Here is a 57,671-nt window from a genome sequence, read left to right as displayed (position 1 = left end):
GACCGTGTGCTGGTTAGTGTGTCGCGTCTGGGTAAGGAAAAGAACGTGGCCTTTCTGGTCGATGCGATGCATCAGTTGCAACAGAAAACGGATAAGAACGTGCGCTTGCTGCTGGTGGGCGAGGGCGACGAACGCCCGGTGCTGGAAGCAAAAATTGAGGCGTTGGGTCTGCAGGCATCGGTGACGCTGGTGGGAGCCGTCAGCCCGGATACCATTCCCGACTATTATCAACTGGCCGATGTTTTTGTGTTCGCGTCGAAATCAGAAACCCAGGGCATGGTGATACTGGAAGCAATGGCCGCCGGTCTGCCTGTGGTGGCGGTTCGCTCCAGCGGCACCGATGATGTGATACAGGATGGCCAAACCGGCTTTAAAACCTTCGACCGGGTGGACCTGTGGGTCGAGCGCGTGCAGTACCTGATCGAACAAGATGACGTTCGCGCCGAGTTCGCAGAACGGGCGGTGGACTTTGCCAGCCACTACGATACCGATGCCTTTGCAGAACACATCAACCGGTTTTACAGCGAACTGTTGGCCCGCCGTGCTAAGGAACTCAGCTAGGGAACCTTTGAGTAACTCCCCCCTGGGACCCGAGGCTCCCTAGGATCGATTGCGGTAGCGTCGCACCAGCACCATTACGGTGCCAAACAGCAAAGCGACGATCACCGAGATGCCAAGGGCCCACATCAAGTCCTGGTTGTCTTCGGCCTGCAGGATGCGACCAGCCTGGCCGCCCAGCACCGTCACGAACGCCAATCCGGGAATAATGCCGATGGCCGAACCGACCATATAGCGAGCAAAGGGCATGTTGAAGGCACCCGCCATCAGGTTAGTGAAGGTGAACGGCGCCAGCGGCAGCAGGTTGATCAGGATCATGGCGCGAATACCGCGCACGCTCATGTAACCGGAGAGTGACTTCAGGTGCTTGCCACCATGACGCTCCAGCGGCTCGCGCCCCAGCAGATGCCCTATCCAGAACGTCACCCCCGATGAACTCAGTGTACCCAGTGTGGCGTACAACAGACCCCACCAGGGGCCGAACAACAGGCCAGTCAGAACCACCAGCAAGGTCAGCGGAAAGGCGAGCAACAGAGCGATGACATAGACAAGCATTGTGCCGGGAACAACCCAGGGCGAAGACCGGACTGCATCCAGCCGGCCTAGCCAGTTCTCCAGCTGTTCTGGTGTCAGCAGGTTGGTGCTGGCCAGGTAGCGCCACAGAATTGCCATAACGATCAGCAGCACGACCAGGACGAGTAGACGAATGACTGTGCGGGGCATTGTGGTTCCTGACGGGCAAGCCCATCCAGAGAAGTGAAGGGCGTATCCTCCGGTATGGACGGTACAAGTTCAAGCGACGGGCAAAAAAAAGACCCGCCAGAGGCGGGTCAGAAAGCACAACACAAGGAAGTCGGCTGGCCCGATACCGGATCAGACCTTAAGGCGTGGGAAGACAGCGCGCGCGTTGTCTTCAAATACCATCTTCTTCTCGGCGGCGTTCAACTTGGTATTGCCGTCGATGTAACGCTTGGTATCGTCGAAGTAGTGACCGGTGCGCGGGTCGATGCCGCGTACCGCGCCAATCATTTCCGAAGCAAACAGCACGTTTTTGGTCGGAATCACGTCGAGCAGCAAGTCGATGCCTTCCTGGTGGTAGACGCAGGTATCGAAGTAGATATTGTTCAACACCTTCTCTTCCAGATCGAACCCCTGGTCCTGGGCAATGCCCCGGAAACGACCCCAGTGGTAAGGCACAGCGCCACCACCGTGTGGGATAATAAACTTCAGATCCGGAAAATCCTTGAACAGGTCCGACATCATCAGGTGCACAAAGGCGGTGGTGTCGGCACTGAGGTAATAGGAACTGGTGGTGTGGAAGCATTCGTGGCACGAACCCGATACGTGGATCATCGCCGGAATGTTCAGCTCGCTCATCTTCTCGTAAATCGGGTACCAGAATTTGTCGTGCAGCGGCTTGTCTTTCCAGTAACCGCCAGACGGGTCCGGGTTCAGGTTACAGCCGATGAAGCCCATCTCATTAACGGTCCGTTCAAGCTCACGCACCACGGCATCCGGTTTAACATTGGCGCTCTGAGGCAATTGAGCCACCGGTGCAAAGTTCTGCGGGAACAGGTCGCAAACGCGGCGAATCAGATCATTGCAGTGTTCAGTCCAGGCGACGCTGGTGCTTTCGTTACCAACGTGATGACCCATCCAGCTGGCGCGCGGCGAAAAAATGGTCAGATCGGTGCCACGTTCCTGTTGCAGTTTCAGCTGGTTATTCTTAATGCTGTCGCGAATCTGATCGTCAGTGATGTTGAGAATACCCTTGGTCGTCTGAAACATCGGGTCGTTCTTAAGCTCCGCTTTTTGCTGGTCACGGTATTCGCCCAGCTCCGACGGTGCGGTGGTGTAATGTCCATGGCAATCGATGATCATGGCCGTCTCCAGTGTTGTTGTAATACCGCGTGTGCGGGGATCTGAGTAATCAAATCAGTGTTTAAGTACGAAACCAATTAGTTTTGGTTTATCAAGTTCGGAGTGCTCAACCAATTGAGTGGCTGGTATCGGGTGTGCCTCACCGGGGGAGTCCGCAGTATGGATCGGTCCGACGCCTCGGCTGCGGTCTAGGCCCCATGGATGGGTTCATGCCGACCCCGGAGAGGCATACCCGGTTCCTGCCACGGGCTCATGGCTAGATGGGAAGCCTAGACTCCGAAGGCAGACCGGTCACTTCTGACTGCCGTCTTCAAGCACGATCAGGCCCGCGCCGGTGTTGGACGCTGGTACATGATAGAACTTGTAGGTTTCCGACGCATCGTCGCCCATAGCGCCGCGCATGATCAGCCACATCACCAGTTCGATGCCTTCAGAGCCGGCTTCGCGCATGTATTCAACGTGCTGGATTTTGGTCAGGCCCACCGGGTCTGTGGTCAGGCGGTCCAGGAACGACTGATCGAATTCGGCGTTAACCAGGCCAGCGCGTTCACCCTGCAACTGGTGTGACATGCCACCGGTGCCAAAGATGGCGACCTTGATGTCTTTGTCATAGGCTTCGACCGCTTTGCGTATTGCCTTGCCGAGGTCGAAGCAGCGCTTGCCGGTCGGTGGTGGATATTGAATCACATTGACGCACAGCGGGATGATCTTGCACGGCCACTGCTCGGGCTTGTCGAACATGATCGACAGCGGCACGGTGCAGCCGTGGTCGACGGACATTTCGTTGGCGATGGTCATGTCGAATTCATCGAGAATCAGCGATTCGGCCAGGTGCCAGGCCAGGTCCGGATCGCCCACAGCGGTGGGAACCTTGCGCGGGCCATAGCCTTCATCGGCGGGCGGAAACTCATCGGCCACGCCCAGCGTAAACGTTGGGATCAGGTTCAGGCCGAAGGCGGAAGCGTGGTCGTTGTAGACCACAATCGCCACGTCGGGCATGTTGTCCTGTATCCAGTCGCGGGCGGGTTGGTAACCGTCGAACAACGGCTTCCAGTACGGATCCTGTTCTTTGTTGTTGTCGATCACGGCGCCAACGGATGGCACGTGCGAGCTGCCAATCCCGGTTACAATTTTAGCCATTCGACTGCTCCTGCTCTTTTTTACTGCGGTTGCCTTCTATCGGGCGACCGCCGGCAATCATCATCTGACGAAACTCTTCTTCAGTAACGTCGGACATGGCACCGCCGACAAACTGCATGGACCGGCCATCGAAAATGGCCAGTTTGAACGTGTAATAAATGTTGCCACCCAGACGCAGCATGCCCAGCCAGTCCCGTTCCAGGACAGCTTTTTTCTGCTCGTCGGACAGCTTGAATTTTTCCAGATACGCCGCTTCGTCTTTGCGGAATTCGTCGCGGTTCTCGGCTTTGTTCAGTGACATGCAGAACATGTTCAGATGGTAGCCTTTGCGGCAATGCTGGCCATCCATCACGTAGGTGCCCGGTATGTCTCGGTACTCGCGGTTCATGGGTCGCTCTCTCAATGTTGAATGGTTCATTCTGGTACGGCGTTGCCAGTATAGTCGTTGTCCCGGTTGCCTCCTGTTGTCACTTTCGCTGGGCAACAAGGCACCGTTTTTATTCAGCGACGCTTTGGGGGTGACAACCAGACTAGTTAAGTGCACAATTTGGGACAACCTATAACATTAGGACGTTTCGTTCATGAAGTGGAACATATCTGATTTGCCCGTTTTCGTTGCGGTTGTTGAAAAAGAAGGTATTTCGGCCGCAGCACGTTCGTTACGAATGCCGAAGTCGAGCGTGAGCCGGTTCGTACAGCGCTTGGAAGATGACCTGCAGGTGCGCCTGCTGGAACGCAACTCCCGCCAGATGCGGATGACCAGCGAAGGCGAGGTGTTCTTCAAACACTGTCAGTTGATCATGGAGCAGGTTGAGGCCGCCGACGCCCACATGAATGGCCTGAGCCATACCCCCAGCGGCGAACTGACCATTTCATTGCCCATGGCCTTCAGCCGTGATGTGCTGGCGGGCCATTTGCACCGCTTCAACAAGCAGTATCCGGAAATCCAGCTGAACATTCAGGTGACGCCCACCGCAGTGGATCTGATCGGCGAGCACATTGACCTGGCCGTTCAGGTCGGTGACTTGCCGGATTCCGAACTGATCGCCGTACCCCTGTTTGAGACCCCACTGATCTGGGTGGCCAGCCCGCAGACTTACCCCGCCGCCCATACGTTCCCCGGTCTGGATGCGCTGGTCGAGCAAGTGCATGTCTGCGAACGCCGCTACAACAAGACGGCATTGCCGGTGCGTTATCAGGGCGACAAGCATAAGGTGGAAATACAGGCTTCAATTGAAACGACCGACCCGATCATGGTGCGCGATACTGTTATCGCCGGCTCCGGCGTTGGCCTGCTGCCCTCACTGTACTGCCGTAACGCCATCGAACGGGGCGAGCTGGTACAGGTGGCCCAGAACATGGAGCTGGACCTGATGGCCAAAGCCTCAGCGGTCTACACCAGCCGCCGCATGCTCAGCGCCAAGACCCGGTTGTTCATCGAGTTTCTGAAAGAGCTGACGGCTGAGATGTAGACAATAGCCCGCCGTCAGGCGGGCTTGGGGCTCAAGTACGGCGACACGTCGTCTACATCGAACTGTTCGGGCAATAGAAAACGTTCGGCATAATCCCGCCATTTACCACTGCGCAGAAACAGCTCGAACACGTCCGGGTCGATGTGCTGGTCATCGCGCATGGTTTTTAGAATGGAAAACGCCTGGCTCAGTGGCATCGGCGGTTTGTAGGGGCGCTCCTTCGCTGTGAGTGCTTCGAACACATCGGCCACGCCCATCATCCGGGCCGGAATCGACATTTGCTCTCGGGTCAGGCCGCGCGGAAAGCCACGCCCGTCCATGCGTTCGTGGTGACCACCCGCGTATTCCGGTACCCGGCGTAGCTTCGGCGGGAAAGGCAATTGCTCGAGAATATCGATGGTGATGTCAATGTGGCGATTGATCGCCTGGCGCTCGTCGTCGTTCAGGGTGCCCCGGGTAATGCACAGATTGGTGACTTCATCCTCGTTCAGCAGCGGCTGGGTGTTGCCCCAGGCGTCCTGCCAGGTGCGGGTGGCAATGGCTCGAACCCGGTCTTTATCCGACTCGGGCATGAATTCCCCGCCGCGATTGATCCGTTCCAGGAAATCCAGATCTTCACGCAAGACACCGGCATCTGCCGGCGACGCTGCCTGGGCCATGGCAGCGGCGAAGCGCGCGGCGACAGCATCGAATCCATCGAGCAGGCTTTGCAGCTTGCGACCCTTGTTTAAAATGGTTTCCGAGGTGGCCAGCTTGCCACAGTCATGCAGCCAGGCCGCTACGTGCAGCTCATACCATTCATCATCGTTTAGATGAAAGTCGGCAAAGTAGCCGTCGGTCTCCTCGCAGGCCGCGCGCGCCATCATTTCGGTTAACACCGGAATGCGCTCACAGTGCGCCGAGGTGTGCGAAGACCGAACATCAATAATGCGCGCCAGTGCCTGAATAAAGGCATCGAGCAGGTCTTTGTGGCTCTGCACCAGTAACTGATTATCGAGCGACAGCGCTGCGAACTTGGCCATGGCCTGAACGGTGCGCTGGTCATCATCGGTAAAGGGGCGAGACTCGCCTTCCGCGGTGTGTGCATTAATCAGCTGCAGCACACCAATCACGCGGTCTTCATGGTTTAACAGCGGCAGGGTGAGCATGGAGCGGGAGCGGTAACGGTGTTCGACATCGAAATGGCGGGTACCGCTGAAATCAAAATCGCCGGTCTGGTAAACGTCATCGATATTGACCGCCTTCCGCGTCAGGGCGACCCAGGAAGCGACATTCTGATGATTCGGCTGACCGCTCCCGGAGCCATTCGACGGGCGATGATAAAGCGGAATGGCCGGCCACTGACTCAGCTGATCCGGGTCCCGGCTTTCCAGCCCGAGTACGGTATTATGAATGGCCTTAAAGACTAACTGAGGAGAATCCGAACTTTCATCCAGCTGGTAAAAAGTGCCCCCTTCAGCCCCGGTCAGCAGCCGGGCTTCTTTCAGTATACGATGCATTAACCCGGCAACGGTGGTTTCCCGGGCCAGTCGGACCAGCAAGTCACTGGTGGAATCCACACTCCAGGTGGCCAACGCCCTGTCTGCGTGCTCTGAATGGTGTCGAAAAGAAGGGTCGGGGGTCGTCATACTGCGCTCCTGAGGTCCCGATAACGGCGTGGCAGTGCCACAGCAGAAAAGCATAGCCCAGATGCGCGGTGGCGTGACCCCTTTGAAGGCAAAATAATCCTGTGCCAGTAGGCCGTGTTGAGTATGTAACTTGTCGATTTCGTATCTTGCAGGTTGCAGATCTACCCGAAAAGCAAGTGCTGGGTGGCGGGTATGCCTATCCGGGGGAGTCCACAGCATGGATGCTGTGGTCTAGGCCCGAGACGTCGGACCGCCATGGATGGGTTCACGCCGAGCGATGTGTCGCACCACCCGGATAGGCATACCCGTTATCCTGCACGAACTCATGCCACCTGTAGGACTAACCTCCCGGGCACCGACTACTCCTCAATTGTCCGAACTTCACCCTCACGCCCGGCCATTCGGGTGCGTAGCCAGCCCCAGAGCCGTCGGGTGGTGCGATTGGGAGTGGCCTGGTTGTAAAACGAGGCTTGCCCGGGGTCGCGGATCTGAGTGAAGCGTTCGAGTTGGTTGCGTCGGGCTGCCGCGCGGCGGTTATCGGCTGCACTTAACGCCGCCGGGGCGTCGTCGGACACCCAGTCGAGAATGGCGATGTTCAGGCCGCCGATCAGGTTGGGCAGGTCGGGTTCGATGGTTTTGGCATTGACCATCATCAGCCCATAGCCGATTTCCTGGTCTGGCGTTAGACGTTCCGACAGATAGCGGGCCGCCCAGTAAGCGCCCTCACCATAGCCCAGAACCACCAGATTGAACTGGCCGTCCTGGTTCAGGCGTTGCAGACCGAGGGCGATGCGGTTGAGCGTTGCCTCGGCATCGGTGGCATAGCCGCCCACCAGAGGCAGGGCGATCGACAAGGTGTTCCAACCGACATCGGGCAAATAGTTCCGAGCCTGTTGCAGCAGTACTGGCCAGTCCGGGTTGTGACCCTGATCGTGCAGAATCAGCACCGCGCCCTGTGGGGTGGCGGTGCGTTGCTGCAGGCTTAAGCCCAGGAAGGCGTTGTCGCCTTCGCCCAGAATGACAACTTCTTCGCCATTCTGAGCATTTTCGCGTGCCTGAGCCAGGTCATTCAGGTGGTTGGCACGCGCCTGGCCCAACGCTTCTGCCCGGCTGTAAGCGCTAATCGCGAATAGCGCACACAGGCTGAATATCAGCAGCAGGGAGCGTTGCGTCATCGGGTGGTAACCCGGGTTTTATCGGTGGTCGGACACATTGGCGTTTGACCTCCCTCTGGCAGTCACTAGAATGGGCGTTCCGCCAGCCGTGAGACGCCCCGAAATGTCCGATTTTGTCATAGCCCCCTCCATATTGTCCGCCGATTTTGCCCGACTGGGCGAAGAAGTGGATGCCGTTCTGAACGCCGGTGCCGACTGGGTCCACTTCGATGTGATGGACAACCACTATGTGCCCAACCTGACCATCGGCCCCATGGTGTGCAAGGCATTGCGCAATCACGGCGTAACCGCCCCCATCGACGTGCACCTGATGGTGTCTCCAGTAGATCGGCTGATTGGCGACTTTATTGAGGCCGGCGCCAGCATCATTACCTTCCACCCGGAAGCCAGCGACCACATCGACCGCTCGCTGCAGCTGATTCGCGACGGCGGCTGCAAGGCCGGCCTGGTGTTCAACCCGGCCACCCCGCTGCATTATCTGGATTATGTCATGGACAAGATCGATCAGGTGCTGATCATGTCGGTCAACCCCGGTTTCGGCGGCCAGTCATTCCTGCCCTCCGCACTCGATAAACTGCGCGACGCCCGCGCCCGTATACAAGCCTCGGGTCGCGATATTCGGCTGGAAGTCGACGGCGGCGTGAAAGTCGACAACATTCGGGCCATCGCCGAAGCTGGCGCCGACGCGTTCGTTGCCGGGTCGGCCATTTTTAATGCCGATGACTACAAAACCCGCATCGCCGACATGCGCCAGGAACTGGCCAAAACCCGCAGTGCCTGATTGGGCTCTGCCACCCGCGAACTCCGAAACGTGAGTGTTTTACATAGCGGCTTTAAAACGACGTTCTATTTGAGCGGTGCCATTTTTGCACCGCCCTTCACCCGGGAGATCCTGTGGACGAATTATTGGTATTTGACCTCGACGGCACGCTGATCGACGGCGAAGATTGCATCACCGACCTGACTCGAACGGCACTGAACAAACTCGATGAACTGGGCGTTGCCTGGACCGTCGCCACCGGCCGTATGCCGCATGGCGGTCGCGAAGCCCTGCCCGATGTGCGGTTCCGCCACCCCCAGGCCTACAAGAACGGCGTGCTGATCTGGGATCTCAACGAGAACGTGCGCATCAACGCCCAGCCGATGGACCCGATGGAGTTGGTTGAAGTCTGCCGCCGCCTGGAAGTGCACGGCATTAACCCCTGGCTGAATACGCTGGATCACGAAGACCGCATTGGCGCGGTGATTCGCCGCATCGGCACCGAGCGCGAAGAAGCCTGGGCCAAATACATGGAAAGCCAGGCGATCAATGTGCAACTGAATGCCGACTTTTCCTCGATTCAGGAACAAATTCTGAACGTCTTCGCCGTGACTGAAAACGAAAAAGTCCTGTACATGGCCGAAGAACTGGCCGACATGCCCAATGTGCAGGTTTATGCCGGGCCCGACATGTACCGCGAAGGCTTCTACTGGATGGACATTCACCACATCAGCGGCACCAAGGGCGATGCGGTCAAGTTTCTGCAGCGCCAGACCGGGGCCAAGCGCCTGGTCTGCTTTGGCGATTCAGACAACGATGTCAGCATGTTCAAGCTCGCCGACGAAGCGTACGCCATGGAGAACGCCCTCGATGAAGTAAAAGCCGTATCGACCGGCATCATCGGCAAGAACACCGACAGCGCCATTGCCTATTTCCTGGCAGAGCGTTACGGCTTCAGTCTGTGACATCGGCAACCGCCATACTCTTTGATCTCGACGGCACTCTGGTCGACAGCGCGCGTGGCATTCATGCCGCGCTCGACGAGGTGTTAACCACGCTCACCGGCCATGGCTGCAGCATCGACGACGTGCGCCGCTGGGTCGGCAATGGGCCGGAAAAACTGGTTGAACGTGGCCTCTACAGCCACGGTTTTGAGGACGATGCCAGCAGGGCACACGCCCTGTTTCGCGAGGCTTATCAGCGTACGCTGATGCAGGCTGATATCTACCCCGGCGTCGTCGATGGCCTGGCAACCTTGCAACACCAGGGGCTCAGGCTGGCTTGCATTACCAATAAAAGTTCTCACTTTACCGGCACCTTTCTGACTGAGCTGGGGCTGGCACCCTTCTTTGACCGGGTATTGTGCGGCGACGAAGTCGAGCGCCCCAAGCCCGACCCGCAAAGTCTGCTTCAGGTGTGTGCCGAATTCGGCATTGAACCGGCCGGAGCCATCATGGTCGGGGATTCTGAAAACGACCTTAAGCCGGCCCATGCTATTGGGATGCGTGGCATTGCGGTCGGTTATGGTTATCATGGCAATGTGCCGCTGGAAGCGTTTCATCCACTGGCCATTGTCGATGACTTCGAGTCTGTCGTTGCGCTGTGTCTGGCCGCTGCAAGCCCTGCGCCACAGCACTAACCCTTCCTCACACAAGGACTTTTGTGATGTATTTAGCTCAAATGCTGGTGGCGCTGGTCGCCTTGTTGCACCTCGGTTTTCTGGTGCTGGAAATGTTTTTATGGACGTCACCGATCGGTCGCAAGGTGTTTGGCATGAACGCCGAAAAAGCCGAAATAACCAAAGTAATGGCCGCTAATCAGGGCCTTTATAATGGCTTTCTGGTTGCTGGTTTGCTCTGGGGGTTGTTACTTGGCACGGCCGGTGTTCCGGTCATGATCTTCTTTCTCAGTTGTGTCATCGTCGCCGGGGTTTATGGTGCCGCCACCGTCAGCCGTAAGATTTTATGGGTGCAGGCAGCGCCGGCTATTGCTGCGCTGGTGGTGCTTGGAATTGTTGCGCCGTTCAGCGGCGGCTAGAGCCCAGCCCTTCAAATGCTCTCCCGCGCCCTGGGAGAGCGTTCGCCTGGCGTAAAATTACCAGGCAGGTCTTGTTATACCAGCTCATTCTCAATAAATAGAAAATTCGCAATCAACTCCTTGCCCCCCTCAGTCGCAAAAGATTCCGGATGAAATTGAATGCCGTGAATCGGAAAGTCGCGATGCTTAACGCCCATTAATTCGAAATTGCCACCCCGGGCCAGCCGTTGCCGGTCGTTAAAGTCGTCAGCACTGAGGTCGCCGACCGCAGCGGTGACGACCAGACATTCAGGCAAGGTTTCAGCCGCGGCAATCAGTGAGTGATAACGCATCACTTCCAATTGGTCCGGTACACCGCGAAATACCGACTGGCCGTTGTGTGTGACCGGGCTGATCTTGCCATGCATCGGCAAGGGTGCTTTAACCACCTGGCCACCAAACACATGAACGATGCCTTGCATGCCCAGACACACACCAAGCAGGGGTGTGGTTTTCCCCAGGTGTTGGATGACGTCTGCGCAAACACCGAAATACCGTTCATCATCCGGCGAGCCCGGGCCGGGTGAGATGATGATTCGATCCGGCGCCATCGCTTTTACTTCGTCAAAGCTGACCTGGTTGTTGCGACGCACCAGAATCTCGAAATGCTCGATCACGCTGCGGTTCTTGGCTGACGTCAGAATCTCCCCAATGAACTGATAGAGGTTGTAGGTGAAGGAGTCGTAGTTGTCGATGATGAGAATCTTCATGCCGACGCCTCCGATACCATAAAGGGCTCCAGCGCTTTGCGTGTGCCTGCAAACTTGCGGCGGATCTCTTCGTATTCATCGTCGGCGTTGCTGTCGTAGACATTGCCACCGCAGGTTTGCACATAGGCGCGTTCGCCGTTCACAAAAACCGTACGGATTGGAATGGCGAAGGTGCAATCGCCATTGAACGAGAACTGACCCACTGCCCCCCCATAGGGGCCGCGGCCATCCGTCTCCAGGTCGTTGATGATTTTCATGGCTTCAATTTTGGGCGCGCCGGTCAGCGTGCCCGCCGGGAAATTGCTGGCCAGGGCCGAAAACATGTCTTCACCTTCCGCCATAATGCCGACAATCTCGCTGGAAATATGCTGCACATGGCTGAAGCGTTTAATGTCCATCAGGCTGCGCACTTTTACCGTGCCGAACTGCGCCACGCGACCAATGTCGTTGCGATGCAGGTCGACAATCATATTGTGCTCGGCAATTTCTTTCGGGTCGTTCAGCAGAGCGCGGGCATACTGTGTATCTTCCTGGGTGTTGGCGCCGCGTTTGGTGGTGCCCGCCAATGGGAAGGTTTCCATCTCGCCCTGGCGCAAACGAAACAGCATTTCCGGGCTGGCGCCTACCAGTTTCTGCGCGCCGAATTTCACGTAGTACATCTGGGGTGAGGGGTTAATATCACGCAGTTTTTCATAGAGTGCCAGCGTATCGCCTTCAATTTTAAAGCGCTTTTTAAAACCCACTTCGCACTGAAAGATCTTGCCGTCGATGATGTCCTGTTTCACCTTGGCAACCGCCGCGGCATGCTCTGCCTGGCTCATAGTGTCGCCGAGTGACGTGATGCGAAGCTCTCCGTTCGGCGCGTCCTCAGACTCGATGAGCGATTGCAGAAAATCGTAGCGGCTGTTGTCGTAATAGAAGTAGGTAACCTCACCGGTCATTTTGTCGAGAATCAGGCCGTCTTTGTACAAACCAAACCGAAAGGTGTCGAAATCATCATTGGCCTTTAGCTGCAGCGTCGGCTCGAAATACTGCATCGCATCGTAGCCCAGGTAGCCAGAGAGCCCCCCCGCGTATTTTCTCGAAATGATGTTTTGCGGCATCAGGCTGCGCAACAATTCATACGGGTTTCTGCTTGAGTAGGTGTTGGCCTGGCCGTCGCGGTCTTCTATGGTCAGTTCCCGTCCATTGGCATAGAGGCAATATTCCGGATCAAACCCGATAATGGAGTGCCGGGCAATGTGGCTGTCTTCACCGAGCGATTCCAGCATGTAACAGGTATCGAACTGCTTCTCGATCTTCTTGAACAGCTGAAAGAAGTCGCAGTCAGCCGCGAGCTTCACATAATGCGGTTTACGCGGCAGCGTAAAGGGTTTTGGCATGTCAGACATAAAGGCATCCTGGCAAGGTGGGTTCCGTTGATGTGGGTCGGGTCAGTGGGTGTCGCGCAGGGCCCGCGAGCCCCGCGATACCGTGGCAATGCCCACACCCAGCAGTTCAACGATTTTGCGGTGGGCCACGCCCTCGTTAAGCAGCTTGAAGATCTGCAGGCGCTTACTGATTTCCTGGTATTCCGCAGGGGTCAGCAGGCTTTCCAGGGCGGTATCCATGGCGCTTGGCGAGTCGATGGCCAGCAAATGGCGTATCAACTCGGCTTTGTAAGGGTCGTCGGTCATCGTTTTTGGCCGAAATCAGTGTAGTGGGTCGCTGGTTTGTACTAGCGTACTAGTACGATACCGTTTGGCCAGTTGAAGTCAAGCCTTTCCAGTCAACGGTGATACACTGAGCGCCTGACACTCATCGATTTGAAGGTTTGCCCCGTGCACGACGACGCCGCACTGATCGCCCAGACCCGCGCCTGGGTCGAACAGGTCGTGATCGACCTGAACCTCTGCCCCTTTGCCAAGCGCGAGCTGGTGAAAAATCGGGTGAGGTTCAGTGTGACTCACGCCACTTCTGAAGCCGCACTGATCGAAGCCCTGCAAGAGGAGTTGCTGTTTCTGGCCGGGGAAGACCGCATTGAAACCACCCTGTTGATTCACCCGCGCCTCTACGAGAGCTTTTACGATTACAACGATTTTCTGGGTGTCGCCGAAGGCCTGCTGATCGAACTGGAGCTGGAAGGCATCTTCCAGATCGCCAGCTTTCACCCCAAATACCAGTTTGGTGGTACCGAGCGTGATGATCCGGAGAACTACACCAACCGCTCGCCATACCCCATGCTGCACCTGCTGCGTGAAGACTCCCTCGAAGCGGCAATCGATGCCTACCCGGATGTCGACGCCATACCCGATAACAACATTCAAATGATGAATGACATGGGCACTGAAAAGATGAAAGCCCTGTTGGCGGGGTGTCTGGCGACTGGTGGCGGCCAGTAAGCGGCCTAAACCGTTACCCAATGGCTGCTTGCCGGGTGATCGCTGTGACGAACCGGAGCGTACTCCTTTCCCATTCACCCCAGCCAGGAGAAAGACCATGCCAAACCACCAGACCCGCTTTGTAACCCTGGAAGACAAACCCGACTGGCGCGCCCTGTTTAACGGCTACGCCGACTTCTATGGCGTTCCAATGGATGACGCGACCGCCGACCGGGTATTGGACTGGCTGCTCGACCCAAACCATGTACTCGAAGGGCTGGTGGTGTGTGACGAAGCCGGTGCCGTCGTTGGTCTGGCTCATGTTCGTGCCTGCCCGCGTCCACTGGGTGGCTGTGACGTGGGCTTTCTGGATGACATGTTTGTTGACCCGGCCGCACGCGGCAGCGGTGCTGCGGATGCCCTGTTCGAAGCGCTGCAAGCCCTTGCCAGTGAACGTGGCTGGCCCGCATTGCGCTGGATTACCCAGCATTTCAACGAGCGGGGTCGTGGTTTCTACGACCGATACACCGGTGGCCCCAGCGACTTCATCATGTATCAGTTGAAACAGGGCTAGCGCCACCGAATCTGGCGGGTTGCTGTTCAAGCCCGGCTGAACAGGCTGTCCTGCGCGCGATGGCTTTTGGTATGCTGTCGCTCAATTACTGTCGATTCGAGGTTGTGCATGTCGTCTTACTGGAGCCCTCTGGTTCACTCTCTGGACCCCTACATCCCGGGTGAACAACCCAGGGTAGACGGCCTGATCAAGCTGAACACCAATGAAAGTCCCTACCCGCCAGCGCCGGGTGTTGCTCAACTGTTGCAGCAACCGGCTACCGCCGAGCGGTTGCGTCTGTATCCGGACCCGAACTCCCAGTCGTTGAAAGACGCCATTGCCGAAGACCAGGGTCTGGCACCGGCGCAGGTATTTGTCGGCAACGGCTCAGATGATGTACTGGCCATGGCGTTTATGGGGCTGCTGAAGCAAGCCCGACCGATTCTGTTCCCGGACATCACCTACAGTTTTTATCCGGTGTATTGCCAGTTGTTTGGGGTGGAGTATCACACCATCCCACTCGCAGAGGATTTTTCGCTGGATCTTGATGCCTATACCACCGACAACGGCGGCATCATTTTCGCCAACCCAAATGCGCCAACCGGCCTGGCGCAGTCACTCGATCAGATTGAAACCCTGCTGCAGCGCAATACCGGATCGGTCGTTGTGGTCGACGAGGCCTATGTGGATTTTGGCGCGGAGTCTGCCGTGGCACTGATCGACCGCTACCCGAACTTGCTGGTTGTACAGACCTTCTCCAAATCCCGATCGCTGGCCGGAATGCGGCTTGGCTTCGCAGCCGGGCAGGCGCACCTGATCGAAGCGCTGAACCGGGTGAAGAACTCGTTCAACCCTTATCCGATTGACCGCATCGCCGAAGCGGTCGGCTGTGCTGCCGTGCGCGATGTTGGTTATTTCGAGGCCTGCTGCCAACAGATTATGGCAACCCGCGAGACCGTCACCGGAGCCCTGGTTGGACTGGGTTTTGAGGTACTGCCTTCGAAAACCAATTTTGTCTTTGCGCGTCCGCCCGCCGGTTTGGATGCCGCGGAACTGGCCAACCGGTTACGGCAGGATAACGTACTGATCCGCTACTTTAATAAACCCAGGGTCCGTGAGTTTGTGCGTATCTCCATCGGCACCGATGAACAGATGGACAGACTACTCTCCCTGGTCCGGTCGTATCTGCAGTAGCGATCAGTCTGTTTGCATCATCGACTAGACTGACAGCCCATTCCTTAAATAGCGGAGCTACGATGGTTACGCTGGCTTTCGATGTGTACGGCACACTGATCAACACTCAGGGCATTCAATTGACTCTGGCGGACATGCTGCACGATGAGCAGCAGGCTGCGGCGATCAGTCGTCGCTGGCGCGAGAAACAGCTGGAGTACAGTTTTCGCCGCGGGCTGATGGAGCAGTATCAGCCGTTCTCGGTCTGTACCCGCCAGGCGCTGAGCTTTGCCCTGAGTGAAGCGAGCGTCGCATTGAGTGACGACCAGTGTGATCAGTTACTGATGGCGTACCGGCATCTGCCGGCCTTTCCGGATGCCGTGAGTCTATTGCAGCAACTGTCGTTGATGGGGGTCGATGCCTTTGGCTTCACCAATGGCGAGGCGGCCATTGCGTCAGAATTGCTAGAGAATGCCGGGTTGATCGAGGACTTGAAAGGCATTGTCAGCGTCGATCTGTTGCGCACCTTCAAGCCAGCTCCACGGGTGTATCAGCACTTCCTTGAAACGGCAGATTCGCGCGCCGACAATACCTGGCTTATCTCCGGCAACCCCTTTGATATTCTGGGCGCGCGGCATGCAGGCTGGCGAACCGCCTGGGTTAATAGGGCCGACGCCCCGTTCGACCCCTGGGGGGAAGCACCTGACGTTACCGTGCCTTCTCTGACTGACCTGGCGGGAAAATTGGGCTTGTAAAGCCTGATGGAAGTTCCCTCATGACGGCACGTCCAACGACAATCGTTCCTGGTTATGGGTAAGCACGTGCTGGCCGTTTAGAAGCCCAACCTTGCGATTAATGAAAGTCCTGGCTAATAAACATCTTCCAGGTAGCGACCCTCTCGTTTTAGGGTGTCGACACTGGTGCCGAGTGGCACCAGCAGGTCATCGATTACCTGCCTGACCCCGGTAGCCATCTCCCGCCCGCCACACACCAGTATCTGCGCACCCTTTTCAATCATGTCGCGAAGGGTTGGTGCGTCTTCGGTGATTCTGTCCTGAACATAGGCCCGATTGTCAGTTCTTGAGAAGGCCGTCGTCAGGCCGGTTAACCGGCTGTCATCAAGATAACGGTCAAGTTCAGGCTGATAGAGAAAGTCCGACTGGGGGTTTCGTCCCCCCCAATAGAGGAACATGGGGTTGCGGGCATTGTTCTTCCTTATAAATCCGGCCAGCGGACCAATGCCAGCGCCTGCTCCGATTAAGATGATGGGGTGCCGACCGGGTGCCGGTCTGAAGTCCGGGTTAGGCTGGATGAAGCCCTGAATTTGCTCACCCGTTTTCAGGTTGTGCAGAAACCCGGAACAGACGCCGCCAGGCTGCTTGCGCACACAAATTTCCAGTAAACCGTCGGTGCTTGAACAGGCCAGTGAATAATAACGGGGCGTTTCGTCACCCGGCGGGATCACACCGATCAGGTCACCGGCTTCAAATTCCGGTAGGGGTCTGGCACCCCGCCAGGGAAGATAGGATGCCATGCCGGTTTTCCGGGCTGGCCCGAACCGCAGGATGCTGGTGGGCGCATCGATCTGTGCGCCGAAGTCAGCCCGGTCAAGCAGTTCGAGCTTGAACCGGGTTGAAGGGACAGGGTCATGGACGAGTGACAACGGCACATCGATCCGTTTTGCCAGTCGGTGGCCCCAGTCATTGAACATCCGGGATGACTGTCGATCAATAAACGCGGCCTCATCGAGCCGTTCGAGCCCAATTCTCCCCAGCGCTTCGTCCACTTCAACGGCAAACCGGCAGTAGTCGGCATATTGCCGGTCACCAAAGCCGAGTACAGCGAAAGAAAGACCGTGGGTGATGTGAAAGTGGTTCAGTTTCCGCATGAACGATTCGGCAGACGCAGGCGGGCCACCGTCGCCGTAAGTGGCTGTCAGTACGAACAGCATCGAGGCGCTGGGGTAGGCTTGAGCCAGATCGTTCATGTCGGCCGTCAGCACCCGTCGTCCTGCTGCGACCATTTGCTCATGAAGGACTCGGGCAAAACCATAGGTCGTGTTGTGTTCTGAACCGACCAGAATCACCGTATCGGCGGTTGCGATGTCGGCGTTGTTCAGCGAACGGTCTACCGAACTCCGGCGCCGCCACCAGATGCGGGTTCCACTGATGCCGAGAACCGGTACGGTCAGTGATGACGCGCCCACTAACAGCCCAAGCCACCACAAACCCTCGCCGGTATGCAGACTGAGGATCAGGCCATGGAGCCGACTGTGGGAGGTTGTCGCTTCAAATTCCAGCAGTTCGCCGGTGGACGGGTCAACAAACCCAGAGCCTTGCCGGGTGCTCAGTGAGTACACATCCAATGGATCATGCGGGTATGGAAAGACCAGTTCATGCAAAGAATTCAGGTCGGTTTCCCGAAGCGCCTTGAGCGAGCTAACGGTGGCAGGAGTGCCGCCAGTCACCTCTGCCGGGTAGGCCGGTTCATTGCTCATCGGCTCAGGTGCCAGACCGAATCGAACGGCAGACAGGTAGGTGCCGGTCAGGGCTGACAGCAGTAATCCGATGATCGCAAAGCGTGCCAGTTCAGAGTGCACCCGCTGATCACCGGTTCCCGTCAGTGGTTTTAACAGTGATCGCCAACCACCAGAGCGGCGAGCCAGCAGAAAGGCACCCGAAAGGCACATCAATACCATGACGGCAGCGGTCAGACCCGCGAGCAAACGTCCGCCATCGTCGCGCAAAAACGCACGGTGCAGATCCTTGACCCAGCGGAACAGGGGTGGCGGCTGATAGGACCCGACTCCCAAACCTGTCAGAGGGTCGACCCGGTCTGCTCCCGGGGTACCGTCATTGACGTAGTAAACGACAATCACACCCGAGGGTAATCGCTTTATCTGTTCGGTCTGCGGATAGTGGTTCACCACTCGGCCGGCGAGCTGGGCGACTGAAACTGTGCCCTGTGCCGGAATGGTCGCACCTGAACGATCCAGAGCGGGAGACACCGATAAGATGGCCCCGCTGCTGGCAACGGTGATCAACAGTACCGCAGCCAATAAGCCAGCGATTGAATGAAAGGTGCGCCACATGAACAGAGCTCCTGTATAGCCTCAGAATTCGTAGGTGAACGACTCTACGTAGCCTCGTCCGCTGATGGGGTTGCCCGCGCCTTCCGTCGTCAGCGGCGCCACGACATCCGACCGGTTATCACGCAGATCCTCCACCGCGGAATCGATACGAATCTCGTGACCGCTGTCGAGCAGGGAATCGTCCAGGTCGAGCGTAATCCTGAGTGTACGGCCGCGGGTGACACTGGCTCCGGTCAGGCCGTCGTAGTCCGCCGGGTTCATGCGACTGCCTCTGGCCCAGTCACGCAAGTGCTCGTAGTACTTGCGTTTGCCGCCCGCGATCCAGAGGGTGCCCTTGTAGACTCCGTTCGAGTCCGTCAGGTAGAGGGCGAGGTAAGCTCCGTCCCCCCGGTAGTTGGCCATCTGAGTGGTTAACGTGACTTCCCTTGCCAGAGCCAGGGCAGGGAATGCCAGCACCACAGCAAGAACGAGTGTTAACAGGGGTTGCTTCATTGTCTGATCTCCGCGGTGGTTGTGTTCGCCGTAAAACAGTTATTCAACGGTGACCGTAGGTCGATTGTTTACAATGCCGTTCGTTGGGGCAGAGGGCTGCCCGGCATTAGTCGGTTGGCGGTTGACGGCCGGCTGATACTGACGGTTGTTGTCCTTGTCGTCGTCATGGTCATCATCGTCATAGCCGTCCTCGTCGTCTTCTCGCTCCCATTCCATCATTTCAAGCGACGCGGGGGCGAAGCTGGCTTCCACACGATTTCCCTCGTTGTCCTGTGCTTTGACTTCATAACAGCCGTCGTCAATTTTGATGCGATAAACAATCCAGCCGTCGTCCTGCAATTGCTGGCGCAATGCCTCTCTAGGCTGCCAGTTGGCAATGGGGTCGTCGCAGTCGTCATCGGCCAGTGCTGCCCCGCTGATCAGCAGGAGGGATAGGCTCAGAGCCAGGGAAGGTGTTTTCATGATTGCTGTCCTCTCAGTTGAATGTCACCACTGTATCCGGTGTTTCTGACTCGGACCTGAAAGGGGTAATACCTCGACGCGTGTGTCTGTTTTCAGCAAACGTTTGGAATTCAGATGGTTGTCAGGTTTCAGCGATACTATGGTAAGCACATAACCCGTTTAAGGATGTCGAATGCGCGTGTTGTTAGTGGAAGACACTGTCGGCCTTGGCGAGGCGGTCCAGGAGCAGATCAGCGCCGATGGCCATGCAGTAGACTGGGTGCAAACCCTCGCATTTGCCGAAACCAGCGTGAGAACCACGCACTACGATCTGATTCTTCTGGACCTTCAGTTGCCCGATGGCTTTGGCATTGATTTTCTGAAGTCCCTGCGCCACGGCGGAAATGCCACCCCGGTGATTATTCTGACGGCGCGCGACCAGGTATCCGATCGCATTGAGGGGCTGAATTGCGGCGCGGACGACTACCTGGTCAAACCGTTTGACCTGTCGGAATTGTCGGCCCGGGTGTTTGCGGTTGCCCGTCGATACCGCGGCAATCCGAATCCAGTGGTGTCTGTTGGTGAACTGACCGTCAATCTGGGCGATCACACCGTTGTGCGCAATGGCGAGCCCATTGAGCTCACATCGCGGGAGTGGGCACTGCTCGACGCATTCCTGCAACACCCGGGGAAGTTGCTCTCAAGGTCGCAGCTCGAAGACCGGCTCTATGAATTCGGCGCCGAAATTGAGAGCAATACCATCGAGGTTTATATCAGCCGTTTGCGCAAGAAACTGGGACGGGATCTGGTGGCAACCGTTCGTGGCATGGGCTACCGGTTGAAAACCCATGAAGGGTAAACGCAGCTTGCAGAGAACGCTCAGCCTGGGCCTGACAGCGGGCGTCACCGTGCTTTGGTTGCTGGGTGTGCTGGCTTCAGGCATGGTTGCACAGCACGAAATGGAAGAGGTATTCGACAGTGCGTTGCAGGAAACGGCGCAACGAATTCTGCCATTGGCGGTGACCGATATCCTCAGTCGTGAATCCGATCGTGTGCAGAAGACAGCACCGGCGATGGCGGACCACGACGAATACCTGACCTACCTCATACGGGATGCGTCTGGCACTGTTTTGCTTCAGTCGCATGATGTGGATCTATCGGTATTTAACGAGCGACCGGGAAATGGATTTTATAACACCGCTACCCACCGACTTTACGGCACCTCTGCCGTCAGCCAGACGATATTCATCGACATTGCCGAACCGCTGATGCATCGGCAAGAGGCGGCCTTAGAAGCCGGCATCGCACTCCTGTTGCCATTGTTGCTGCTGATTCCGGTCAGTCTTCTGGGCGTCTGGTGGACGGTTCGGTTTTCATTGCGCCGGGTGGTGGACTTCAGCGAGTCACTGGAAGTTCGTGGAGCGGCCGATTTGTCTCCCGTGCCGGTCGATCAACTTCCGCAAGAACTGGAACCCATGGCCGTCTCGATCAACCGGTTACTGGAGCGACTTCGGCGCGTACTTGATGCCGAGCGAAGCTTCACCGCCAACAGTGCCCATGAGTTACGAACGCCCCTGGCAACAGCGCTGGCAAAAGTGCAACGCTTGAAAGCGGATCTGTCTGAAACACCCTCTTTGCGTAAAGTGGCTGAGATCGAAGCGTCGCTGCAGGGGCTGTCGCGGCTGTCACAGAAGCTGCTTGAACTGGCAAAAGCAGAAGGCGGTGGTGTCCTGTCGGAGACCCCATACAACCTGGTACCGGTGCTTGAGACGGTTGTGAGTGATTGTGAGCGGGAGGAACCCGGTCGCCTGATACTTCAGCGCAGTGATGCCCCAGTTAATTCACTGTTGAACCCGGATGCGTTTGCCATACTCGTTAGAAACCTGATCGACAATGCACTCAAGCATGGTGAGCAGGGATCACCCGTGAAAGTAGCCCTTTCGGCAGACGGAAAACTGGCTGTTACCAACCGGGGCACCGCGTTGGGGCCTGACGAATTGGCCGGATTGCGCAAACGGTTTGTTCGTTCACACACCCAGGCGCCGGGGTCGGGTATTGGCTTGGCGATTGTCGATGCCATTGTTGAAGGTGCTGGTTTGCACCTGGTATTGCGGTCTCCGGCGCCGGAGCAGCAAGACGGGTTTCAGGCCGAGCTCAATGTCGTTGTCAGTCGATAGCCGGTTAGCGGGCTTTATGTTGTGCCCATTGACCGGTCCAAACCGTTGAGTGAAGCGCATGAACGGCCGTAATAAACGGTCGTGACTGGTTTACCAGGTGCCCGGGTCTTCAATGCCACTGCCAAGCGCCCGCACCCGGGCGTTTCGCTGGCAGGCGATGAGATTCTCTTAAATGATAATATTTATCATTTGCATTGGTTGTGGTAGGCTCCGACCTATCAGACAGGCTTTATCAACCCGTTTAACAGGAGACACCGACATGGTCAAACCAGAACCCCGCGAGCTGGAAGTACTGGCTACCCGCGATGTCACCCCTCACATGCGCCGCGTTACCCTGGGCGGCGCGGGCATGGCGTCGTTTCCCGACGACCAGGCGAGCGCTTACATCAAACTGATTTTCCCGTCCCCGGGCGAAGCCCGCCCGCTGATGCGAACCTACACCGTTCGCCACCACCGCGACGCTGAAATCGATGTCGATTTCGTGATTCACGATACGACGGGCCCGGCATCCCAATGGGCGCAGGACACTCAGCCGGGCGACCGGATTCTGATTGGGGGACCAGGCCCCAAAAAGCTGGTTAATGAGCAGGCTGACTGGTTTCTGCTGATCGGCGACATGACAGCGCTACCGGCGATCAGCGTCAATCTCGGGCTGTTGCCGGCCGATGCCCGTGGCTATGCCGTTATTGAAGTGCTCGACCGTGCCGACATTCAGGAACTGGAAAAACCGGATGACCTGGAACTGGTCTGGGTGGTAAACGCCGAGCCCGACCCGGACGGCCAGGTGCTGCTGAACCGGGTTAAGCAACTCGACTGGCTGCCAGGGCAGCCGGCCGCCTGGGCTGCTTGCGAGTTTCAAAGCATGCGAGCGTTGCGGGCTTTTTTCAAACAGGACAAGCAAGTCGCCAGGAGCCATCTCTACGTGTCCAGTTATTGGAAGATGGGCATCAGTGAAGATCAGCACAAGGTGGTTAAGAGCCAGGACGCCGAACAGGCCAAAGCCGACTGAGCCGTCAACGGTCCCGGGCGTTATCGAGCAAGGTTCGCAGTTTGCGTAACACCGGTAGAATGGACTGGGCCTCTCCCGGCTCAAACTCCGGTACCAGGCGGGCGATGTCCGGACCGATGGTGTGGATCGCGCGTTCACGAACGTCACGACCCGCGTCGGTCAGGATGACCAGTTTCCCACGGCCGTCAGCCGGGTTGGGTACCAGGTGAATGAGCCCGCGTTTCTCAAGCCCGGCCAGCGTATGTGACATGCTGGTCTTGGGTACCTGAAAGGCGCGAGCCATGTCGATCGGCGTGCGGCCATCCCCCAGGCGGACCAAATGATTCAACGCACCGAAATGGTGGATGGTCAGGCCGTCCTCCAGCCGGGATTCCAGCAACGCCCGACTCAGCTGCGCGATGATGCCCACTTCATTAAGCAGTTCGAACATAGTGCGCCCATCATCCGGTGGCGTGGTGTCAGGTGCGTTTGATTTTGTCATCCAGGCTCCAGCGCGGGGTTTGCGGCGCCGGAGCAGCATACCCTAAACGACCGAGCATCTGAATGGTCTCGCCGGACTGCGCCAGCGCCTGGTGTACCTGGCGATAATGGTCGGCCATCTCCGGGTATTCCTGCAAACATTGGCTAACCGGGTGCAGCGACAGCCCTTGTTGCGTGGTCAGCAAATTGAGCCTCAGCCAGGCGCGACCGCTGGCAATTTGCGTAGTGCGGCTATTATCGGCGCTGGCAAGCCACACAAAAGCAGGCGTTGCAGCCAGCATCGGCTCGTACATCGAAATGCCGGTTTCATAGCTTTGCGTGCCGGGTGTGGCCAGGGCTTCACGGGTGACCAGCCCTGTGGCGATCAGCGCCTCAAGCGGCATACCACCCAAATCAATGCCGTCGGGGTTGGCGTTGATTTCGGCCTTGCCCAGTCGCATCAGATCGATGCTTTCTTCAAGCGCCGCCGGCGTGTGGTATTCCACCAGCCAGGCCTCCCAGGTCAGTGCCCGAAGACTGGCAACGCGCCTGGCCTCTACGGTTCCGTCAAAGCGAACACCCGGCACGGCGGGAGCCAGGGATGCCAGGGTCGTATCGGCTACCGGGCGATCCATGTCGAATGGGGCCTTGTTGGAGCGTCTGTAAGGGATCTGCGCAAACAGAGGGTCGGTCGGTAGGTCGGCAGCGGTAAAGGTACAACGGGCCACCGGACGGTCGCCCAGCCGGTCTTGCTCACTGCCCTCAGGAAACAGCACCGTGTCTACCCGGTAGCCGCGTGCACTGGCGGCGATGGTCATCTGCTCCAGAAAGCAGCCGAGCCCGATGGTCAGTTGACGGTCGAAGGGGTCGGTCTCCGGTAGTCGGCGTGTCGGGTCTGGCAACAGCGTAACGGTGTCTGCTTCGCTTAAGTCCACCATCCAGGGCTGCAGATTGTGAGGGTTGGGCGCCAGAATCGCGTGGGACAGGGCGTACCGGCGCGGCTCTTCATAGGTGCCAGCCTGCGTCCACGGCGCCAGCGCTGCATGAGGCGTGCGGGTAACTGAAAACAACCAAATACCACTGCCTGCCGCAACGATGGCGCCGCCACCTGCCAGGGTCAAAAAGTGCCGTCTTGATAAGCTGGAGAGTATGGGGGTCTTCATCTGTTGGTACCGGTCTATGAGTGAAGTTTTGAGCATATAGTGCGACTTCGTACTAAACAAGTGCGATATCGTACTAAAATGTAAATTCAAGACACTTGCAGCGACGGGAATCGCTTGGGATATTGGCTGCTAACCCGGTACGACATCGCCTGTGTGCCTTTTTACGATTACCCAGGAGCTACTTTCCATGAACTATCAATGGATCGTCTTTGACGCAGACGACACCCTGTTCGATTTTGGCAAAGCGGAACAGCACGCGGTGGGTCGCTTGCTGACGAGCCACAATGTTGAAGACACCGAGACTCATCAGCGACTTTACCGGGGCATCAACAAGCACCTCTGGCAGGAGCTGGAACGCGGAGCCATCGACCCGGGCGAACTCAAGGTCACGCGCATTCGGCGGTTTTTCGACGAAATGGGCATAGCGGCGGACCCGGCCGAATGGGCCGATCATTTTCTGGATTTTCTGGCGGAAGGGTCGCATTTGCTGGAAGGGGCTGCGGGCGTCGTTACCCGGCTGGCAAAACACGCCCAACTCGGCATTCTGACCAACGGTCTGACCCGGGTGCAACGCTCGCGGTTGGAGCGCAGTGGTCTGGCAGAGCACATAGCTGTTTTGACGATTTCCGAAGAAGTGGGGGCAAGCAAACCCGCCGCCGCGATTTTTGAAGCCATGGAGCGGGCGATGCAATCACCGGAAAAATCCCGGGTGCTGATGGTGGGTGATCGCTACGAGACCGATATTATCGGCGCCCGACGCTTCGGCTGGGATACGGCCTGGCTGTCGCCGGAATTGCTGGACGATCTTGAGCCACCAACCTACCACCTGACCGATATACGCCAGTTACCTGGATTGCTGCTGGGAGACTGATCTGGTTAATCTGTTGCTATGACGGGGCTATTCTTCATCGCTATCAGGAAGGGTGACGGTGTTAAACCAATAGGCATCCATGGTGCTGATCAACTGCTGCAAGGCGTCGAATCTGAGGGGGTACTTCAGCACCGTATTGGCCCCCAGGTGATACAGCATGCGAGTGAAAGACGGGTCTTCCCGGGACAGAAAAATAACTGAAGGGACCAGTTTCCAGCGTGGCAGAAGCCGTAAATCCGACAGTGTTTCGTGGGTTTTTTCCTCGTCATCCACATAGGCGATCAGGATCAGGTCGACCTGGACCGTCGAGGCTGATTGCAAGGATGAGCCGATCAGTGACTGGTGGAAGCTGTGAAAATTTTCATGGTATTCAATGTGGTGAGTCAGGCAAAAAGAAGCCAGCGCTGATTCAATATGGTGCGCAACGGTCTCATCATCAGAGAGCAACAGGATGGTTCTCGGCATGAATGACTTTTGGTCTGAACGCATCTTTATAGGCCCTCCCTTGCTATGCCTTGCCACATTGCCTGGCTAAAGTGCTGGCTGTCAGGAATTCTGATCGGCACTTCTGATACCACCCGCCTTTCGGAGTATCGGCTCCAGGTCCGTCAGGTTAAGCGGCCGATAGTACAAATACCCCTGACAAACCCGGCAGCCCTGGGACTGCAACTGTTGCTTCTGTTCATTCGTCTCCACACCCTCGGCCACGACACTTAACCCGAGCCCCTGGGCAAGCGATAGAATCGACTGGGTGATGGCCGGTTCCCGCAAGCCTGTGATACCCGCTTCTGAGACAAAACTCTTGTCAATCTTAATGCGGTCTAACGGAAATTCACGCAAATACCGCATAGAGGAATACCCGGTGCCAAAATCATCAATGGCAATACCAACACCTGCTTTGCGAATGGCACCCAGCATCGCAGCCTGGTTCAATCCATTCTCGATCAGGGCTTCTTCGGTGAGCTCCAGCTCAAGCATACCGGGTGGAACCCGATATTGCTTTATGCAGCTGAGCAGTTGCTTCAGAAAACCATGAAACTTCAACTGGCGCGGCGATACGTTCACCGAGACAGGCACGTTCAGTCCGGCTTCTCGCCATAGCTGCAACTGCTTGCAGGCGGCTTCAATCACCCAGCAGCCGAGGGGTACGATCAGGCCACTGCGAACCGCCACGGGAATGAACTCGATCGGCGACATGACTTGCCCGTCCGAACGGTTCCAGCGAATCAGTGCCTCCAACCCGCAAATGGCGCCGGTTTCAAGGTCGATCTGTGGCTGATAGAAGAGTTCAAACTGCTGAAGCCGCAGGGCATGGCGCAGCTCTTTTTCGGTTTCCAGTCCATGAATCAGTCGAGCCTGCAAACGGTCGGTGAAAATATGGTAGCCTCCCGCCCCTTGTGCTTTAGACTCGTACAACGCCATATCGGCTTTTTGCATCAGTTCCATGGCCATTTGCCCGTGGTGGGGGTAAATGGCAACCCCCATGCTGACGGTAACGTCCAGAGTCGTGTTACTGACCGGAGCCGGGCGGCACATCTCCCGGGAGATTTTCTCCAGAATGTGATTAACCTCTTCTACGTTCTCAATGTTGTCAATCAGCGCAGTAAATTCATCGCCGCCGATGCGGGCAACAAAATCACTTTTGCGAACGGCCCGGCGCAGCCGGTCTCCCATCAGCGTTAGAAGCAGATCACCGACATGATGACCAAGGCTGTCATTGATATCCTTAAACCGGTCGAGATCGAGAAATATCACCGCCAGATGCTGTTTCTTGCGGGTGGCGCGGGCTATGGCCAGCTCCATGTGTTCTTCAAAAATGTGGCGGTTACCGAGGCCCGTGAGTGGGTCTCTGCGGACCAGTTCGGCAATTTTGAATTCGACTTCCTTGCGCTCGATGGCATGGCGAATACTGCGGTCTAGCAATGCCGTAGACAGCTCGTCCTTGGGTATAAAATCTGCCGCTCCTTCTTTCATCAGCATATCGTCGAGCTCGGGGGAATTACTCCCGGTCATTACAATGATCGGCCGTTTAAACTGCAACGTTTTAGCTTGCTGGAGTAATTCCAGGCCGGAGTGACTGCCCAAGAAGTAGTCGAGCAAAATGAGGTCACAGTCATCCTGATACAGCGCCTCGCTGGCGGCGTTGTACTCCGATATATGCTGAACGTTGTACTGGTTCCGGTCGCTTTTCAGCAGCGACTGTTTCACCAGCATGAAATCTGCAGCGTCATCTTCCACTACCAGTATCCTGATCATAGGCTTGTTCATGGAGCGGGTTCCTGCGAAGGCGATAGTGAATGACCAAACCAGTAGCGATAGAGCGTAGACACTATGTTTTCAAGCTTGGATAAATCGTCTGGCTTGCAAATGTATGAATTTGCGTTCAGTGCGTAGCTCTTCTGAATGTCATCCGGTGACTCGGAGGTCGAGAAAACGATGACTGGAATATCCGCCAGCGAAGGGTTCGCTTTTATGTCGCGCAAGCAAGACCGGCCATCTTTTCCGGGCATATTCAGATCGAGCAGAATCACCATGGTCGGTGCCAACGGGTCGGGAGCTCTGGTGCGCTCCGCCAGGTAGTTCATCAACGCATCACCGTTGCTCAAGCCCTTCACCGAAAGGGGAAGTAGCGCTCGCTTAACGGCTGTTTTAACCAGTAAAAAGTCCTCAGGGTCATCATCAACAACCAGCAACAGGAATTCGGTTTCAGAAATCATGGGCAGCCTCGGTATGCGGATTGACCGGTAATTCAATGACGAAACGCGTGCCTTTCCCCGGTGTGCTGTCGGCCCGTATCACGCCTTGGTGGCGGTCTACAATTTTTCGGCAAATGGCCAGCCCCATCCCAGTGCCGGGGTAACTGTCTCTGCCATGCAGGCGTTTGAATACCTCAAAGATCTGTTCGCTATACTGGTTATCGAAACCGATGCCGTTGTCTTCAATTGTGAGCCGGTACCGGTCACCATTGACCGCTTCACCCTGTATTCGGATGATCGGGGGCTGCTCTTGACGGCGATACTTAAGCGCATTGGAGACAATGTTCTGCAACAGTTGCCGGATCTGACTTGGGTCCATAGTAAGCTGATCAAGAGAGGCAACTTCTAAACGGGCCTGGCTTTCCTCAATCGTCATCTGCAAGTCGGACAACACTTCCCGAACCACTTCGTTGAGGTCGGTCAGGACGAACTGACCGCCATGGGACGTTACGCGGCTGTATGAAAGCAGGCTATCAAGCAGTTCGCGCATCCGTTCAGCGGCATCCACAACATAGTTGGCGAAGGTTTCTCCCTCATCAGTGAAATTTCCGTAGTCCTTGCTGAGAAGTAATTTGGAAAAGGAGATGATCTTGCGCAATGGCTCGCGCAAATCGTGTGAGGCTATGAAAGCAAACTCCTTCAGTTCCCGGTTAGAACGTTCCAGTGCCTCACTGCGTTGTTCTATTTTTCGTTCATAGTTGCGTCGCTCGCTCACATCGACAACGGACGCGACGACTTCGCCATCACTGCTGCCAGTGACCGGGTTAAGGCCAATTTCTACGGGTACGGTTTGGCCATCCGCACACAGGCCAGAAAGATCCCGTCGATCGCCCATCATGCGTTTGGTTGGAGAGCTGATGTATTGCTCCCGATTGGCCTGGTGGGGTATGCGAATATCTGCAGGTACCAATTGCTCAACCCGTTTACCAGACAGCTCGCCGACGTCGTAGTGAAAAATGCTGTGAGCCATGGAGTTGGCCTGCAATATCGTGCCGTCTCTGGAGACCACAATCATCCCGTTGGGGGCCGATTCGAAAATGCTCTGCAAGCGCTGTTTGACTTGCTCAGAGGTTTGAATTTGCAACTCCAGTGCCCGCTTGGCCTGTTGCAGTTCCTGTGTGCGCTCTTCTACGGTTTGCTCAAGTGATTCGTACAATAACCGCAATTGTTGTTCGGCATGGGTGCGCTTGAGCATTTCTTCGTTAAGGGCTTCATTGCGTTCAGTCAGCATGGCCGGGCTGGGGATGGCGAGTACCTTGGGCAACAACGGCCAGATCAGAATGGCGGTTACCAGGGAAATGCCGGCCGTAATCAGTTTAATGATGCCCTCAAAATAATAGTCTGCGTTCCAGATATTCCAGATACCCACCATATGGGTAGTACCGCAGGCCACAATAAAGGCGGCAAACATCTTGATGATCCAACGATAGCCCAGGTCGGCCCGGTCGTACCACAATTTGGCCAGGGCCAGCGGTATGGAAAAATAGGCGATGGCGATCACCGCATCGGAACCGGCATGCAAGGCCAGTAGGTCCGATCGCCAGTAATAGCAATGGCCGTGCGGGATGAAATCGGGGCCAGCTATGTAGTTCCACAATGCTTCCATGAATTCTCCGGATCGACAACAGCACAAAACAGTCTGCTACGAGACCATCCCTGCGCCCGACTCATCAGTCGGGCATCGCGTGAGGTTTTGGGGTATACCAGTCTATGGGGGGCAGCGTAGTAGTAACATCGGTTCTCAACCAGTATCGTGTTGCCTCAGACAGGATCTGAGGGGAGATACCAAGGAAGGAGTTGTGACAGGGTTCTCATATTGCGGTGTAGGTATTGGCTGGGCAGATAATCGGGCGGTGCCATAAGGCGTGTAAGGCACGACCCCGGGGAGAGCGTTTTTCGGCAGGCCCTGAATCAGGCCCACCGGAGGAGTCTCAAATCAGGAAATGGGCGGGGCTACCATCGACACATAATCAGCGTACCCTTCAGCCACCAACTCATCCTTTGGAATGAATCGCAGCGCTGCCGAGTTCATGCAGTAGCGCAATCCGGTGGGTTGTGGGCCGTCGGTGAATACATGGCCGAGGTGCGAGTCGGCGTAAAGACTGCGTATTTCGGTACGCACTGAAAACAACCCTCTGTCTTCATGCTCAGTCACAACGTCTGAGGCAATGGGTTGTGTAAAGCTCGGCCAGCCCGTGCCGGATGTGTACTTGTCGCGCGATGAAAACAACGGCTCGCCCGAGACGATGTCTACATATAAACCTTCGCGCTTTTCATCCCAATATTCGTTGTTGAACGCGCGTTCGGTGCCGTCTTCCTGGGTGACTTTGAACTGGATGTCTGACAGCCGTTGTTCGAGCACCTGCTCACTGGGTTTGGTGAACGTGGCAGGGTTGAAGCCAGGGCCTGCGCTCATATCCATGCTATCCATTTCATCCATGCTGTCCATGTTATCGTTGGAGTCCATAGAGTCCATAGAGTCCATAGAGTCCATGTCATCCATGGAGTCCATGTTATCCATCTCCATGGGCCGGAACTGACCATAGTCTATGTACCGATCCTCTCCCCAAACCGCATCGATAAACTGATACCGTCCGGAATTGTGGGTATAGAATTTATACCGGATTGGATTCTCGGTGTGGTAATCCTGATGGTATTCCTCGGCATCGTAGAACACGTCAAACGGTTCGATCTCGATAATGACCGGCTTTTCATAGCGGTCTTCCGCAATCAGCGCCTGTTTAGCTTCCTGCGCCAGCCTTTGCTGTTCGGGCGAGTGGTAGAAAATGCCCGGACGATACTGAGCACCCCGGTCCACAAATTGGCCGTTGGCATCGGTCGGGTCCATCATGCGCCACAAGCCTTGCAGCAGGCCTTCATAGGTAATGACGCCTGGGTCGTAGTAAACCTGAACCGCTTCGGTGTGACCGGTACGGCCTCCGGAGACGTCTTTGTAGCTCGGGTTCATTTCCGATCCACCGGTATAACCAGATACCGCCTCAGCGACACCGGGCAACGCCTCGAAACCGGCTTCAACACACCAGAAGCATCCACCGGCAAAGGTCGCAATCTCCAGTGACGGATCAGTCGGGGCGTATTGGCTGGTTGAGTCGGAATGGTTGCTGGCCGCCACTTGAACACCCACAGCGGTAATGGCGATCAGCAAGCCTGAATAGAGTAGTGACTGTTTCATGGTGTGTACCTCGTTAGCCTTGGGTAGAAGAAGGGGTTTCTTGTTCCACGAAAGACAGTCTGCAGCCAAAGGTTCACAGGGAGGTCTGTTGTTTATAACAAAAGTATCACGAACCGTTAGGGTTGCTCGAAGGGGCCGTTAGCGTGGCTGCCAGTGGCAAGGTGACCACAAACTCTGCGCCTGCCTCGCGGTGGTTGTCGGCATTGATACCGCCGTGCTGCAGCATCATAATTCGCCGGGCAATGGCGAGCCCAAGCCCGGCATGGGCCGAGCTTCGCCCGGATGAGCCGCGGTGAAATGCATCAAAAATGAACGGCAAGTCTTCCGGGGCAATACCGGGGCCGGTGTCGCGTACCGTCACGGTCACAGCGTCAGCTGTTTGCGCCAACGTCAGCTCGATGCGCCCGTTGTCCGGTGTGTGGTCCAGGGCGTTGCTGATCAGGTTGTCCAGCACGCGCTCAGTCATGCCAAGGTCGGCATAGGCCATCGGGAGCGCCAGATCACCCTCTATTTTCAGCTCAATGGAGCGGTTTTCGGCGGCAGGCTGGTGTTTATGAACCACGTCGTGACTCAGCTCTGGCAGTGAGAAGGGCTCTGGCTCGGGCTGTTTTTCCCGGGCTTCCAGGGCGGCCAGTTCAAACAGTTCGTCAATCAGTCGACCGAGGCGGCGGGATTCGTTCAGGGCGATGGTGAGAAAGCGTCGCTGTTCTTCATCACTCAGATGGTCGCCTTTGATCAGCAGGCTTTCGACATAACCCTGCAAACTGGCCAGTGGCGTGCGCAGATCATGCGATACCTGAGCCACCAGCTGACGCCGCAACGCATCTTTCTCCTGCAACTGGTCCAGTTGCAGGGTAATGCGCGTCGACATGCGCTCGAATGTTGAAGCCAGAGTGTCGATCTCATCACCGGCGGGTGTCGGCAATCTCGGGGTGTCGGCAGCCAGCAAATTCTGGAAATGATCGACCCGGTCCGCCAGTTGTTTCAACCGGCGCGTGAGCAAATGAAACACGGCCAGCCCCGCCAGTAACCCGATACCCAGACTGACCGCCACGGCCCAGGCGCTGATGATAAAAAACTGGCTCTCCCGGGCCATCAGTTCGGCGGAATCGTACTCCTCGCCGCGCAGTACAACATAGAGGTAGCCTTCCACCTTGTCGGCCGAGGGAACCGGGGTCACCGAGAACACCTTTTGCCGGTCGTGGCTACGCGGGTCGTCACCCAACAGGGGGTAGGCATCCGGATTCGCCAGCAGCCGATCAATGGGCGCCATCGACACGCTGTTGCGTTTTATTTTATCGGGGTCTGCCGAGTACGACAGAATGCGGCCTTCAGGGTTGATCAGGTAAATTTCGATACTGGGGTTGATCGACATGTACAGCGAGAACAGGTTATCCAGTTCATCGAAATTCAGCTCACCGTTATCGACCAGGTTCTGATCGGCCACCAGGTTCATCGCCAGGTTGCGGTTCAGTTCCTGATTGACCGATGCCTGGTAACTGCGCAGCGCCACCAGGCTGATGGCGGTGTACACCAGGCCAACCACAATCAGCAGCACAAACAGGCCGAGCGCCAGGCGGGCATAGAGGCTGCGCAGCAACTTGGACGGATGCCTCATTCGCGGAACCGGTAACCGACACCCCAAACGGTTTCAATGTAGTGCGGTTGGGTGAGGTCGGTTTCTATTTTGCCGCGCAGGCGATTAATGTGGGTATTGACCGTATGCTCATAGCCTTCGTGATTGTACCCCCACACGGCATCGAGCAGTTGCAGGCGGCTGAACACCTGGCCCGGGTGACTGGCGAAATGCAACAGCAGGTCAAACTCTCGCGCCGTCAGTTCCACCTCGGCATCGGCGATCCAGACACGGCGTTTGGAAGGGTCGAGCCGAAGCTGATCGCGCACCACGATGTCTGTATCCGGCGCCTTGGCCGGTTGCGATAAGGCATCGACCCGCCGGAACAGGGCTTTTACCCGGGCCGTCAGCTCGGCCACGCTGAACGGCTTGGTCAGGTAATCATCAGCGCCCATCTCCAGCCCCAGCACCCGGTCCAGTTCCGAGGTGCGGGCCGTCAGCATTAACACAGGTGTGTAACCGGGCAGAGTGCGAATTTCCCGGCACACCGAGAGGCCATCCATGCCTGGCAGCATCAGATCCAGAATCACCAGGTCTATGTCGCCTTCCCGGAAGCGGGCCAGACCGGTATCGCCTCGCGCCTCGACCAGCACGGTACAGTCGAGATCCTCCAGGTGCATGCGCACCAGCTCGGCGATGTCAGGGGTGTCTTCCAATATGAGAACGGTACGTTTCATGGTGGCCTGTTGAGGATTTCGCTTGTTGATTAGGGTGCGTGGTGAACAATAGCATGACTTAAGGATGCGGGCATTTAGTAGTATTCGCGTCTCTGATTCTAGGCTGGAAGAGGGGGGCAGCGGAAAATCAAGAATCTACACCGGTGGGTCATTGGGAGGGGCAGATGAATATTGATGCGTGACAGTCGCCGGGGGTTCAATCAGCCAATAATAGTAGGAAATAGCCATATTTGTTAACACCGTCACATAAACAGTACCGAATGTCATTCCTTTGAGCGCGAGACTGTACTATGCGATGAGAAGCGGTATTGCAAGACTCAGACTCTTGGGTGAGTTTAGTCTGATAAAGGACTTATAACATTTTAAGCTTTGAGGCACTCATGAAGTATGTATTTTTGCTGATATCTATATTTCTAAGCACTTCGCCCTCCTTTGCCTTCGATTCAGCGGAAGAGTTTGAAGAATTCCGGGCAGCCTCAGAAGCTATATTCAGTCAGCTCGATGGGGAGTGGGTAGGGGAAATTTCTGGCCTGGAACTGCAAGGAGACTACCCGGGCCAGCCATACAACTCGGAGATTCTGATAAGAATAGACGGCGCAGACGTCGTTGTGGTGACTAAAAGGAACGACGAATGGTACGAAATGCCTTATGATTTTACGCTCGTTCGATACAAAACTCATGCAATTGTCTACGCATTCGCTGCGCAAGATGCCTGGGTGGAAGGCTTTAGTTTTATGCTTACAATGAATGGTGTTGATGAGATGGCCTTAGTCTGGTCACGCGTTGTGAATAACTATGCGTGGCCAGTAGAAGAAATGGAGTCGCGTGGTTACTTTCAAGGATTTTCTCTGCTTGAGAGGTATTGATTCAGCCTGGTGGAAATCGAAACTGTACATCTTGGGTTATGCGCTGTGAGTGATCAATCGTCAGTTGGTAAGTAAGTATTGAGGTGAATAGTGTACGAAGAGAGCATAGGTGGGTTTGTATCTGCATACGAGTCACTGGCAAAGACCTTTGTCGTTGCCACAGTCTTATGGTTTATTTTTCTTGTTGTGGCATGGCCCTTCATTAACGTATCCAGGCTTCTGTGCTACCTCTTTTCTTTTGGCCGCGTGGCACCGACATACCGTCAATCATTGGAGCATAGTGGTATTGTCACGGTAGCCTACGCTATTTTCATTCCTGTTTTCTTGTATATACACATTGTCTATGGTGCCAAGCTGTATGGGAATGAGTCAAACTAGACCTGAAAAATATGCATGCAAGAGGGGAGGCAAGTGGCGAGATTAATAGTAGCTTTATTCTTCGCTGGGTTTGCTTTTTTCGGTGTTATTGCGCTTAGGGGGTTGAAAAATGGAAAGATTCTTCCACGTAACGAAATTACCTCAGTTAAGGTAAAAGTATTAACAGTTACCTATATATCTGGAGTATCGATCTTCTTGTTCATGTCCATGGTGAATTTCATAATGTTCTTTTTTGATGAGAGTTAGACGTATTTGGCAGGTTCTAGTCTAGAAGTAAATCAGGAAATTGGTTGTGTAAAGAGGTTTTAATGAATCTACAGTTCTTGGCTATTCAGATAAGGCGCCACTTAAAGCAATTAGTAATTGTTTTATTCTTTTTCCTCCTGTTTGCATTGGTTGCTGTTGAGTCAACTTTCTTTATTAACGTTTCCAGTGGATCCGGTGTGGTTCTTGATTATCACAAGCTAGAAACAAACACTGGATCAGAGAATCAGTTGGTTGTGCGATTTAATGGTATGAACACCGTAGGGTCGTATAATGGAACGCCAACCCCGAGAATAGGTGATGATGTTAAAGTCGTTTATGAAAAATCTTTATTCTTTCGAAGAAATCACTATTCCTATGCTTCATTTGAAAATAACTAAAGAAGAGTTCTAGATTGTTAAAGGGTCGCACCGCTTTAAACAGAAGAAAATAGGTAACTAGAAGATGTACTTTCGAGAAGTGGTTGTTTATGCCATCGTTATGCTCCTGGTCCTAGCTGTTTTTACGCTTACAGCACAACTTTGGCTGAATAAGGAAGAGCAGTCTTGCAAAGACATGTGTTTATTGTCCGGAAAAGACTATAACTATAACCCTCCACGTCCCGGAACGCCCAGACTATTTCCTCGGGATAGGAATGTATGCTCTTGTACCAATTAGATCACCGAACGACTGAGTCCAAATAGAAGTAACAACACTAAAATGTGTGCCTGTTAATATTCTCCAGAGCACATGGATATTCCGGCACAGAAGAATTATGAGGAACAACTGTAGTGCGACCAGCCTCCGGCATCAAAAAACTGCAAGGGCTTACGCCGATAGTACTTTTCCTCTACGGCTTCTGATTGTTCCGCATAGGGTTGAGTCATCACCTCTTGCAGTTCATGCACCAGTGAATAGTCACCTTGCTTCGCTTGCTGATACGCGGGCACCACAAACCATTCCCGCAGGGTGTATTTCGGATTGGCGAGTTTCATTTTCCGGGCAATGTCTTCACGGGAACGGGGCGGCGTATCGTCAGACCCGCTGCTAAGGAGTGACTGCCATTGGGCGAGCCACTGTGACCAGCGCTTGTCCATGCCTTCCGGGTCGGTCGCATACAGGGATCTCATCGCGGGCCCGGCACTGTCTGTGTCGTTGTAAAAGCTGGTCTTCAGTGCAGCGATGTCGTCGGGCAGCGACGACAGCTCACGGAAAAAGAGGGTGTAATCAACCGGGGTTTGCGCCATCAGCGATATCAGTTCTTTGAACAATGGCGCGTCGAAGGCGGGTAACCCAAGTTTGGCGGCCCACATGTTTTCAAGTTCAGCTTGCATGACTGCCGGGAACTCATGGTGAACATCAATCAGTTGTTTCAGGCTGTCCTGGTCCGAGACCAGTAGTGGCTGCAAGGCTGAGCAAAACGAGTAAAAGTTACGCTCTGCGGCGGCAGGCTGGTTCAGGAACGAGAAGTGTTGACCACCGCCTGTCCAGGGCTGAAACACAGGGTCGAATGCATCGCAGAAACCGAACGGGCCGTAGTCGAGTGTGAACCCACCGGCGGCGCAGTTGTCGCTGTTAAAATTGCCTTGGCAGTAACCAACCCGTATCCAGTTGGCGACAAGCCGGGTGAGCCGGGCACGGAACAGGCGCGCCAGCGCGACGACTTTTTGGCCCGTGCTCAGGCCCGGGTCGATTTCGCCGGAGTATTCCCGATCGATCAGGTGCAACATCAGTTGTTCGAGTTCAGCCATCGCGCTTGGGTGTTCGTTCTTTCGCGCGCGACGCCCGAATAGTTCGAGCTGGCCGACCCGAATAAAAGAGGGCGCCACCCGTGTTGAAATAGCGACGGGTTCCAGCACCATTATGTCCGGGTTTTCGGAGCGAGACCCCTCTGAGTACCAGGGCCGACGGACCTGTTCGGTTTTAGAAACGTACAAACTGAGCGACCGTGACGTGGGCACCCCGAGTGCATGCATGTGCTCCTGCGCCAGAAATTCCCGAACGCTGGAGCGCAACACGGCCCGGCCATCGGCACCGCGGCAATAGGGCGTTCGCCCGCCGCCTTTCAACTGCATTTCCCAGCGTTTGCCGTTGGCTACGGCCTCTAGCACCGACACCGCGCGCCCGTCGCCATAGCCGTTGCCGGTCTGGAATGGGCACTGCTGGTAGTATTCGGTGCCGTAGATCGATAGTGCATAGCCGGTGGCCCAACCCACCCTACGCAGTGGCTCCGGAACCTGGGTCAGATTGCCCGAGAACATGGCCATAAAGTCGGCTGATTGGGCCAGGCTGTCGTCGAGGCCGAGTTCGTGGAACAACGTCTTGCTGTGCGCGACGTACTCGGGGTTGTCGATCGGCGTTGGTGCCACGGGCACATAGTGGCCCGAGAACACTTGCCTTGGCGAATAGTCGGCGCCGTCTGCGGTCGCATCCGGATCGGCCGTGAGCGCGTCCATCAGCGAGTAGTCGGCCATCGCAGCCAGATCCGCGAACGTTGAACCCGTGGCCGGGCCGTTGGGTGATATCGGCTGAGTAGGAATCGAATCATTGGCTGGCATGGCAACGCTCCTCGTTACTTGAATGAACCGGGCAAACTCAGGCACGCGAGGCCCGGGGAACAGCACGCCGTTTTCATCTGCTTTGCGACTTGAGTGGGTTTGGCAGGCCGTTTTTGCAACCCTTAGTACGTTGGCATGTTGCTGTCGACTTCCAGAGCCCAGGCATGCACGCCACCGGTTAGATTGTAAACGTCGGTGATTCCCTGCTGCTCCAGATACATCGCGACTTGCCTGCTGCGCACGCCATGATGGCAGATGCACACGATGGGCGCTTGGGTGTCCAGTTCTGGCAGCTTATCCGGAACCGAATTCATGGGCATTGCCACAGACCCGTCAATCCGGCAGGTCTCAAATTCCCAGGGCTCTCGTACGTCGAGCAGCACGGGGGTGTCCTGGGCCGCATCGTTCAACCATGTCGCCAGTTCGAGCGCTGTTACGCTGTGCATTGTCACCGTCTTCTCTTCAGTAAAAGGGGGCGGGCGTAGAACCCGGTTGCACCACCATCATACCCCCCAAAGGCGCCCGATTGACATCAACAGGCTGCTTTTTAGTGCGTAGCGCGATGAATGCCACACCCTGGTGCATCGGGGTTCGAAAAGGGCATGGCCGATCACCACTGCGGGCGCTTTCGGATGGTTTGAATCTTGCTAGAACAGGGTTTGATCCGGAGCCTTGTATTACTGAGGGTTAATGATGCAACCGCTGGTTAGGTAGCCGCTTCATGGAAAAACCGCTCTTCGATGTCTTCTGGCTGGTGCTCTGTTCAGCCCTGGTCTTCAATATGCAGCTGGGTTTCCTGTGCCTGGAAGCCGGCCTCACCCGCAGCAAGAACGCCATTAACGTTGCGCTTAAAAACATGGCGGATTTTGCGTTGTCGGTATTGCTCTACTGGCTGTATGGATTTGGCATTATGTTTGGACTCAGCCAGACCGGTTGGTGGGGTACCAGCCACTTTCTACCCGATGTTGGCCATACCGATGCCTGGTTGTCGGCCTTCTTCCTGTTTCAGGCCATGTTCTGCGCCACCTCGGTCACCATCATTTCCGGGGCGACCGCAGAACGGTTGCGATTTGGCGTTTACCTTACCTTGGGGGCTTTGGTGGCCGGGCTTATATACCCGGTGTTCGGGCATTGGGTGTGGGCGGGCAGTTTTGCCGATGGCCAGGGCTGGTTGGGCGCGGCCGGCTTTGTCGACTTTGCTGGCGCTACCGTGGTTCACAGTGTTGGCGGGTGGGTTGCTCTGGCGGTGCTTATGCTGATCGGCCCGCGTTCAGGGCGCTTCGACCAGGATGACCCATCCCTTACGATTCCCGGCTCCAACCTGCCCATGGCCATGCTCGGCGCGCTGTTGCTGTTTTTTGGCTGGTTTGGTTTCAATGGTGGCAGCACCCTCAGCGCCAACGCGGCGGTACCCGGAATTGTGGTCAACACCTTGTTGGGCGGGGTAGCCGGTGTCGCGGTGGTTATTGCGTTGAACTGGCGCCTGCGCGGCTTCACCGATGCCATTCAACCCATCAATGGCCTGTTGGCCGGACTGGTGGCGGTTACTGCCAGCGCTCACGCTATTTCTGCTCCGGACGCTGTGTTGATCGGGGCTGTTGGCGGGCTGGTCATGAAGTTGGCTGAGACCGCCCTGTTGCGCTGGCGCCTGGACGATGCCGTTGGTGCTGTGCCCGTGCATCTGGCCGCAGGTATCTGGGGCACGCTGGCGGTGGCATTGTTTGGTGACCCCGAGATACTGGGTACCGGGCTGAGCGTCGCTGAGCAATTATTGGTGCAAGTTAAAGGCATTCTGGTGTGCGCCGCCTGGAGTTTTGGTGTTGCCTACCTGGTGTTCTGGCTGATGAAGCGGCGCATACCATTGCGGGTTACACCGGAGGCAGAACGGTTGGGTTTGAATATTTCCGAACACGGCACCCGCACTGAACTGATTGAATTGCTGGAGCACATGGAAGGCGATGCCCGCGCCGGTGATTTTCACGGTGAAGTGCCGGTCGAACCCTTTACGGAAGTGGGTCAGATTGCCAGTCAGTATAACCGGGTGATTCGGGCGCTGGGTCTGGCGGTGGAGAAAACCCAGGCGATTGTGCGCGACATTCGAGATGGCATTGTTACCTTCCAGGCCGACGGCTTGTTGACCAGTTTTAATCCGGGTTCACAGCGGCTGTTTGCCTTGCCGGGAGAAACCGGGACAGTGCGCCTGCACCAGCTATTGGTCGAAGACAACTGGCAGCCTGAAACCCTGTTGCCATTACCGGGCGGTGAGACCCGGCAGGAAGTTCAGTGTCGTCGCTGGGACGGCAGCACCTTTTTGGCTGAATTAACGGTAACGCTGGGTACCGACGAAGGGCCCGGGCACTATACCGGCATCGTGAGAGATATTACCGAACGGCGCCGGATGGAAGACCAGTTGTACAACGAAAAAAATCTGGCCCAGGTGACCCTGGCGGCCGTGGCCGATGGTGTGATTACTACCGACAGAGCCGGTCGAATAACCTATATGAACCCGGTCGCCGAAGAGCTAACCGGCTGGCCGATGGCGGACGCCGCCGACCAACCCCTGACCGACGTGTATGAACTGGTGAATGAGGTAACCGGTGAACCACTGGAGAACCCAGTATCCCGGTTGATGCGACGTTCGGCCAACCGCAGGGGTAACACCAACGCGGTTCATCGTGCCTTGCACCGCCGGGATGGCAAGAGCATTTCCGTTCAGGATGCCGCCGCCCCGATTCGCGATTCCGAAGGCCGGCTGATCGGCGCCGTGCTCACCTTCAGTGACATCACCATACCGCGCCAACTGGCCCGGGATCTCAGTTATCAGGCGTCACATGATGCCCTTACCGGGTTGATTAACCGCGCCGAATTCGAGCGAATTTTGTCGCAGTTGTTGTCCGATGCGCAGGAAACCGAACACGCGCACGTCATGTGTTACCTCGACCTGGATCAGTTCAAAGTCGTCAATGACACCTGCGGACACATCGCCGGGGATGAACTGCTGCGACAGCTTGCGGCGCTGTTCCGCAGCCGGGTCAGAGACGTCGACGTGCTCGCTCGCCTGGGCGGAGATGAATTCGGAATTCTGCTGCACCGGTGTGACGTGGAAGAGGCCCTGCACGTTGCTGAGAGCATTCGCGAACTGGTGACGGATTTTCGGTTTTTCTGGAGTAATCAATCCTTCGCCGTGGGCGTTAGCATTGGGCTGGTGCCGGTGAGTGACCATGGCATGAGCCTGGCGCCGCTGCTGAGCGCGGCCGATGCGGCCTGTTATGCCGCCAAGGAAGCAGGGCGCAACCGGGTGCACCTGTTTGAGCCCGACGACAGCCAACTGCTGGAGCGCAAGGATGAAATGCAATGGGTAAATCGAATCCATTCAGCACTGGATAACGATCGCCTCCGCCTATACGTTCAACCGATTGTCCCACTCAAAGCAGACGGCAAAACCATTCCTCGCTACGAAGTGCTGGTGCGCATGCTGGACACCCATGGCACCATTATTCCTCCGGGTGCCTTTATGCCAGCGGCGGAGCGTTACAACGTGGCCACTGCCATCGACCGCTGGGTCGTCTCCAATATTCTGGCCTGGATTGGTGACTATCATCGCCGGAAACGTCAGTCGCCTGGTCACTACTCCATTAATTTAACGGCCGATTCGCTCACCAACCCTGAGTTTCTGGCGTTTGTCTTGCAGCTGATGGAGCACCACCAGGTACCACCGGAATCGGTTTGCTTTGAAATTACGGAAACCAGTGCGATCGCCAACCTGAGCAGTGCGCTTCATTTTATGGCGACATTGAACGCCATAGGGTGTGAATTTTCGTTGGATGACTTTGGTTCCGGGGTGTCTTCATTTGGTTATCTGAAGAATTTACCGGTGGACTACATCAAAATTGACGGTGTTTTTGTCAAAGACATTTGCAACGATTCAACGGCCAACGTGATGGTGGCTTCCATCAATAATATTGGCCAGGAAATGGGGCTGAAAACCATCGCCGAATTCGTTGAATCGGCCGACATTCGGGATGAACTCTGCCGGCTCGGCATTAACTTTGCGCAGGGTTTCCATCTTGGTAAGCCCATGCCGCTGGCGAGTTTGAGTGATGTCAGAATGATGCCGCGTTGAGCATCCCAGGCTGTTAGCAAGGTACGCCCCCGGAAGCACAGTTCCGGGGGCGCAGTTTTTTTGGCAGGTGTTAAGGCGTAATCAGGCCATTGGCCCTCAGAACGCGTAGTGAGTTGCCTGGCTGGCAACCACCACACCGGTTACCAGCAAACCGTTGATGAACGCACCGGTGTACACCGTGCCGGTGGTCCGGTACGCCACAGTAAACACCAGGGCGGCAATGGTCATCAGCGGCAGGAACTGGAAGGCGATGATGGTCCACAGCGGTTCAGAGGCTATGGTCATGCTGCCGCCCAGGAACAAGGGCGTGTACTGAACGATCAGTAGCACAGCGTAACCGCCCATCAGCAGTACCCAGTTGACGAACAATTCCCGCCGGAAGCTCCAGTCTCCTTTGCGCAACTGGCCATGCAGCAGAATGCCAACCACGGTAAAGAACAGGCTGAAGGGCACGGCGTAAACCAGGGCAATACGCAACTGCAATGCGCTCAGCGGCTTAATGGCGAATACCCAGAACCGGTAGTCGGTATCAAACACATAAGCCGTGGCGATCAGTGACGCGTACAGCACACCGACGACTGCCAACGCCAGACCCAGCGAGCGGACCACAACCGAAAACGAGAAACCCTGGCTGGTGGCCAACCCATAATGGCGCGCCGTTGCACCGGTTTGCCGGTTCAGCAGTGTGTGCCAAAGCATGAACAAGACCAGAGAGATAATGCCAACCCCCAGCGCCCACACCATCACCTGAGTGGTGATGTTTTGCGGCAACCAGGCACTGGCCTGCCAGCCCCAGGCTTCACTGAACCCCTTGAACGGGAACAACGTCACGACCGGCAGCGCCATGAACACCAGGGCGCCAACCCACCAGCCGCCGCCAACAATGGGTTTCGGCTCGGCCGGTGTGCCTTGCAGTGACTGGAACGGCGCTGTTTTCGCCAACCCGGGAATGACGGCGGGAATCAGCAACACCATGCCCACCAGCGCCAGCAAGGTGCCGAGTTCTTTCCACATCCAGATCTGGTCTGATGCGGGAATAGGTTGCCCGCCTTCCAGCGTGCGATCAAACCAGTCGATGGCGTAGCCAATGGCTTCGGTCGACAGGTGATCGCCCGGGTGAGTGACCGGTGGCTGGTACAAAATGCGGGCCGTGCCGGCGTCGATATCGCCATAGAGCTTGCCAGGTTCAATGGTTTCGTCGGTATTAAACAGCGTCTTCAGTTTGTCCGTAGAACGAATATCAGTCGGAACTTCAACGCCCCACATCAGTTGCGAAAACTCATCGTAGGCCGAGAACACCACGGCCAGGTTACGAGGCCAGGTGGCAGTGCCGTCAGGCGCGCCAAAGGTGCCGGTCGACGAGCCTTCAATCACGATCGATTTATAGGCATCCGGCAGGACAGAAGCGGCGACCAGTGACGACCAGCCGCCCATCGAGTGGCCTTCAAGACCGATGTTGTCGGTATCCACAAACGGCAGCGTTTGCATGTAAGCAAGTGCATCCATACCGCCAAAGCCGTTGGCGAAAGCCGGTGCGTCTGAATAGCCGTGGCCAGTCTGGTCGGGCGCCAGCACCACATAACCGCGGCGGGCAAACTCAATGGCGAATCCCGACTGGGTTTCGTTGGAGTTGATGTAGCCGTGAATGGCCACAATACCCGGCGCCGGGTTGTCATTGGTGACCCCGTTCGGCACGTAGAGCCGTGCATGGGTGATCAGCCCGTTGTTACCGGCAAACCGGACGGTGCTGACATCCACCTCTCCGGAAACAGATTGAATGCGATTCGCGAGAAAGCCACCGAGCAGAATCAGCACGATGCCGATCAGGGCCGTTCTTAGGGTTGTAGACATAGCAGGTTCCTGATTTTCGTTTTTTGTCGTTATTGAGTTCGAATATCTTCGAAATCGAGTTCGGCACAGGTATACCGAATTGGTTTTCCGATGTCTACAAAAACAGAATAAGGTTTCGCATAGTGGAATTTAAATGAGGTATTACCAGGTTTCTGGAGAGGCTAGGTGACAGTGTCCGTCGTTTATTGAGAGAAAGTCACAGCGTTGAGGTGTCAGAGAAATGGCCCGCCCGGACTTATAGCAAACGATGATTCAAGGTAGGGCAAACGCCAGCGCCCGGTGCATCGCACCCAGGCGCTGGCAAGGCATTAAGCCGACTGCAAAAACACCCGCCAGCTACCCAGCTTTGAGATATCTTCGGCCCCATTTAGCCCGGCAGCTTCACACATAAAGCCTTTCACTTGCCGGTTGTCGCTGAGTACCACGGTACCAATACCCAGCGGTGCCGGAATGCCCGCCATGAAATCCCCCACCGCTGTTTTCGGCAGCGCCCAGAGTTCCAGTGCGACAGCCACGCCATCGGTTTCCTGCCGAACCATACCGGGCCGGTAAGGCGGGCCACCGGCCAGCGCGAACAATTTATAGTTCGGTGCCGTTTCGGTGCGTTCGATAAAGCGCCCGCCGCGAGAGGTCAGTTCATGGTTCAGCGGCAAACCCGACATATGGGCACCGCAAACAGCCAGAATCAGTTCATCATCGTTTGCGGCTGGCTCGACCGCCTTTGCAGGCGCACAGGGCCAACCGGTGTTGCCGGGGCTGACGTTGGCCCAGGTTTCCAGTTGCCGGGCTTCGGCGACGAGCTGTGCATCTTTGCCGGCGGGGCCGATCAGGGTAACGCTGCCGGGGCGGCCATCGCTGAGGGGTGGGCAGGGTACGGTCAGAGCACACAAGTCGAGCAGGTTCACAAAGTTGGTGTAGGTGCCCAGGTTATTGTTCGGGCCGATGGGGTCGGCCTCCAGATCCGCCGTGGTGTAGAACGTCGGGATGCTCGGCACGCAAAAAAAGTCGAACCGGTCGATTAATGGCTGACAGACTTTTTTCAGGGCCTGCAACTGGTGCAGCCCCTTGAACGCATCCATCGCCGTCAGCTTCTGGCCGGGTTCGATGATCTGCCGGGTGACTGGGTGAACAGCCTCCGGTGTGTTGGTTAACAAGTCATCAATCACCAGGGTGCGCTCGGCGATCCAGGCGCCGTGGTAGAGCAAATCGGCCACTTGATAGAACGGCGTGAAATCGATGCGTTCGAGGCGCGCGCCGTGAGCTTCCAATTGAGCGAGCGTGGCATCGAACGCTAAAGCTTGTGCGTCATCGCCAAAAAACCGCAGGCTCTTCGCATCCGGAACGCCCACAAGCGGGTTGAGCGCGGCTGTTGTCATCGCGGGTTTGGGCAGCGGCCGGGCGTAGGCATCGGCGGCGTCGTAATCGCTGGCGATGGCGAGCACGGCCAGCGCATCGGCGGTGGAGGTCGCGAAGATCGACACGGCATCCAGTGAGCGGCAGGCCGGCACCACGCCCCGGGTCGAGATGGCGCCCAGCGTTGGCTTCAGCCCGACCAGGTTGTTCAGGGCGGCGGGCACGCGGCCGGAACCGGCGGTATCGGTGCCCAGCGAGAACGGTACCAGCCCATGCGCCACCGCCACCGCCGAACCGGATGATGAGCCGCCGGGCACGATGTTCGGGTCGACCGCGTTGCGTGGCGGCGGGTAAGGCGAGCGCACGCCCACCAGGCCCGTGGCGAACTGATCGAGGTTGGTTTTGCCAACCGGAATGGCCCCGGCTGCGCGCAGGCAGGCGATAACGTGGGCATCGGTTTCCGGTGCGTATTCAAAAGCCGGGCAGGCGGCCGTGGTGGGCATGCCGGCCACGTCGATGTTGTCTTTCACCGCAAACGGAATGCCCCAAAGCGGTTGGTCTTTGTTGAACGCGCCAAGCGCATCGGCTTGCTGCAGCGCTTCGGCTTCGTCTGGCAAGTGAATGAAAATGCCGGCGTCGCCCACCGCTCGCAGGCGGCGATAAAACTCGGTGATAATCTCGCGGGGCGTATGGGTGCGATCGGCATACACGCTGCGCAGTGAGGCCAGGGTAAAGGGCAGAGTGGCCAGCGGCGCGGCAGAGGTTGGGTGGGTCGTCATGCGTTGTGCACCTCGTGCAGTAGGGGGGTGGTGTTCAGGCGCTCGGGCGGGCGAGGTGCGGCCGCCAGTAAGGCGCGGGTATAAGGGTGTTGCGGGGCCGACATCACCTGTTCGGTGGGGCCGGCTTCCACCACTTCGCCGTTCTGCATAACGATCACTTCATCGCACAGCAGGCGCACCACGTTCAGGTCGTGGCTGACGAAGAGGTAGCTCATGCCGAGGCGCGCACGCAGGTCGGCCAGCAGATTGAGAATCACCGCCTGAATCGACACATCGAGCGCGGCGGTGGGTTCATCCAAAATCAGAAATTTCGGATCGAGCGCAATGGCGCGGGCAATGCCGACGCGGGCTTTTTGCCCGCCGGAGAGCTGATGCGGAAACCGGTCGAGCAGGTTGGCGGGCAGGCCGGTCAGCTCGGCCAGTTCCTCAACGCGTTCATGCACGGCCTTACCGCGCAAACCGGCCAGCCGACGTAACGGCTCGGCGATGCAGGCGCGGGCACTGTGCCTGGGGTTCAGGCTGTCGGTCGCGTCCTGAAACACCATCTGAATGTCGCCGCGCAGCGGGTGTTTGCCAAACTGTTCGGCGGGTATCTGCGCCAGGTCCGTCCCCTGGTACAGAATCTCGCCGTCGGTGGTATCGAGCAGGCGCACCAGCATCGATGACGTGGTCGACTTACCGCAGCCGCTTTCGCCCACCAGGCCAACGCTCTGGCCCTGGTTCACGGTAAAAGAAATGCCCTTCACCGCGTGCACCGGGCCGGCTTTACCGGCGTAGGTCTTGCGCAAATCGCGCACTTCCAGCAAGGGCGTTTCACTGGGCGTGTGGGTGAGTTCGGGCGGCCGACGGTCTTCCGGAAGCAAGCTGCGCACCGTGGCATCGGGCCGGGGTGTGGCTTCGACCAAACGGCGGGTGTACTCGTGTTGCGGGTCGGCAAATACCTGTTGGGCGGGGCCGGTTTCGACGATTTCGCCGTCTTTCATCACCGCCAGCCGGTCGCAATACTGAGCGGCCAGACCCAAATCGTGCGTGATCAGAATCGACCCCATGCCGCGTGCTCGAATCAGCTCCTGGCTTAAATCCATCACCGCTTTCTGGGTGGTGATGTCGAGGCCGGTCGTTGGTTCATCGGCAATCAGCAGGCGCGGATCGCACGCCAGTGCCAGGGCAATAACAATGCGCTGGCACATGCCGCCGGACAGCTCAAAGGGGTAGGCGTGGTAACGCGCTTCCGGGTCGTTGATGCGCACATCGCGCAGCGCCTGAATGGCTTTTTCGCGCGCGTCGTTTCGGGTGGCGCGCGCGTGCTGGCGCAGCACGTCTTCGATCTGGTGGCCGACTTTGCGAATCGGGTTCAGGGCCGCGCGCGGGTTTTGAAAAATCATCGAGATTTCACGGCCACGCACGGTGCGCATGTCCCGTTCGCTGGCGCGGCGTAAATCGATGCCGCTGTAAGTCACTTCACCGGCGGTAATGGACCCGCCCGCATCCAGAATGCGCATCAGCGCGAACGAGGTGACCGACTTACCGGAACCACTCTCGCCGACGATGCCCAGGGTTTCCCCCTTGGCCAGTTCCAGGCTGATGCCGCGCACCGCCTGTACGTCGCCACGGCGGGTGCGAAAGCCAACCGACAGGTCTTTGATCGACAGCATGATCAGGTCCTCCGGCGCGGGTCGACAATGTCGCGCAGCCCGTCGCCCATTAAATTGAAGGTGAACACCGCCAGCATCAGCCACAGGCCGGGGAACAACGCGACCCACCAGTGGCCGGAGACCACAAAGTCCGCGCCCTGGGCCACCATAATGCCCCACTCGGGTTCGGGCGGGCGCACGCCTAGGCCAATGAACGACAGGCCCGCCGCGTTCAGAATCGCCCAGCCGAGGTTCAGCGAGACTTGCACCATCATCGGTGGCAAGGCATTGGGGAAAATGTGAAACGCCAGCACGCGCCAGTGCGAGTTACCGGAGAGCCGGGCGGCCAGCGCGAAACCGGATTCCCGCCGAATGTTCACCTCGGCACGCACCAGCCTGGCATAAAACGGAATGTTGATGATGGCGGTGGCGTACACGATGTTTTCGATGGTATTGCCGAGCGCCGCCACAATGCCCATGGCCAGCACGAACAGCGGAAACGCCATAATGGTATCGAACACCCGGTTCAGCACCGCATCCAGCCAGCCGCCCCAGTAACCGGCGATGGCGCCGAGCACCGACCCGATGACGAACGAGAGCGCCACGGCGGCGACGGAAATACTCAGGTCCAGACGCGTGGCGACAATCACCCGGCTGAACACATCGCGGCCAAGGTTATCGGTCCCGAACCAGTGGCTGAAGCTGGGCGGTTGCAGCGCCTGCGCCGCGTTGGTGGCGAGCGGGTCGTACGGCACCAGCAGCGGGCCAAACACGGCCGAACCGACAAAGAACGCGAACAACGCGAACGACAACAAGGTGACCGGGTTATCGCGCAGCACATACACAAGGTGCGCCCACAGGCCACTCTGGCGGGAAACGGAAGAGGCGGTAGTGGTGGTCATTTGGCGTTAAACCTTATGCGCGGGTCGATGAGCGTGTAGCTCAGATCGATCACCAGATTCAAAAACACGAACAGCAACGCCATGGCCAGTACAAACCCCTGAATGGCCGCGTAATCCGACACCACCAGCGCTTCCACCGCGTAGGAGCCAATGCCCGGCCAGGCGAACACCTTTTCCACCAGCACGTTGGCGCCGAGCACAAACGAAAACACCATGCCGAGCGTGGTAACGACCGGCAGCAACGCATTGCGAAAGGCATACCCAAACAACACCATGGCACCGGATAACCCCGCCGCCCGAGCGGTGCGAATGTAGTCAGACGACAGGGCGGTTAGCATCGACGCCCGCGTCATTCTGGCGATGGGTGCGAGCGTAAACAGCGCGAGGGTGGTGGCCGGTAAAATCAGTTGGCGCAGCGCGGCGAAAAAGGTTTCCGGGTCACCATCAATCAAACTATCAATCAGGTAAAAACCGGTCACCCGCGGTGGTTCGAAATAAATAAAATCCAGGCGGCCGAGCGGCGAAGGCGCAATGCCAAGCAAATAATAAAACACGTAAATCAGCAAAATACCGGTAAAGAACGTCGGCAATGACACACCGGCGGTGACCAGCACCCGACACAGATGGTCGACCCACGAACCCTGCCGCACTGCCGCCAGCACACCCAGCGGAATGGCAATGGCGCAGGCCAGCACCAGAGCAAACAGCGTGAGTTCCAGTGACGCGGGCAAGCGCATGGCCAGATCCGTCAGCACCGGCTGGCCGGTCGAGATGGAATTGCCCAGGTCCCCTTGCAGCAAGTCCCCCACGTAGAGGAAGAACTGGTGCCACAGGGGTTTATCGAGCCCGAGCGCGACGCGCACTTCCTCGATCGACTGTTCATCGGCCATGGCGCCGGCAAAGTAAACGGCCGGGTCCCCGGGCAAGGCCCGGGTCAGCACGAAGCTGATGACCACCACGCCGAACACCACCGGCAGGGTTTGCAGAATGCGCCAGAATACGGAGCGAAGCTGAGCATTCATGACATTACACCCCGGCGATTGGCCGTGCATCCAACTGGCGGTGGAACCAGAATTCGTAATCCGTCGCGCCGTTCAACGCCACGTTCAACGCAGGCTGCCACAACGGAATCCGCGGAATGTCGTCGATCACTATCTCGAACATGCGCTGAATCAACGCTGCGTATTCGGGGTGATCCATCGGCATGTGCAGAGTACGGTTGGTGAGTTCTTCGACTTCCTCGTTGTAGTAGTTCGAGGAATTAAACAGCTTGTCTTTCTGGTAGGCCCAGAAGAAATAGTAATCGGGCGTGTTCAGCCAGCCGCCGAAGTTTTCCAGATGGAAGGCGAGCGATTTATCGACCAGTGCCACGGTGCGCCAGTTCGCGCCCGGTATTTTTTCGATGGTGCAATTGATGCCGATGGTCGCCAGGCTTTCCTGAATCAGCAGGGCAGTAGGTTCCATCCAGGCGGCCAGATCCAGACTGATCGACAACGGTACATCAAAGCCATTCGCGTAGTTCGATTTCGCCAAAAACTCACGCGCGGTATCCAGGTTGGTGTTGTATGGGAAGGGGCGTGGCCATTGAGTATCGGTCACGGTGTCCGGGCCACCCCACATCGGTGCACCCCGGCCGTAGGCGGCGGTGTTAAAAATGGCCTCGTAGGGAATGGCCCAGGCGATGGCCTTGCGCACGTTCGCATCCTGAAAGGGCTCAAAAGCGGTGTTCAAACAGGCGCAGTGAATGCAGTTTTCAATGGGGGTAGAGTGCACCGTCATCTTATCGGCCAGTTCAGCGGCATCCCGGTCTGGAATATCAAACGAGACCTGTACATCGCCGCGTTCGATCAGGGCACGCCGGGTAGACTGGCTGGGCACTTCGCGCACGATCACCCGTTGGGTGGCGGGCAAGGGGCCGCCAACCCAATCGTCGTTGCGTTCATACACCAGTTGTTGCCCCTGGTCCCAGCGGGCCACTTTAAAGGCACCGGAACCGGCAGGCGTTTGGTGCAGGTATTCCATGGCCCAGGGGTCATCGGCCGTGGCATTGGCCTTGGCGACCTCGGCGTTAATGATGAACGGTACCGGTACGGCCAAGTCGGGCAGTGACAGCTTCGATGGGAAATCGAGCGTGACGGTGAAGGTTTCGGCATCGAGCGCGGCAAACTGATCTGGCCGGCTCAAACCACCGGCGCGCATTTGCGTGGTCGGGAAACCGCCGACCGACACGGCCCGGTCGAACGACCATTTCACATCCTCGGCGGTAACCTTGCGGCCATCCCAAAAGGTAGCGTTGGGCTTCAGCTTAAAGGTGATGACCAGGCCATCGTCCGACAGGCTCCAGCTTTCGGCCAGTTCCGGCACGATGGATTCGTAATCGTACGAGAGTTCACCGCTGGGCAGGGTTTTGGTGCTGAAGCTGACCAGGCGGTCGTAACAGTTAATGGCCACCTGATAACTGGCCCGGTTGGTGCCCACCCGGTGCAGGTCGAGGCTGTTGATGGTTTGCCCCGATACCACCACCAGGGTACCGCCCGATTCCGCCATGGCAGGCATCACTTTCAGAAAAGGCAGCGAGGCGGCGCCCAGTGCGGTGGTTTTCAGGAAGGTACGGCGATTCGTGTCAGTCATGGCTGGCTCCAGCGGTTGCGGTACGGGTGTGCATCAGTGTTTAGTACCCCGATACTGCCGCTTTACCGGTGGTTCGGGAAATGCTATTAATTCACACTTCCGGTTCATTAAATGCACCACTTCCATAGAAAGGCCTGCTCATGCGCCACCTTTATACCTTTCAACTGATTGAAGCCGTTTCCCGCGCCGGCTCCATCCGCAAAGCCGCCGAAGACGCCAACATCACCGCCTCGGCCCTGAACCGCCGCATTGCCCGCTTCGAAGAAGAATTCGGGGCCCCGGTGTTCGAACGCCTAACGCGCGGCGTGCGCCTGAACCCCGCCGGTGAACTGGTGCTGCAACACTTCCGCACTCAGAAATCCGACTTGCAGCGCGTGCAAAGCCTTGTATCCGACCTGTCCGGCATGCGCCGGGGCCACGTAACACTGGCTTGCTCCCAGGCGCTGGTGCCCTACTTCATGCCCGACCAGATGGCCCGCTACCGGCGCGACTACCCGGGCGTTACGTTCTCTATAAAAGTGCGAGACCGCAGCCAGGTAGAGCGCGAACTGGCCGGCTTCAGCAGCGACCTGGCCCTGGTGTTTGAACCGGAACACCTGGTCGACTTCGACGTAATGCACAGCATTCCCCAACGCGTGTGCGCCGTATTCGCCGCCGACCACCCCCTTGCCCAAAAAACCGACCTGCGCCTGCGCGACTGCCTGGAACACCCCCACATACTGCCCGCTACCGAATACGGCGTGCGCAACCTGCTGGACAGAGCCGCCAAAACCCAGGGCCGAGCCATTACCCCGGTGATAGAGACCGAATCGTTCGAGTTGATACGCCACTATGTAAGGCATGAACAGGTGGTGGGGTTTCAGATACCCATTGGCTTGCAGCCGGCGCTGGATGATGGGTTGGTTTTTCGCGAGCTTTCCGCAAGGGATGTGCCGGTGGGGCATTTGTTGTTGGGGCAGTTGAAGGGGAGGGTGTTGCCGGTGGCTACGGCAAGGTTTGCTATGCAGCTTTCTGTTGCTTTGGAGGGGTTGGATGGTAGGCGGGGGTGAGCCAACTGAGCCAAACCTTCTTTTGTGAGCAGTCAGTCCCTTAGGCGACAGGAAGCAAAACAAACCACTGAACCCGATTCCCGATACCTCACCCGTTTAACCCGAGAACGTCGTATCCCTTGGAGGGGCGCAAACGCGCCTCTCAGCAGATAATTACTTGCCAACTTCGTCACAGAGTGCCATGGTGGATGAACAACTTATTTTTGACTTGGTTTGCTATGTAACCGGCCGGGCGGTAGCGAGTTTGATCGATTTTCGTTGGGTTTGTTACTGTGAATTTAAGGAACACCTGATCCGAATGAGATCACTTAATTTTGGCCTGTACCCAGCCAGTAGTGATACCACTTTAAGTCGTGCGTAATAGACGTTTGGGAATGTGTGGCATATGCAGGATATTCCATTGGATATATTGCAGATTTGATAGGCTGTCTTGGATAGCCTGAAGGTTTGCAGCGACTAATAGGACAGTCACTTTAGTGGTCAATCTGGCTTTATGAGAGTTGAAAACTAGGTCTTAGGATCGAGGTCATGGACTACGCATCACAGCCATGGTCGAGCGGCATTGCCTTCTGATATGCAATAACGTGCATTAAGGACAATCATGGTGGTAACTTAAGCGAAATCGAAGCTGACTCTGAAGGTATATGGAGCATATCTGTGAAAATATTTATTAGTTGGTCCGGACCTAAGTCTAAAGAAATGTCGATTATCTTAAGGAAATGGCTACCTTTGGTGTTTCCAAGTTTGGACTTTTTTATATCTGATGAAATTGAGAAGGGTGCAAACTTCCTAGAAGTTATCCTTAAACAGCTTCAAGAAGCACAGTTAGGCCTCTTTCTACTGACAAAAGGAAATACGAAATCTCAATGGCTTCAATTTGAAGCTGGTGCGTTTGCAAGCAAAGGCTTAACATCCAAGATTTTCCCTATGTGGCTAGATGATAACTTAGAGATTGATGAAACGGGACCATTGCGTTTTTACCAAGGAAGCCGTATTAACGAAACAGATTTATTTCGGTTGCTAGAAAGTATCAATAGGAGCTTAGACAAGCCATTCGATGGTAACTTACTCCTAAGATTATTTGATGCACACAAGAAAGAGTTTTTCTATAACTGGAGCCTTATTTCTAATCTGCAAACGACGGGCAATGAGGGTTTAGAATCCAACAAGGAACTACTACGTTCAATATTAAATATCGTCAGTGATTCACGAAGTAAGACTGAGGACTCTTTAAGTCAACTTAAGATGATAATTGGCGCAATGGAAACTCAGTATAATGCCACTATCTTTGATCTAGGTGGAAAAGGTACACCAAAAGCAGTTAGGTTAAATTGGAAAGAATGTACTTTTAGCGACGATGTCGAAAAAAAGACTGGCATGGCCAAGTACAGTAGTAAGGTTAAAGGCGGAGGACATTTCACAAGTAACTTAGCTTGGGAAATAGCCACAGGCGAAGTTACTTTTTCATATCAAACCTTGCCGGAGTAAACTGTTTTCTTGTTTTCGCTTGTAGTAGGGCTATTGGGATATGTACATTAGTGGTCACTAACTTTGAGTGGTGGCGAGCTAGAAGGACAGGTACCTCAGTAGAGGGTTAGAAAACAGGCTGTGAATTGAATCAGTAGTTTGCAGAGCAGCACTACCGATTTATGGCTGTCGGGTAATTTAAGGGAGATTGGCTGCTTTTCGTGGTTTCCAGACACGAATTGCCTCAGGTGGCCCTGTGAATTAAATAATGAAGGATGTTTTGGCTAGGTAGGTAGAGTAGCCTAGAGCAGCTAAATGGACAGGCACCTCAGTAGAAGATTGGATAACAGGCCGCGAATTAAATCTGTAGTCTGAAAAACGGCACTACCAATTCACCTCCGTCTGGTAATTTAAAGGAGCTTGGCTGATTTTCGTGGTTTCCAGGCACAGAAGTGTCTCAGGTGGCCCTGTGAATTAAATAGTGAGGGATGTTTTGGCTAGGTAGGTTGAGTAGCTAATGCCAATCCTGGTGCTCGCCAATATTCGAACTGTTGGCACTTGGCTTTCATCGAGATTTCAGTGCCCAACCAACCCTTTAAACAGACTAAATGTGCAGTCACTTTAATGACATATATTGGGAAAATCCTATGTTCAGTTTCGAGTTTTTCATTGCATTTATTTTCATTGGAGGAGCACTAAGGATTTTCTTAGGCCCTACTGCATCCATTATTGTAGTGATTTTAATTTCAGTAGGATGGGGATTTGTATTTGGACCCTGGGCAGTCGCAACGTTTGTCGAGTTGATAATCGGCTGGGCAGGTGGTCAAGCTGCTGCGAATATCAAGTTGAAAAATGAAACAGGTGAAGGGACCAAAGTAGCAAGTAGTCGCAGACAAGATGTCAGTTTGGAAGGTAATGTAAATATAAATACGGATGATGAGTCTGAAGATGATGATATTGGATCAGAACTATCAAACCAGGTGCGAGAATTTTTTAATAGAAACGAATCGTATTCTGGATATTGGGATCTAGTAATCGAAAACGCATTTGAAGACGAACATGAGTCATTAGAAGAGAGCTCGTTCGAGCGGATAATTTCGCTTAGGGAAAGACAAGGTCGTATTGCAGCTTGCTGCATGGCATTAAAAGAGATAATGGAATTAGAAGACCCCTCAGGTGAAACTTTGGAACAGAGTGGCGAAGACGAACTTTACTTTTTTAACTTACTTTCAGAAAGAACAGAAAAACATATTGTGGATTTCAAAGATATGGATGGGGATGAGAAGGAAAATTTTATTTTGAAAGGAACCAGGTTTATTAAGGGAAATTGATAGTAGCCCGAATAATCTTTGGTAAGCCAAGAGGGCAGGCACCTCAGGGACCTTGCCGAGACATATATGGACGCCCGATACCTGTCAAGCCACAGTAGTCCGTTAAGCCAGATGTTGGTCTGGCACTAAGCTGCTTCTATTGCACTGCCTTCACCGTTCATCTCAATGATAGAGCAGTCGTGCTGACATATATCCGGCCTACTGGTTGGGAGTTGCTTCAAGCTCACTCCCGGGCCCTGATGAAGATCCGCACTTGGCTGTCTAAAGGAGGACTAAATGGACAGGCACCATAGTAGAGAGTTAGGAATCAGTCAGTGAGTTGCTTCAGTAGATCGCAATACAACACTACAGATTTACATCAGTCTGGGAAGTAAAGAAAATTGGTTGATTTTGTATTTGCCGGGCATGAAAGTGCCTCAGATAGCCTTGGCAATTGAATAGCGAGGGAGGTTCTGGCTAGGTAGGTTGCTCAGTTAATGCCAATCCTGGAGTTCGCCGATATCCAAACTGCTGACACTTGGCTTTAACCGAGATTGCAGTACCAACCAACCCTTTAAACTGGCTCTCAAAGTGCTGCGTGTAATAGACTCAGTGTTCGGAATCGATATTAAGGCGTTCGAGAATGGGTGGAAGAGTCTGTGTGATGCTTCCGCGTTTGTCGCTGCGGATCTGGCGGCCGGTCCAGTCAAGCAATTCGAGGAGCGGCAATGTCGGGACAGCCACATTTAGTGACTATTAAAGCCTGCTTTCTGATAGCTTGTATTAATGGGCATGAGGTGGCTGTATCAGGGTAACCTGATCTAATAACACTGTCGAGACACCCACACTAGGATGCTATCAGAGTTTAGTGCCTGATAGCTACTGTTAATGGGCTGAGGTGGGTGGCTCGGGAGCGCTTAGGGAGCACTCTCACATGCTGGTACTTAGCGAAACTAATAGAATATAGGGCGCCGACGAAATGAGACGCGCCTATTTTCTCGATAGCGATCAAAGGAGGATTTGTGCCATACGAGCTAAAAGATCGTCTTGTTGTTGGTGTTGCATCTAGTGCAATGTTCGATCTGACCGAGTCTGATAAGGTTTTTCGGACGCAGGGGGAAGAAAAATACCGTGAATATCAGGAAAATCATAAGGACGAACCTCTTAACGAAGGTATCTCCTTTTCCTTTATAAAGCGTCTTCTATCACTTAATGATCTGAGTGATCCCGCTACAGGACCACTGGTTGAGGTTGTGCTTCTTTCTCGAAATGATCCTGATACTGGTATACGAGTCATGAACTCGATTAAACACTATGAACTTGGTATAAGTAGAGCGATATTTCAGCAGGGTGTATCCCCATATGATTACATTAATGCGCTGAATATATCTCTATTTTTATCAGGAAACAATGATGATGTTTTAGAAGCAATAGCAAAAGGGTTTCCTGCTGGCTATGTAATGGACTCTAAAAAAATTGACGATCCTGAAGACAAAACTCTTCGTATCGCTTTCGACTTCGATGGGGTTATTGCGGATGATGCGTCTGAGGCTGTCATGCAAGAAGGGGATCTCACCAAGTTTCATAGTCATGAAACTTCAAATGTGATGACTCCGCACGACGGTGGGCCTTTGAAAGAGTTTCTGCTAAAGGTATCTAGAATTCAAAAAGCAGAAGAAGAAAAACGAAAATCCGATCCTTCATACAAAAACCGCCTTAGAGTTTCGATTGTTACAGCGAGAAATGCTCCTTCTCATGAACGCGCAATCAATACTTTAAAGAGCTGGGGGGTCATGGCAAATGATGCCTTTTTCTTAGGAGGAATTGAAAAGAAATTAGTTTTGGAGGTCCTACGGCCTCATATATTCTTTGATGATCAGTCGGGACACTTAGCGAAGTCAAGTGAAGTTGCACCCTCAGTACATATTCCTTTTGGTATTACAAATAACGGTTAATTGAATTTTGGCAAAAAGGACGTGCTGGGCTAACTGGACATATATGGACGCCCGACACCTGTCAAGCTGCAGTAGTCCGTTAAGCCAGATTTTCATCCGGCTCGATGCCTCTTCACTGTTACTGCCATAACCACGTGCTATTCAATGATAGAGCAGTCGTGCTGACATATATCCGGCCTACTGGTTGGGAGTTGTTTCAAGTTCACTCCCGGGCCCTGATGAAGGTCCGCACTTGGCTGTCTAAAACACCCACTCGGTTTACTGGAACCATGTCCAAATCAGACTGATGCCAAGGCGGATTAACCGCTAATTCATCATCGATTCAACGGACTTTGGCAGGGTTACTCTTGATTAAGCTATGCCATCAAGCCGCTCGGTAGACCTCCTGCTTTTGGATAAGCGTCCAGGCTAACCGAGCCATCCGACTGGCCAATGCAACGATTGCTTTATGCTTGCCACGCCGAGCCTCAAGACGTCGAGCCCAAGTAAGAACAGGATCGTCGGGTCTTTTACACCGCCACAGAGCCGCTCTGGCACCATGGATGAACAAGGCTCGAAGGTATCGATCACCACGCTTGGTGATACCACTCATATGGCCTTTCTCACCACTGGCATATTGCCTCGGGGTCACGCCCAACCAGACCGCGACCTCACGGGCATGATCAAATTGCTCGCCACGACCGATGGCACTGATCGTGGCAGTGGCGGTGAGATAACCGATGCCCGGTATTGTCAACAGAAGCCGGCACAAAGGGCTATTCGACGCTATTTCCTGCAGCTGCTTATTCAACTGATCCAGTCGCTTCGTCAGGTGATCAAAGTCCTCTTTCGCTAGACAGAGCTGCTCCTTTATCAACGGAGTAAGACCACTGCATTCCGGGCTGGTGACCTCGGCCATCAATGTTATGTGACTAAATGGACAGTCACCATAGTGGACGGCAAAAAAAATCCGACCGAAATTTCTAAAAGTCGCGAAGCATGCTGCATGAAGTTGGTAGTAGGCTGGCGAAATGGAAAAATTTGGCAGGAATCAGGTTTTTCACCCACAGTGAAGCCGCAGGCTACTCCGCAAAGCGCATTTTTTATCGGGTGAGTACCTAAGTCAGCAGCTCAGCCAACCT

General features: G+C 55.8%; 51 protein-coding genes (1 of these 51 running past the window's edge). 22 read left to right on the top strand and 29 right to left on the bottom strand.

What is annotated here, in order from left to right; genetic code table 11:
- Positions 1-561: the 3' end of a glycosyltransferase gene (locus ABJT94_RS12420; protein WP_348476198.1), read on the top strand. The gene continues 1,659 nt to the left of window position 1, outside the view; only the last 561 of its 2,220 coding nucleotides appear in the window; its start codon lies beyond the left edge, outside the window; its stop codon occupies positions 559-561.
- A 39-nt stretch (positions 562-600) separates the two neighbouring features.
- Here the strand turns inward: ABJT94_RS12420 and ABJT94_RS12415 are convergent, their stop codons facing one another.
- From ABJT94_RS12415 to ligA, 4 genes are all read right to left on the bottom strand, one after another.
- Positions 601-1,281, bottom strand: coding sequence for a VTT domain-containing protein (locus ABJT94_RS12415; RefSeq protein ID WP_348476197.1), 681 nt, complete (start codon positions 1,279-1,281; stop codon positions 601-603).
- 150 nt (positions 1,282-1,431) lie between these two features.
- Complete coding sequence (locus tag ABJT94_RS12410) at positions 1,432-2,439, bottom strand: amidohydrolase family protein (protein ID WP_348476196.1); 1,008 nt, start codon at positions 2,437-2,439, stop codon at positions 1,432-1,434.
- A 291-nt stretch (positions 2,440-2,730) separates the two neighbouring features.
- Positions 2,731-3,579 carry a class III extradiol dioxygenase subunit beta gene (locus ABJT94_RS12405; RefSeq protein ID WP_348476195.1) on the bottom strand — a complete coding sequence of 283 codons (849 nt, stop codon included), beginning with the start codon at positions 3,577-3,579 and terminating at the stop codon, positions 2,731-2,733.
- A complete protein-coding gene (gene ligA, locus ABJT94_RS12400; protein ID WP_348476194.1) occupies positions 3,572-3,967 on the bottom strand; it encodes a protocatechuate 4,5-dioxygenase subunit alpha in 396 nt (131 codons plus the stop codon). The genes ABJT94_RS12405 and ligA overlap by 8 nt, the downstream gene beginning before the upstream one ends.
- Positions 3,968-4,160: 193 nt before the next feature.
- Between ligA and ABJT94_RS12395 the strand changes: the two genes are divergently transcribed.
- A complete protein-coding gene (locus ABJT94_RS12395) occupies positions 4,161-5,051 on the top strand; it encodes a LysR family transcriptional regulator (RefSeq protein ID WP_348476193.1) in 891 nt (296 codons plus the stop codon).
- Between the two features lie 14 nt (positions 5,052-5,065).
- Here ABJT94_RS12395 and ABJT94_RS12390 read toward each other — a convergent pair whose 3' ends face one another.
- Positions 5,066-6,679: an HD domain-containing phosphohydrolase gene (locus tag ABJT94_RS12390; RefSeq protein ID WP_348476192.1), complete on the bottom strand. Its 1,614-nt coding sequence runs from the start codon at positions 6,677-6,679 to the stop codon at positions 5,066-5,068.
- Between the two features lie 359 nt (positions 6,680-7,038).
- Positions 7,039-7,854 (bottom strand): DUF3530 family protein, encoded by an 816-nt coding sequence (locus ABJT94_RS12385; RefSeq protein WP_348476191.1) that lies wholly within the window; start codon positions 7,852-7,854, stop codon positions 7,039-7,041.
- A 103-nt stretch (positions 7,855-7,957) separates the two neighbouring features.
- Here ABJT94_RS12385 and rpe point away from each other — a divergent pair, with 103 nt between their 5' ends.
- From rpe to ABJT94_RS12365, 4 genes are all read left to right on the top strand, one after another.
- Complete coding sequence (rpe, locus tag ABJT94_RS12380; protein WP_348476189.1) at positions 7,958-8,635, top strand: ribulose-phosphate 3-epimerase; 678 nt, start codon at positions 7,958-7,960, stop codon at positions 8,633-8,635.
- A 113-nt stretch (positions 8,636-8,748) separates the two neighbouring features.
- Positions 8,749-9,579: an HAD-IIB family hydrolase gene (locus ABJT94_RS12375; RefSeq protein WP_348476188.1), complete on the top strand. Its 831-nt coding sequence runs from the start codon at positions 8,749-8,751 to the stop codon at positions 9,577-9,579.
- Complete coding sequence (locus tag ABJT94_RS12370) at positions 9,576-10,253, top strand: HAD-IA family hydrolase (RefSeq protein ID WP_348476187.1); 678 nt, start codon at positions 9,576-9,578, stop codon at positions 10,251-10,253. The genes ABJT94_RS12375 and ABJT94_RS12370 overlap by 4 nt, the downstream gene beginning before the upstream one ends.
- A 26-nt stretch (positions 10,254-10,279) precedes the next feature.
- The gene (locus ABJT94_RS12365) at positions 10,280-10,651 is read left to right on the top strand and encodes a DUF1304 domain-containing protein (protein WP_348476186.1); all 372 of its coding nucleotides are present in this window, start codon (positions 10,280-10,282) and stop codon (positions 10,649-10,651) included.
- A 74-nt stretch (positions 10,652-10,725) separates the two neighbouring features.
- Here the strand turns inward: ABJT94_RS12365 and ABJT94_RS12360 are convergent, their stop codons facing one another.
- Genes ABJT94_RS12360 through ABJT94_RS12350 form a run of 3 tightly spaced genes read right to left on the bottom strand, consistent with a single transcriptional unit; the run spans position 10,726 to position 13,076 of the window.
- Positions 10,726-11,400: an aminodeoxychorismate/anthranilate synthase component II gene (locus tag ABJT94_RS12360; protein ID WP_348476185.1), complete on the bottom strand. Its 675-nt coding sequence runs from the start codon at positions 11,398-11,400 to the stop codon at positions 10,726-10,728.
- On the bottom strand, positions 11,397-12,791 hold the full coding sequence (locus ABJT94_RS12355) for an anthranilate synthase component I family protein (protein ID WP_348476184.1): 1,395 nt from the start codon (positions 12,789-12,791) through the stop codon (positions 11,397-11,399). Before ABJT94_RS12355 ends, ABJT94_RS12360 begins: the two co-directional genes overlap by 4 nt.
- 42 nt (positions 12,792-12,833) lie before the next feature.
- Positions 12,834-13,076, bottom strand: a complete 243-nt coding sequence (locus ABJT94_RS12350; protein WP_348476183.1) for a Trp family transcriptional regulator — start codon at positions 13,074-13,076, stop codon at positions 12,834-12,836.
- 144 nt (positions 13,077-13,220) lie between these two features.
- Between ABJT94_RS12350 and ABJT94_RS12345 the strand changes: the two genes are divergently transcribed.
- The 4 genes from ABJT94_RS12345 (at position 13,221) to ABJT94_RS12330 (ending at position 16,241) form a co-directional block, all read left to right on the top strand.
- The gene (locus tag ABJT94_RS12345) at positions 13,221-13,781 is read left to right on the top strand and encodes a DUF1415 domain-containing protein (protein WP_348476182.1); all 561 of its coding nucleotides are present in this window, start codon (positions 13,221-13,223) and stop codon (positions 13,779-13,781) included.
- Between the two features lie 97 nt (positions 13,782-13,878).
- On the top strand, positions 13,879-14,334 hold the full coding sequence (locus ABJT94_RS12340; protein WP_348476181.1) for a GNAT family N-acetyltransferase: 456 nt from the start codon (positions 13,879-13,881) through the stop codon (positions 14,332-14,334).
- Positions 14,335-14,442: 108 nt separating this feature from the next.
- Positions 14,443-15,507, top strand: a complete 1,065-nt coding sequence (hisC, locus tag ABJT94_RS12335) for a histidinol-phosphate transaminase (RefSeq protein ID WP_348476180.1) — start codon at positions 14,443-14,445, stop codon at positions 15,505-15,507.
- 62 nt (positions 15,508-15,569) lie between these two features.
- Positions 15,570-16,241 (top strand): haloacid dehalogenase type II, encoded by a 672-nt coding sequence (locus ABJT94_RS12330; protein ID WP_348476179.1) that lies wholly within the window; start codon positions 15,570-15,572, stop codon positions 16,239-16,241.
- Positions 16,242-16,354: 113 nt separating this feature from the next.
- Here ABJT94_RS12330 and ABJT94_RS12325 read toward each other — a convergent pair whose 3' ends face one another.
- The 3 genes from ABJT94_RS12325 to ABJT94_RS12315 are packed head-to-tail and all read right to left on the bottom strand — an operon-like array spanning position 16,355 to position 19,531.
- The gene (locus tag ABJT94_RS12325; RefSeq protein ID WP_348476178.1) at positions 16,355-18,577 is read right to left on the bottom strand and encodes a PepSY domain-containing protein; all 2,223 of its coding nucleotides are present in this window, start codon (positions 18,575-18,577) and stop codon (positions 16,355-16,357) included.
- A 21-nt stretch (positions 18,578-18,598) separates the two neighbouring features.
- A complete protein-coding gene (locus ABJT94_RS12320; RefSeq protein WP_348476177.1) occupies positions 18,599-19,069 on the bottom strand; it encodes a DUF2271 domain-containing protein in 471 nt (156 codons plus the stop codon).
- Between the two features lie 39 nt (positions 19,070-19,108).
- Positions 19,109-19,531 (bottom strand): PepSY domain-containing protein, encoded by a 423-nt coding sequence (locus ABJT94_RS12315; protein WP_348476176.1) that lies wholly within the window; start codon positions 19,529-19,531, stop codon positions 19,109-19,111.
- Positions 19,532-19,703: 172 nt separating this feature from the next.
- Here ABJT94_RS12315 and ABJT94_RS12310 point away from each other — a divergent pair, with 172 nt between their 5' ends.
- The 3 genes from ABJT94_RS12310 (at position 19,704) to ABJT94_RS12300 (ending at position 22,696) form a co-directional block, all read left to right on the top strand.
- Positions 19,704-20,369, top strand: a complete 666-nt coding sequence (locus ABJT94_RS12310; RefSeq protein WP_348476175.1) for a response regulator transcription factor — start codon at positions 19,704-19,706, stop codon at positions 20,367-20,369.
- Positions 20,359-21,687, top strand: a complete 1,329-nt coding sequence (locus ABJT94_RS12305; RefSeq protein WP_348476174.1) for an ATP-binding protein — start codon at positions 20,359-20,361, stop codon at positions 21,685-21,687. Before ABJT94_RS12310 ends, ABJT94_RS12305 begins: the two co-directional genes overlap by 11 nt.
- Before the next feature lie 259 nt (positions 21,688-21,946).
- Entirely contained in the window at positions 21,947-22,696 is a 750-nt protein-coding gene (locus ABJT94_RS12300; RefSeq protein ID WP_348476173.1) for a siderophore-interacting protein, read from the top strand.
- A gap of 4 nt (positions 22,697-22,700) precedes the next feature.
- Here ABJT94_RS12300 and ABJT94_RS12295 read toward each other — a convergent pair whose 3' ends face one another.
- Positions 22,701-23,177 (bottom strand): MarR family transcriptional regulator, encoded by a 477-nt coding sequence (locus ABJT94_RS12295; protein ID WP_348476172.1) that lies wholly within the window; start codon positions 23,175-23,177, stop codon positions 22,701-22,703.
- On the bottom strand, positions 23,155-24,318 hold the full coding sequence (locus ABJT94_RS12290) for a twin-arginine translocation pathway signal protein (protein ID WP_348476171.1): 1,164 nt from the start codon (positions 24,316-24,318) through the stop codon (positions 23,155-23,157). Before ABJT94_RS12290 ends, ABJT94_RS12295 begins: the two co-directional genes overlap by 23 nt.
- Positions 24,319-24,505: 187 nt before the next feature.
- Between ABJT94_RS12290 and ABJT94_RS12285 the strand changes: the two genes are divergently transcribed.
- The gene (locus tag ABJT94_RS12285; protein ID WP_348476170.1) at positions 24,506-25,189 is read left to right on the top strand and encodes a YjjG family noncanonical pyrimidine nucleotidase; all 684 of its coding nucleotides are present in this window, start codon (positions 24,506-24,508) and stop codon (positions 25,187-25,189) included.
- A 27-nt stretch (positions 25,190-25,216) separates the two neighbouring features.
- Here the strand turns inward: ABJT94_RS12285 and ABJT94_RS12280 are convergent, their stop codons facing one another.
- The 7 genes from ABJT94_RS12280 to ABJT94_RS12250 form a co-directional block, all read right to left on the bottom strand.
- The gene (locus tag ABJT94_RS12280; protein WP_348476169.1) at positions 25,217-25,678 is read right to left on the bottom strand and encodes a hypothetical protein; all 462 of its coding nucleotides are present in this window, start codon (positions 25,676-25,678) and stop codon (positions 25,217-25,219) included.
- Between the two features lie 57 nt (positions 25,679-25,735).
- Positions 25,736-27,457 carry a GGDEF domain-containing response regulator gene (locus ABJT94_RS12275; protein ID WP_348476168.1) on the bottom strand — a complete coding sequence of 574 codons (1,722 nt, stop codon included), beginning with the start codon at positions 27,455-27,457 and terminating at the stop codon, positions 25,736-25,738.
- Positions 27,454-27,906, bottom strand: a complete 453-nt coding sequence (locus ABJT94_RS12270; protein ID WP_348476167.1) for a response regulator — start codon at positions 27,904-27,906, stop codon at positions 27,454-27,456. Before ABJT94_RS12270 ends, ABJT94_RS12275 begins: the two co-directional genes overlap by 4 nt.
- Positions 27,896-29,551, bottom strand: coding sequence for an ATP-binding protein (locus tag ABJT94_RS12265; protein ID WP_348476166.1), 1,656 nt, complete (start codon positions 29,549-29,551; stop codon positions 27,896-27,898). Before ABJT94_RS12265 ends, ABJT94_RS12270 begins: the two co-directional genes overlap by 11 nt.
- Positions 29,552-29,881: 330 nt before the next feature.
- Entirely contained in the window at positions 29,882-31,138 is a 1,257-nt protein-coding gene (gene msrB / locus ABJT94_RS12260) for a peptide-methionine (R)-S-oxide reductase MsrB (protein ID WP_348476165.1), read from the bottom strand.
- Positions 31,139-31,244: 106 nt separating this feature from the next.
- Positions 31,245-32,756 (bottom strand): sensor histidine kinase, encoded by a 1,512-nt coding sequence (locus ABJT94_RS12255; protein ID WP_348476164.1) that lies wholly within the window; start codon positions 32,754-32,756, stop codon positions 31,245-31,247.
- On the bottom strand, positions 32,753-33,451 hold the full coding sequence (locus ABJT94_RS12250) for a response regulator transcription factor (protein WP_348476163.1): 699 nt from the start codon (positions 33,449-33,451) through the stop codon (positions 32,753-32,755). Before ABJT94_RS12250 ends, ABJT94_RS12255 begins: the two co-directional genes overlap by 4 nt.
- A 380-nt stretch (positions 33,452-33,831) precedes the next feature.
- Between ABJT94_RS12250 and ABJT94_RS12245 the strand changes: the two genes are divergently transcribed.
- Together ABJT94_RS12245 and ABJT94_RS12240 are read left to right on the top strand one after the other, a co-directional pair.
- Positions 33,832-34,317: a hypothetical protein gene (locus ABJT94_RS12245; RefSeq protein ID WP_348476162.1), complete on the top strand. Its 486-nt coding sequence runs from the start codon at positions 33,832-33,834 to the stop codon at positions 34,315-34,317.
- A gap of 686 nt (positions 34,318-35,003) precedes the next feature.
- Positions 35,004-35,339, top strand: coding sequence for a hypothetical protein (locus tag ABJT94_RS12240; protein WP_348473701.1), 336 nt, complete (start codon positions 35,004-35,006; stop codon positions 35,337-35,339).
- Positions 35,340-35,711: 372 nt separating this feature from the next.
- Here ABJT94_RS12240 and ABJT94_RS12235 read toward each other — a convergent pair whose 3' ends face one another.
- Complete coding sequence (locus tag ABJT94_RS12235; protein ID WP_348473699.1) at positions 35,712-37,496, bottom strand: protein adenylyltransferase SelO family protein; 1,785 nt, start codon at positions 37,494-37,496, stop codon at positions 35,712-35,714.
- Between the two features lie 122 nt (positions 37,497-37,618).
- On the bottom strand, positions 37,619-37,942 hold the full coding sequence (locus ABJT94_RS12230) for a rhodanese-like domain-containing protein (RefSeq protein ID WP_348473697.1): 324 nt from the start codon (positions 37,940-37,942) through the stop codon (positions 37,619-37,621).
- Positions 37,943-38,217: 275 nt separating this feature from the next.
- Between ABJT94_RS12230 and amt the strand changes: the two genes are divergently transcribed.
- Positions 38,218-41,619, top strand: a complete 3,402-nt coding sequence (amt, locus tag ABJT94_RS12225; RefSeq protein ID WP_348473695.1) for an ammonium transporter — start codon at positions 38,218-38,220, stop codon at positions 41,617-41,619.
- A 96-nt stretch (positions 41,620-41,715) separates the two neighbouring features.
- Here amt and ABJT94_RS12220 read toward each other — a convergent pair whose 3' ends face one another.
- The 6 genes from ABJT94_RS12220 to ABJT94_RS12195 all read right to left on the bottom strand — a co-directional run bounded on the left by ABJT94_RS12220 (position 41,716) and on the right by ABJT94_RS12195 (position 50,769).
- The gene (locus tag ABJT94_RS12220) at positions 41,716-43,470 is read right to left on the bottom strand and encodes an alpha/beta fold hydrolase (RefSeq protein ID WP_348473693.1); all 1,755 of its coding nucleotides are present in this window, start codon (positions 43,468-43,470) and stop codon (positions 41,716-41,718) included.
- A 308-nt stretch (positions 43,471-43,778) separates the two neighbouring features.
- Positions 43,779-45,602, bottom strand: coding sequence for an allophanate hydrolase (atzF, locus tag ABJT94_RS12215; protein ID WP_348473691.1), 1,824 nt, complete (start codon positions 45,600-45,602; stop codon positions 43,779-43,781).
- On the bottom strand, positions 45,599-47,257 hold the full coding sequence (locus ABJT94_RS12210; protein WP_348473689.1) for an ABC transporter ATP-binding protein: 1,659 nt from the start codon (positions 47,255-47,257) through the stop codon (positions 45,599-45,601). The genes atzF and ABJT94_RS12210 overlap by 4 nt, the downstream gene beginning before the upstream one ends.
- Before the next feature lie 2 nt (positions 47,258-47,259).
- Positions 47,260-48,138 carry an ABC transporter permease gene (locus ABJT94_RS12205; protein ID WP_348473687.1) on the bottom strand — a complete coding sequence of 293 codons (879 nt, stop codon included), beginning with the start codon at positions 48,136-48,138 and terminating at the stop codon, positions 47,260-47,262.
- Entirely contained in the window at positions 48,135-49,160 is a 1,026-nt protein-coding gene (locus ABJT94_RS12200) for an ABC transporter permease (RefSeq protein WP_348473685.1), read from the bottom strand. Before ABJT94_RS12200 ends, ABJT94_RS12205 begins: the two co-directional genes overlap by 4 nt.
- Positions 49,161-49,164: 4 nt before the next feature.
- The gene (locus ABJT94_RS12195) at positions 49,165-50,769 is read right to left on the bottom strand and encodes an ABC transporter substrate-binding protein (protein WP_348473683.1); all 1,605 of its coding nucleotides are present in this window, start codon (positions 50,767-50,769) and stop codon (positions 49,165-49,167) included.
- Between the two features lie 140 nt (positions 50,770-50,909).
- Between ABJT94_RS12195 and ABJT94_RS12190 the strand changes: the two genes are divergently transcribed.
- The 5 genes from ABJT94_RS12190 (at position 50,910) to ABJT94_RS12170 (ending at position 57,385) form a co-directional block, all read left to right on the top strand.
- Positions 50,910-51,818, top strand: coding sequence for a LysR family transcriptional regulator (locus ABJT94_RS12190; RefSeq protein ID WP_348473681.1), 909 nt, complete (start codon positions 50,910-50,912; stop codon positions 51,816-51,818).
- Positions 51,819-52,475: 657 nt separating this feature from the next.
- Positions 52,476-53,306, top strand: coding sequence for a hypothetical protein (locus ABJT94_RS12185; RefSeq protein ID WP_348483179.1), 831 nt, complete (start codon positions 52,476-52,478; stop codon positions 53,304-53,306).
- Positions 53,307-53,932: 626 nt separating this feature from the next.
- Positions 53,933-54,616: a hypothetical protein gene (locus ABJT94_RS12180; RefSeq protein WP_348483180.1), complete on the top strand. Its 684-nt coding sequence runs from the start codon at positions 53,933-53,935 to the stop codon at positions 54,614-54,616.
- Between the two features lie 1,001 nt (positions 54,617-55,617).
- Positions 55,618-56,550 carry a 5'-nucleotidase gene (locus ABJT94_RS12175; RefSeq protein ID WP_348483181.1) on the top strand — a complete coding sequence of 311 codons (933 nt, stop codon included), beginning with the start codon at positions 55,618-55,620 and terminating at the stop codon, positions 56,548-56,550.
- A 448-nt stretch (positions 56,551-56,998) separates the two neighbouring features.
- Complete coding sequence (locus tag ABJT94_RS12170) at positions 56,999-57,385, top strand: hypothetical protein (protein WP_348483130.1); 387 nt, start codon at positions 56,999-57,001, stop codon at positions 57,383-57,385.
- The last annotated feature ends 286 nt before the right edge of the window (positions 57,386-57,671 follow it).

Origin of the sequence: Saccharospirillum sp., from assembly GCF_039982735.1 — a bacterium.
Lineage (GTDB): Bacteria > Pseudomonadota > Gammaproteobacteria > Pseudomonadales > Natronospirillaceae > Saccharospirillum.
This window is presented reverse-complemented; position numbering and strand designations above follow the sequence as displayed.

Excerpts from the sequence above, each read along its gene's own strand:
- ABJT94_RS12415 (WP_348476197.1), bottom strand. The coding sequence starts at position 1,281 with ATGCCCCGCACAGTCATTCGTCTACTCGTCCTGGTCGTGCTGCTGATC.
- ABJT94_RS12410 (WP_348476196.1), bottom strand. The coding sequence starts at position 2,439 with ATGATCATCGATTGCCATGGACATTACACCACCGCACCGTCGGAGCTG.
- ABJT94_RS12405 (WP_348476195.1), bottom strand. The coding sequence starts at position 3,579 with ATGGCTAAAATTGTAACCGGGATTGGCAGCTCGCACGTGCCATCCGTT.
- ligA (WP_348476194.1), bottom strand. The coding sequence starts at position 3,967 with ATGAACCGCGAGTACCGAGACATACCGGGCACCTACGTGATGGATGGC.
- ABJT94_RS12395 (WP_348476193.1), top strand. The coding sequence starts at position 4,161 with ATGAAGTGGAACATATCTGATTTGCCCGTTTTCGTTGCGGTTGTTGAA.
- ABJT94_RS12390 (WP_348476192.1), bottom strand. The coding sequence starts at position 6,679 with ATGACGACCCCCGACCCTTCTTTTCGACACCATTCAGAGCACGCAGAC.
- ABJT94_RS12385 (WP_348476191.1), bottom strand. The coding sequence starts at position 7,854 with ATGACGCAACGCTCCCTGCTGCTGATATTCAGCCTGTGTGCGCTATTC.
- rpe (WP_348476189.1), top strand. The coding sequence starts at position 7,958 with ATGTCCGATTTTGTCATAGCCCCCTCCATATTGTCCGCCGATTTTGCC.
- ABJT94_RS12365 (WP_348476186.1), top strand. The coding sequence starts at position 10,280 with ATGTATTTAGCTCAAATGCTGGTGGCGCTGGTCGCCTTGTTGCACCTC.
- ABJT94_RS12360 (WP_348476185.1), bottom strand. The coding sequence starts at position 11,400 with ATGAAGATTCTCATCATCGACAACTACGACTCCTTCACCTACAACCTC.
- ABJT94_RS12355 (WP_348476184.1), bottom strand. The coding sequence starts at position 12,791 with ATGTCTGACATGCCAAAACCCTTTACGCTGCCGCGTAAACCGCATTAT.
- ABJT94_RS12350 (WP_348476183.1), bottom strand. The coding sequence starts at position 13,076 with ATGACCGACGACCCTTACAAAGCCGAGTTGATACGCCATTTGCTGGCC.
- ABJT94_RS12340 (WP_348476181.1), top strand. The coding sequence starts at position 13,879 with ATGCCAAACCACCAGACCCGCTTTGTAACCCTGGAAGACAAACCCGAC.
- hisC (WP_348476180.1), top strand. The coding sequence starts at position 14,443 with ATGTCGTCTTACTGGAGCCCTCTGGTTCACTCTCTGGACCCCTACATC.
- ABJT94_RS12330 (WP_348476179.1), top strand. The coding sequence starts at position 15,570 with ATGGTTACGCTGGCTTTCGATGTGTACGGCACACTGATCAACACTCAG.
- ABJT94_RS12325 (WP_348476178.1), bottom strand. The coding sequence starts at position 18,577 with ATGTGGCGCACCTTTCATTCAATCGCTGGCTTATTGGCTGCGGTACTG.
- ABJT94_RS12320 (WP_348476177.1), bottom strand. The coding sequence starts at position 19,069 with ATGAAGCAACCCCTGTTAACACTCGTTCTTGCTGTGGTGCTGGCATTC.
- ABJT94_RS12315 (WP_348476176.1), bottom strand. The coding sequence starts at position 19,531 with ATGAAAACACCTTCCCTGGCTCTGAGCCTATCCCTCCTGCTGATCAGC.
- ABJT94_RS12310 (WP_348476175.1), top strand. The coding sequence starts at position 19,704 with ATGCGCGTGTTGTTAGTGGAAGACACTGTCGGCCTTGGCGAGGCGGTC.
- ABJT94_RS12305 (WP_348476174.1), top strand. The coding sequence starts at position 20,359 with ATGAAGGGTAAACGCAGCTTGCAGAGAACGCTCAGCCTGGGCCTGACA.
- ABJT94_RS12300 (WP_348476173.1), top strand. The coding sequence starts at position 21,947 with ATGGTCAAACCAGAACCCCGCGAGCTGGAAGTACTGGCTACCCGCGAT.
- ABJT94_RS12295 (WP_348476172.1), bottom strand. The coding sequence starts at position 23,177 with ATGACAAAATCAAACGCACCTGACACCACGCCACCGGATGATGGGCGC.
- ABJT94_RS12290 (WP_348476171.1), bottom strand. The coding sequence starts at position 24,318 with ATGAAGACCCCCATACTCTCCAGCTTATCAAGACGGCACTTTTTGACC.
- ABJT94_RS12285 (WP_348476170.1), top strand. The coding sequence starts at position 24,506 with ATGAACTATCAATGGATCGTCTTTGACGCAGACGACACCCTGTTCGAT.
- ABJT94_RS12280 (WP_348476169.1), bottom strand. The coding sequence starts at position 25,678 with ATGCGTTCAGACCAAAAGTCATTCATGCCGAGAACCATCCTGTTGCTC.
- ABJT94_RS12275 (WP_348476168.1), bottom strand. The coding sequence starts at position 27,457 with ATGAACAAGCCTATGATCAGGATACTGGTAGTGGAAGATGACGCTGCA.
- ABJT94_RS12270 (WP_348476167.1), bottom strand. The coding sequence starts at position 27,906 with ATGATTTCTGAAACCGAATTCCTGTTGCTGGTTGTTGATGATGACCCT.
- ABJT94_RS12265 (WP_348476166.1), bottom strand. The coding sequence starts at position 29,551 with ATGGAAGCATTGTGGAACTACATAGCTGGCCCCGATTTCATCCCGCAC.
- msrB (WP_348476165.1), bottom strand. The coding sequence starts at position 31,138 with ATGAAACAGTCACTACTCTATTCAGGCTTGCTGATCGCCATTACCGCT.
- ABJT94_RS12255 (WP_348476164.1), bottom strand. The coding sequence starts at position 32,756 with ATGAGGCATCCGTCCAAGTTGCTGCGCAGCCTCTATGCCCGCCTGGCG.
- ABJT94_RS12250 (WP_348476163.1), bottom strand. The coding sequence starts at position 33,451 with ATGAAACGTACCGTTCTCATATTGGAAGACACCCCTGACATCGCCGAG.
- ABJT94_RS12245 (WP_348476162.1), top strand. The coding sequence starts at position 33,832 with ATGAAGTATGTATTTTTGCTGATATCTATATTTCTAAGCACTTCGCCC.
- ABJT94_RS12240 (WP_348473701.1), top strand. The coding sequence starts at position 35,004 with ATGAATCTACAGTTCTTGGCTATTCAGATAAGGCGCCACTTAAAGCAA.
- ABJT94_RS12235 (WP_348473699.1), bottom strand. The coding sequence starts at position 37,496 with ATGCCAGCCAATGATTCGATTCCTACTCAGCCGATATCACCCAACGGC.
- ABJT94_RS12230 (WP_348473697.1), bottom strand. The coding sequence starts at position 37,942 with ATGCACAGCGTAACAGCGCTCGAACTGGCGACATGGTTGAACGATGCG.
- amt (WP_348473695.1), top strand. The coding sequence starts at position 38,218 with ATGGAAAAACCGCTCTTCGATGTCTTCTGGCTGGTGCTCTGTTCAGCC.
- ABJT94_RS12220 (WP_348473693.1), bottom strand. The coding sequence starts at position 43,470 with ATGTCTACAACCCTAAGAACGGCCCTGATCGGCATCGTGCTGATTCTG.
- atzF (WP_348473691.1), bottom strand. The coding sequence starts at position 45,602 with ATGACGACCCACCCAACCTCTGCCGCGCCGCTGGCCACTCTGCCCTTT.
- ABJT94_RS12210 (WP_348473689.1), bottom strand. The coding sequence starts at position 47,257 with ATGCTGTCGATCAAAGACCTGTCGGTTGGCTTTCGCACCCGCCGTGGC.
- ABJT94_RS12205 (WP_348473687.1), bottom strand. The coding sequence starts at position 48,138 with ATGACCACCACTACCGCCTCTTCCGTTTCCCGCCAGAGTGGCCTGTGG.
- ABJT94_RS12200 (WP_348473685.1), bottom strand. The coding sequence starts at position 49,160 with ATGAATGCTCAGCTTCGCTCCGTATTCTGGCGCATTCTGCAAACCCTG.
- ABJT94_RS12195 (WP_348473683.1), bottom strand. The coding sequence starts at position 50,769 with ATGACTGACACGAATCGCCGTACCTTCCTGAAAACCACCGCACTGGGC.
- ABJT94_RS12190 (WP_348473681.1), top strand. The coding sequence starts at position 50,910 with ATGCGCCACCTTTATACCTTTCAACTGATTGAAGCCGTTTCCCGCGCC.
- ABJT94_RS12180 (WP_348483180.1), top strand. The coding sequence starts at position 53,933 with ATGTTCAGTTTCGAGTTTTTCATTGCATTTATTTTCATTGGAGGAGCA.
- ABJT94_RS12170 (WP_348483130.1), top strand. The coding sequence starts at position 56,999 with ATGCTTGCCACGCCGAGCCTCAAGACGTCGAGCCCAAGTAAGAACAGG.